Source organism: Paenirhodobacter sp. YD-8 (genome assembly GCF_056590935.1).
In genome coordinates, this window is record NZ_CM152649.1 from 3537979 (window position 1) to 3593945 (window position 55967).

The 55967-nt window shown below is 69.4% G+C and carries 49 protein-coding genes (2 of these 49 only partly in view); 26 read left to right on the forward strand and 23 right to left on the reverse strand.

Annotated features, from left to right (window positions below; all coding sequences use genetic code 11):
- From AC0QTQ_RS17180 to AC0QTQ_RS17190, 3 genes are all read left to right on the forward strand, one after another.
- Positions 1–695 carry the 3' portion of a purine-nucleoside phosphorylase gene (locus AC0QTQ_RS17180; RefSeq protein WP_480257578.1) on the forward strand. The gene continues 106 nt to the left of window position 1, outside the view, so the window shows 695 of its 801 coding nt (coding positions 107–801); its start codon lies beyond the left edge, outside the window; the stop codon is at positions 693–695.
- Between the two features lie 71 nt (positions 696–766).
- Positions 767–1690: a sulfite exporter TauE/SafE family protein gene (locus AC0QTQ_RS17185; RefSeq protein ID WP_480257579.1), complete on the forward strand. Its 924-nt coding sequence runs from the start codon at positions 767–769 to the stop codon at positions 1688–1690.
- The gene (locus tag AC0QTQ_RS17190) at positions 1687–2448 is read left to right on the forward strand and encodes a TIGR02186 family protein (RefSeq protein WP_480257580.1); all 762 of its coding nucleotides are present in this window, start codon (positions 1687–1689) and stop codon (positions 2446–2448) included. Before AC0QTQ_RS17185 ends, AC0QTQ_RS17190 begins: the two co-directional genes overlap by 4 nt.
- A 5-nt stretch (positions 2449–2453) precedes the next feature.
- On the opposite strand, the gene AC0QTQ_RS17195 is transcribed toward AC0QTQ_RS17190, so the two are convergent.
- The 3 genes from AC0QTQ_RS17195 to AC0QTQ_RS17205 all read right to left on the reverse strand — a co-directional run bounded on the left by AC0QTQ_RS17195 (position 2454) and on the right by AC0QTQ_RS17205 (position 6430).
- A complete protein-coding gene (locus tag AC0QTQ_RS17195; RefSeq protein ID WP_480257581.1) occupies positions 2454–2690 on the reverse strand; it encodes an Lrp/AsnC ligand binding domain-containing protein in 237 nt (78 codons plus the stop codon).
- 59 nt (positions 2691–2749) lie between these two features.
- A complete protein-coding gene (locus AC0QTQ_RS17200; protein ID WP_121533723.1) occupies positions 2750–4297 on the reverse strand; it encodes an ATP-dependent DNA helicase in 1548 nt (515 codons plus the stop codon).
- Between the two features lie 159 nt (positions 4298–4456).
- On the reverse strand, positions 4457–6430 hold the full coding sequence (locus AC0QTQ_RS17205) for a protein meaA (RefSeq protein WP_480257582.1): 1974 nt from the start codon (positions 6428–6430) through the stop codon (positions 4457–4459).
- Between the two features lie 329 nt (positions 6431–6759).
- Between AC0QTQ_RS17205 and ccrA the strand changes: the two genes are divergently transcribed.
- Complete coding sequence (gene ccrA, locus AC0QTQ_RS17210) at positions 6760–8052, forward strand: crotonyl-CoA carboxylase/reductase (protein WP_480257583.1); 1293 nt, start codon at positions 6760–6762, stop codon at positions 8050–8052.
- A gap of 77 nt (positions 8053–8129) precedes the next feature.
- On the opposite strand, the gene AC0QTQ_RS17215 is transcribed toward ccrA, so the two are convergent.
- The 3 genes from AC0QTQ_RS17215 to AC0QTQ_RS17225 are packed head-to-tail and all read right to left on the reverse strand — an operon-like array spanning position 8130 to position 10737.
- Positions 8130–8807 (reverse strand): glycosyltransferase family 2 protein, encoded by a 678-nt coding sequence (locus tag AC0QTQ_RS17215; protein WP_121533726.1) that lies wholly within the window; start codon positions 8805–8807, stop codon positions 8130–8132.
- A complete protein-coding gene (locus AC0QTQ_RS17220; RefSeq protein ID WP_480257584.1) occupies positions 8804–9937 on the reverse strand; it encodes a ceramide glucosyltransferase in 1134 nt (377 codons plus the stop codon). Before AC0QTQ_RS17220 ends, AC0QTQ_RS17215 begins: the two co-directional genes overlap by 4 nt.
- Entirely contained in the window at positions 9934–10737 is an 804-nt protein-coding gene (locus AC0QTQ_RS17225) for a UDP-2,3-diacylglucosamine diphosphatase (RefSeq protein WP_121533728.1), read from the reverse strand. Before AC0QTQ_RS17225 ends, AC0QTQ_RS17220 begins: the two co-directional genes overlap by 4 nt.
- A gap of 257 nt (positions 10738–10994) precedes the next feature.
- Between AC0QTQ_RS17225 and AC0QTQ_RS17230 the strand changes: the two genes are divergently transcribed.
- The 3 genes from AC0QTQ_RS17230 to AC0QTQ_RS17240 all read left to right on the forward strand — a co-directional run bounded on the left by AC0QTQ_RS17230 (position 10995) and on the right by AC0QTQ_RS17240 (position 14384).
- Complete coding sequence (locus tag AC0QTQ_RS17230; protein WP_480257585.1) at positions 10995–12020, forward strand: GSCFA domain-containing protein; 1026 nt, start codon at positions 10995–10997, stop codon at positions 12018–12020.
- Positions 12017–12796 (forward strand): hypothetical protein, encoded by a 780-nt coding sequence (locus AC0QTQ_RS17235; RefSeq protein WP_480257586.1) that lies wholly within the window; start codon positions 12017–12019, stop codon positions 12794–12796. The genes AC0QTQ_RS17230 and AC0QTQ_RS17235 overlap by 4 nt, the downstream gene beginning before the upstream one ends.
- Before the next feature lie 103 nt (positions 12797–12899).
- Positions 12900–14384 (forward strand): calcium-binding protein, encoded by a 1485-nt coding sequence (locus tag AC0QTQ_RS17240; RefSeq protein WP_480257587.1) that lies wholly within the window; start codon positions 12900–12902, stop codon positions 14382–14384.
- A 7-nt stretch (positions 14385–14391) separates the two neighbouring features.
- On the opposite strand, the gene eutC is transcribed toward AC0QTQ_RS17240, so the two are convergent.
- On the reverse strand, positions 14392–15135 hold the full coding sequence (eutC, locus tag AC0QTQ_RS17245) for an ethanolamine ammonia-lyase subunit EutC (RefSeq protein WP_480257588.1): 744 nt from the start codon (positions 15133–15135) through the stop codon (positions 14392–14394).
- Positions 15136–15146: 11 nt separating this feature from the next.
- A complete protein-coding gene (locus AC0QTQ_RS17250) occupies positions 15147–16532 on the reverse strand; it encodes an ethanolamine ammonia-lyase subunit EutB (protein WP_480259246.1) in 1386 nt (461 codons plus the stop codon).
- Between the two features lie 258 nt (positions 16533–16790).
- Here AC0QTQ_RS17250 and AC0QTQ_RS17255 point away from each other — a divergent pair, with 258 nt between their 5' ends.
- Together AC0QTQ_RS17255 and AC0QTQ_RS17260 are read left to right on the forward strand one after the other, a co-directional pair.
- Positions 16791–18005: a GTP-binding protein gene (locus tag AC0QTQ_RS17255; protein ID WP_480257589.1), complete on the forward strand. Its 1215-nt coding sequence runs from the start codon at positions 16791–16793 to the stop codon at positions 18003–18005.
- Positions 18006–18127: 122 nt separating this feature from the next.
- A complete protein-coding gene (locus AC0QTQ_RS17260; protein ID WP_480257590.1) occupies positions 18128–18514 on the forward strand; it encodes a response regulator in 387 nt (128 codons plus the stop codon).
- 2 nt (positions 18515–18516) lie between these two features.
- On the opposite strand, the gene cls is transcribed toward AC0QTQ_RS17260, so the two are convergent.
- The 5 genes from cls to AC0QTQ_RS17285 form a co-directional block, all read right to left on the reverse strand.
- On the reverse strand, positions 18517–19947 hold the full coding sequence (cls, locus tag AC0QTQ_RS17265) for a cardiolipin synthase (RefSeq protein WP_480257591.1): 1431 nt from the start codon (positions 19945–19947) through the stop codon (positions 18517–18519).
- 25 nt (positions 19948–19972) lie between these two features.
- The gene (locus tag AC0QTQ_RS17270) at positions 19973–20311 is read right to left on the reverse strand and encodes a chaperone modulator CbpM (protein ID WP_183077588.1); all 339 of its coding nucleotides are present in this window, start codon (positions 20309–20311) and stop codon (positions 19973–19975) included.
- Positions 20311–21264, reverse strand: coding sequence for a DnaJ C-terminal domain-containing protein (locus AC0QTQ_RS17275; RefSeq protein ID WP_480257592.1), 954 nt, complete (start codon positions 21262–21264; stop codon positions 20311–20313). Before AC0QTQ_RS17275 ends, AC0QTQ_RS17270 begins: the two co-directional genes overlap by 1 nt.
- Positions 21265–21423: 159 nt before the next feature.
- Entirely contained in the window at positions 21424–21984 is a 561-nt protein-coding gene (locus tag AC0QTQ_RS17280; RefSeq protein WP_480257593.1) for an NADPH-dependent FMN reductase, read from the reverse strand.
- A 32-nt stretch (positions 21985–22016) separates the two neighbouring features.
- A complete protein-coding gene (locus AC0QTQ_RS17285) occupies positions 22017–23444 on the reverse strand; it encodes an MATE family efflux transporter (protein ID WP_480257594.1) in 1428 nt (475 codons plus the stop codon).
- Positions 23445–23687: 243 nt separating this feature from the next.
- Between AC0QTQ_RS17285 and AC0QTQ_RS17290 the strand changes: the two genes are divergently transcribed.
- From AC0QTQ_RS17290 to cydX, 6 genes are all read left to right on the forward strand, one after another.
- Complete coding sequence (locus AC0QTQ_RS17290; protein WP_480257595.1) at positions 23688–24776, forward strand: HlyD family secretion protein; 1089 nt, start codon at positions 23688–23690, stop codon at positions 24774–24776.
- Positions 24773–26323, forward strand: a complete 1551-nt coding sequence (locus tag AC0QTQ_RS17295; RefSeq protein WP_480257596.1) for a DHA2 family efflux MFS transporter permease subunit — start codon at positions 24773–24775, stop codon at positions 26321–26323. Before AC0QTQ_RS17290 ends, AC0QTQ_RS17295 begins: the two co-directional genes overlap by 4 nt.
- 9 nt (positions 26324–26332) lie before the next feature.
- Positions 26333–27811 carry an efflux transporter outer membrane subunit gene (locus tag AC0QTQ_RS17300; RefSeq protein WP_480257597.1) on the forward strand — a complete coding sequence of 493 codons (1479 nt, stop codon included), beginning with the start codon at positions 26333–26335 and terminating at the stop codon, positions 27809–27811.
- A gap of 144 nt (positions 27812–27955) precedes the next feature.
- A complete protein-coding gene (locus AC0QTQ_RS17305; protein ID WP_480257598.1) occupies positions 27956–29560 on the forward strand; it encodes a cytochrome ubiquinol oxidase subunit I in 1605 nt (534 codons plus the stop codon).
- A 6-nt stretch (positions 29561–29566) separates the two neighbouring features.
- Positions 29567–30724, forward strand: coding sequence for a cytochrome d ubiquinol oxidase subunit II (cydB, locus tag AC0QTQ_RS17310; protein WP_480257599.1), 1158 nt, complete (start codon positions 29567–29569; stop codon positions 30722–30724).
- A gap of 15 nt (positions 30725–30739) precedes the next feature.
- Positions 30740–30862, forward strand: a complete 123-nt coding sequence (gene cydX / locus AC0QTQ_RS17315; RefSeq protein ID WP_113901938.1) for a cytochrome bd-I oxidase subunit CydX — start codon at positions 30740–30742, stop codon at positions 30860–30862.
- A 105-nt stretch (positions 30863–30967) separates the two neighbouring features.
- Here the strand turns inward: cydX and AC0QTQ_RS17320 are convergent, their stop codons facing one another.
- From AC0QTQ_RS17320 to AC0QTQ_RS17335, 4 genes are all read right to left on the reverse strand, one after another.
- Positions 30968–31519, reverse strand: coding sequence for a response regulator transcription factor (locus tag AC0QTQ_RS17320; protein WP_480257600.1), 552 nt, complete (start codon positions 31517–31519; stop codon positions 30968–30970).
- Positions 31516–32784, reverse strand: coding sequence for an ATP-binding protein (locus AC0QTQ_RS17325; RefSeq protein WP_480257601.1), 1269 nt, complete (start codon positions 32782–32784; stop codon positions 31516–31518). The genes AC0QTQ_RS17320 and AC0QTQ_RS17325 overlap by 4 nt, the downstream gene beginning before the upstream one ends.
- A 137-nt stretch (positions 32785–32921) precedes the next feature.
- A complete protein-coding gene (locus tag AC0QTQ_RS17330) occupies positions 32922–33950 on the reverse strand; it encodes an NAD-dependent epimerase/dehydratase family protein (protein WP_480257602.1) in 1029 nt (342 codons plus the stop codon).
- Between the two features lie 79 nt (positions 33951–34029).
- On the reverse strand, positions 34030–35247 hold the full coding sequence (locus AC0QTQ_RS17335; protein WP_480257603.1) for an aminotransferase-like domain-containing protein: 1218 nt from the start codon (positions 35245–35247) through the stop codon (positions 34030–34032).
- 346 nt (positions 35248–35593) lie between these two features.
- Between AC0QTQ_RS17335 and AC0QTQ_RS17340 the strand changes: the two genes are divergently transcribed.
- Positions 35594–36067 carry a (2Fe-2S)-binding protein gene (locus tag AC0QTQ_RS17340; protein ID WP_480257604.1) on the forward strand — a complete coding sequence of 158 codons (474 nt, stop codon included), beginning with the start codon at positions 35594–35596 and terminating at the stop codon, positions 36065–36067.
- Complete coding sequence (locus tag AC0QTQ_RS17345) at positions 36064–39528, forward strand: molybdopterin cofactor-binding domain-containing protein (RefSeq protein WP_480257605.1); 3465 nt, start codon at positions 36064–36066, stop codon at positions 39526–39528. Before AC0QTQ_RS17340 ends, AC0QTQ_RS17345 begins: the two co-directional genes overlap by 4 nt.
- A 60-nt stretch (positions 39529–39588) precedes the next feature.
- Here the strand turns inward: AC0QTQ_RS17345 and AC0QTQ_RS17350 are convergent, their stop codons facing one another.
- Positions 39589–41334: a hydantoinase B/oxoprolinase family protein gene (locus tag AC0QTQ_RS17350; RefSeq protein ID WP_480257606.1), complete on the reverse strand. Its 1746-nt coding sequence runs from the start codon at positions 41332–41334 to the stop codon at positions 39589–39591.
- The gene (locus AC0QTQ_RS17355; RefSeq protein WP_480257607.1) at positions 41331–43394 is read right to left on the reverse strand and encodes a hydantoinase/oxoprolinase family protein; all 2064 of its coding nucleotides are present in this window, start codon (positions 43392–43394) and stop codon (positions 41331–41333) included. Before AC0QTQ_RS17355 ends, AC0QTQ_RS17350 begins: the two co-directional genes overlap by 4 nt.
- Positions 43395–43944: 550 nt before the next feature.
- Between AC0QTQ_RS17355 and AC0QTQ_RS17360 the strand changes: the two genes are divergently transcribed.
- The 9 genes from AC0QTQ_RS17360 (at position 43945) to AC0QTQ_RS17400 (ending at position 52583) form a co-directional block, all read left to right on the forward strand.
- On the forward strand, positions 43945–45396 hold the full coding sequence (locus tag AC0QTQ_RS17360) for a 6-hydroxynicotinate reductase (RefSeq protein ID WP_480259247.1): 1452 nt from the start codon (positions 43945–43947) through the stop codon (positions 45394–45396).
- Positions 45393–46250: a UPF0280 family protein gene (locus AC0QTQ_RS17365; protein WP_480257608.1), complete on the forward strand. Its 858-nt coding sequence runs from the start codon at positions 45393–45395 to the stop codon at positions 46248–46250. Before AC0QTQ_RS17360 ends, AC0QTQ_RS17365 begins: the two co-directional genes overlap by 4 nt.
- Positions 46243–46827, forward strand: a complete 585-nt coding sequence (locus AC0QTQ_RS17370) for an amino acid synthesis family protein (RefSeq protein ID WP_121534816.1) — start codon at positions 46243–46245, stop codon at positions 46825–46827. The genes AC0QTQ_RS17365 and AC0QTQ_RS17370 overlap by 8 nt, the downstream gene beginning before the upstream one ends.
- A complete protein-coding gene (locus AC0QTQ_RS17375; RefSeq protein ID WP_480257609.1) occupies positions 46827–47411 on the forward strand; it encodes an amino acid synthesis family protein in 585 nt (194 codons plus the stop codon). The genes AC0QTQ_RS17370 and AC0QTQ_RS17375 overlap by 1 nt, the downstream gene beginning before the upstream one ends.
- A 105-nt stretch (positions 47412–47516) precedes the next feature.
- Complete coding sequence (locus tag AC0QTQ_RS17380) at positions 47517–48719, forward strand: ABC transporter substrate-binding protein (protein WP_480257610.1); 1203 nt, start codon at positions 47517–47519, stop codon at positions 48717–48719.
- 63 nt (positions 48720–48782) lie between these two features.
- Positions 48783–50654: an ABC transporter permease gene (locus tag AC0QTQ_RS17385; RefSeq protein WP_480257611.1), complete on the forward strand. Its 1872-nt coding sequence runs from the start codon at positions 48783–48785 to the stop codon at positions 50652–50654.
- Position 50655: 1 nt separating this feature from the next.
- A complete protein-coding gene (locus AC0QTQ_RS17390) occupies positions 50656–51426 on the forward strand; it encodes an ABC transporter ATP-binding protein (protein WP_480257612.1) in 771 nt (256 codons plus the stop codon).
- On the forward strand, positions 51419–52120 hold the full coding sequence (locus AC0QTQ_RS17395) for an ABC transporter ATP-binding protein (RefSeq protein ID WP_480257613.1): 702 nt from the start codon (positions 51419–51421) through the stop codon (positions 52118–52120). The genes AC0QTQ_RS17390 and AC0QTQ_RS17395 overlap by 8 nt, the downstream gene beginning before the upstream one ends.
- A gap of 22 nt (positions 52121–52142) precedes the next feature.
- On the forward strand, positions 52143–52583 hold the full coding sequence (locus AC0QTQ_RS17400) for a MarR family winged helix-turn-helix transcriptional regulator (RefSeq protein WP_121534810.1): 441 nt from the start codon (positions 52143–52145) through the stop codon (positions 52581–52583).
- 4 nt (positions 52584–52587) lie between these two features.
- On the opposite strand, the gene AC0QTQ_RS17405 is transcribed toward AC0QTQ_RS17400, so the two are convergent.
- The 4 genes in view from AC0QTQ_RS17405 to AC0QTQ_RS17420 are tightly spaced (at most 11 nt apart) and all read right to left on the reverse strand, a layout consistent with a single transcriptional unit that may run on beyond the window.
- Positions 52588–53571: an asparaginase gene (locus tag AC0QTQ_RS17405; RefSeq protein WP_480257614.1), complete on the reverse strand. Its 984-nt coding sequence runs from the start codon at positions 53569–53571 to the stop codon at positions 52588–52590.
- An 11-nt stretch (positions 53572–53582) separates the two neighbouring features.
- Positions 53583–54779, reverse strand: coding sequence for an ABC transporter substrate-binding protein (locus AC0QTQ_RS17410; protein WP_245965322.1), 1197 nt, complete (start codon positions 54777–54779; stop codon positions 53583–53585).
- Complete coding sequence (locus AC0QTQ_RS17415) at positions 54776–55810, reverse strand: CobW family GTP-binding protein (protein ID WP_480257615.1); 1035 nt, start codon at positions 55808–55810, stop codon at positions 54776–54778. The genes AC0QTQ_RS17410 and AC0QTQ_RS17415 overlap by 4 nt, the downstream gene beginning before the upstream one ends.
- A protein-coding gene (locus tag AC0QTQ_RS17420; RefSeq protein WP_480257616.1) for a hypothetical protein crosses the window boundary here: on the reverse strand, positions 55807–55967 show its 3' portion. It continues 169 nt past the right edge of the window; the window shows 161 of its 330 coding nt (coding positions 170–330); its start codon lies beyond the right edge, outside the window; the stop codon is at positions 55807–55809. The genes AC0QTQ_RS17415 and AC0QTQ_RS17420 overlap by 4 nt, the downstream gene beginning before the upstream one ends.

Genomic DNA, 55967 nt, shown 5'->3' on the forward strand with positions numbered 1-55967 from the left:
AGGTCGAGGGCGTCGCGATCCCCTATGCGGACCTGCCGGGCTTTCCCCATGCCGGCGTCTCGGGCCACAATCCGCAGCTGGTGATCGGCACGCTCGAGGGCGTGCGTGTCGCGGTGCTGGGCGGGCGGGCGCATTACTACGAGCACGGCAACCCCGCCGAGATGCGCCTGCCGCTCGAGGTGCTGAAGGCGCTCGGCACCGAGACGCTCTTGCTCACCAATGCCGCGGGCTCGCTGCGTGCCGACATCGGCCCGGGCGATCTGATGATGCTGAACGACCACATCGCCTTCGCCGGCACCAACCCGCTGATCGGCGAGCCCTCGGACGCGCGCTTCGTGCCGATGACCGAGGCCCATGACCCGGTGATGCGCTCGACCCTGCGCGCCGCCGCCGAGGCCGAGGGCGTGGCACTGCCGCAGGGCGTCTATTGCTGGTTCTCCGGCCCCTCCTTCGAGACCCCGGCCGAGATCCGCGCGGCAAAGATCCTCGGCGCCGATGCCGTCGGCATGTCGACCGTGCCCGAGGTGATCCTGGCCCGTTTCCTCGGGCTGCGGGTCGCCGCCGTCTCGGTGATCACCAACATGGGCGCCGGGCTGTCGGCCGAAAGCATCAGCCACGAGCACACCAAGGCGATGGCGCCGCTTGGCGCGGCAAAGTTCGAACGCGTGCTGCGACGCTACCTGCGCAGCCTCTGAGCCCCGAAAGCGTCATTTGACAGTGGCCCCCGGCGGGGCAACACTGAAGGCTCATCCCGACGGGCGGCCGAATGCAGATCTACCTTCCCATCGCCGAGGTCTCGGTCAACGCCTTTCTCCTGCTGGGCCTCGGGGGCATCGTCGGACTGCTGTCCGGGCTGTTCGGCGTCGGCGGCGGCTTTCTCATCACGCCGCTGCTGTTCTTCATCGGCATCCCGCCCTCGGTGGCGGTGGCGACCGGCGCGAACCAGGTCGTCGCCTCCTCGGTCTCGGGGGTGCTGGCGCAGTTCAAGCGCAAGGCGGTCGATGTGCCGATGGGCATCGTGCTGCAACTGGGCGGCCTTGCCGGCTCGGCGCTTGGCATCTGGGTGTTCAACCGGCTGACCAAGCTTGGCCAGATCGACCTCGTGGTGCAGCTGGCCTATGTGCTCTTCCTCGGCTCGATCGGGCTCTTGATGCTGCAGGAGGCGGTGCGGGCGATCCGCCGCGCCCGCAAACCCGGCGCCCGCCCCCATGTGAAACGGCACCAGCACCTCTGGGTGCACAAGCTGCCGCTGAAGATGAAGTTCCGCACCTCGGGGCTCTACATCTCGGTGATCCCCCCGGTCTTGGTCGGCATGGCGGTCGGCGTTCTGGCCGCGATCATGGGCGTCGGCGGCGGCTTCATCATGGTGCCGGCGATGATCTACCTGCTCGGCATGCCGACCAAGGTGGTGATCGGCACCTCGCTCTTCCAGATCCTCTTCGTCTCGGCCTTCACCACGCTGATGCACGCGATCACCAACCAGTCGGTCGACGTGATGCTGGCGCTTTTGCTGATCATCGGCGGGGTGATCGGGGCGCAGATCGGCTCGCAGCTCGGCGGCCGGCTGAAGGCCGAACAGCTGCGCATCCTGCTGGCCCTGCTGGTGATCGCGGTGGCGGCGAAACTCGGGCTCGACCTGCTGATCCGCCCGGCCGAACTCTATTCGCTTTTCGCGGGAGGTCGGGGATGATCCGCTGGTTGCTTCTGCTGCTGCTCTTCGCGCTGCCGGCCGAGGCGGGGGATGAAGAGGTCGTCGCCGGTCTCAGCCGCGACAACATCGGCATCACCGCCGCCTTCGACGGCTCCGAAGTGCTGATCTACGGCGCGGTGAAGCGCGACGCGCCCGAACCGGGCGGCGCCCCGCTCGCGGTGATCGTCACCCTCGAGGGGCCGGCGCATCCGGTCACCGTCCGCCGCAAGTCGCGCGAATTCGGGATCTGGGTGAACACCGACAAGGTCCGCGTCGCCGCTGCGCCGAGCTACTACGCCGTCGCCACCACCGGCCCGGTGGCCGAGATCTTGGCGCCCGAGACCGACGTGACGCAGCGCATCACCGTGCCGCTTGCCGTGCGCGCCTTCGCCGGCCCGATCGAGGTGGCGGATGCCCGCCCCTTCACCCAGGCCCTGATGCGCATCCGCGAGGAGGCGGGGGTCTATTCGCTGGACGAAGGGGCGGTGCGGCTGGTCGAGGACACGCTCTTCCGCGCCGATTTCCACCTGCCCGCGAACCTGACCGAGGGCGATTACAAGACCCGCATCTTCCTGCTGCGCGACGGCAAGGTCGTCGACAGCTATCAGACGGCGATCTACGTGCGCCGCGTCGGGCTCGAGCGCTGGCTCTACATCCTGTCGCGCGAACATGCGGCGATCTATGGCATGATGTCGCTGGCGCTTGCGGTCTTCGCCGGCTGGGCCGCGGCGGCGCTGTTCCGGCTGATCCGGAACTGATCCGCTCAGAAGGCGCGGAAGGTCATCGTGGTCAGGGTGCGCGCGATGCCCGGAATGTCGAACAGCTTCTCGTTCAGGAAATGGCCGACATCGGCATCGTCGGGCACATAGACCTTGGCGATCAGATCGAAATCGCCCGAGGTCGAGTAAAGCTCGCTCACCACCTCGCGTTCATAGATCGCGTCGGCGACCGCATAGGTCTTGCCGGGCTGGCAGCGGAACTGGACGAAAACGCAGCGCATGAGAGGCCTCCTTCTGTCGCCGCCACACTAGGCGCAGCGGCGGCCGAGGGGAAGCACCCTCAGCCCTCTTCCTCGCGCTCGAGCGTCAGCGTGGCGCCGCCCTTCGGCAGGTCGTCGATCGAGAGCGGCGCCGAGGGCCGGGCGAGCCGCGCCCGCACCACCCACAGCAGCCGGGTCTCGGCCCGGGTGATCGCGACATAGGCAAGCCGCTTCCACAGCGGGATCCCCGCCTCGGTGCGGCCGGCCCGATAGGCGGCATAGATGTCGGGGGCGAAGACCTGCACATCGGGCCACTGGCTGCCCTGAGCCTTGTGGATCGTCACCGCCGCGCCATGCAGGAAGGCCGCCCCCATCCGCGCCGCATAGGGGATGAAGGGCTCCTCCTCGTCGGGCAGCTCGATCTTGATGATCGAGGCCGCCGACAGCCGCGGCTCCTCCGCCCCCATTACATGCAGCCGCGAGAAGCCGGGCTTCTTGCCGGGACCGAGATAGATCACCTGCGCGCCCTTGATCAGGCCGCGCGCCTCGAGGTCGATGCGCTTCTTGCGATGCTTCAGCGGCAGCTCGATCCCGTCGCAAATGAGCGGCTCGCCCGGCAACAGCGCGTCGGCCGGCGCGCCATGGGCAGCGCGGAAGGCCTGGATCAGCCGGATCCGCGTCGCGTTGCGCCACACCAGCACCGGGCTGCGCGCCATCAGGTCGCTTTCCACCCGCTCGGCCCAGACCACCCGCGGATCGCGCGCCGCGGCCGTCTCGATCATCCGCTCGAACGCCTCGAAGGTCAGGCTGTCGTCGGCCAGCGCATGGGCGAGGTCAAGGATCGGGTTGTCATCGGCCTGCCGGTGAATGCGGTGCAGCACATGTTTCGAGGCGGCGGGCAGACGCTCGAAACACATCTCGCCGGACTGGTTGACGGGCGCGAGCTGCGCCGGATCGCCGAACAGCACCAGCGTCGGAAAGATCTCGCGCAGGTCGTCGAACTGCCGCTCGTCGAGCATCGAGGCCTCGTCGACGAAGCCGATGTCGAGCGGATCCTCGCGCCGCTTCCAGCCCTGGATGAAGTCCGAGCCGCGCAGCCCTGCCGAGGCCAGCGCCCCGGGGATCGACTTGTGCAGGTCGTAAAATGCCTTCGCCCGGTCGAGCACCTCCTCGGTCAGGCCCATGTCGCCCAGAAGATCGGGTTTCGGCCGCTCGCCCTGCCCCGCCAGCCATTCGGCGATGCGCTCGTATTCCGGGTCATAGACCGGGGTGTAGAGGATGCGGTGAATGGTGGTCGCCGGCACCCCGCGCGAGCGCAGCACCGAGGCCGCCTTGTTGGTGGGCGCCAGGATCGCGAGCGTGCGCCGCTCCTTGCGCTTGCGCCCCTCGAAATCGCCCGAGACGATCTCGATCCCGGCCTCTTCCAAGGCCTTGTAGAGATTGGCGAGCAGCAGCGTCTTGCCAGAGCCCGCCTTGCCGATCACGGAAAGAACGCTCGGCGCGCCGCCCTCGGGCATCACTGTGCCCTCGACGATGTCGACGCCCGCAGCCTCGAGCGCCTCGGCAACGGCATCCCAGGCCTCGGCCTGATCTTCGGAAAACTGGACGGTCGCTGGGGTGGTGCTCATGGGCGCGACCTTACAGGGCGCACCCGGCTTTCGGAAGGCGGGAAATCGGTCCGGACAGGCGCCTCCGGCGGAGGTATTTTCGGCAAGATGAAAGCCCCCTCCCCTTTCATCTTGCCTCAAATACCTCGGGGGTCCGGGGGCCGCGCCCCCGGCACCCTATCAGGCCGCGCGCGAGGTCGGGGTGACCAGCGCGACGATGTCCATCATGATCCGGTTCAGCTCGAAATCCTTCGGCGTATAGACCCGCGCCACGCCGAAGCCCTTCAGCTTCACCGCGTCCTCGTCGGGGATGATGCCGCCGACGACCACCGGCACATGGTCGAGCCCGGCCGCACGCATCCGCTCCATCAGCTCCTCGATCAGCGGAATGTGGCTGCCCGAGAGGATCGAAAGACCGACCACATGCGCCTCGTCCTCGACCGCCTTCGCGACGATCTGCTCGGGCGTCAGGCGGATGCCGTCATAGGTGATGTCCATGCCGCAGTCGCGGGCGCGGAAGGCGATCTGCTCGGCGCCGTTCGAATGGCCATCAAGCCCCGGCTTGCCGACCAGGAACTTCAGCCGCCGGCCGAGCTGCGAGCTGACCGCATCGACCGCGGCGCGGATCTCGTCGAGCCCCTCGGTCTTGTTCGAGGGCGCGCGCGAGACGCCGGTGGGCCCGCGATATTCGCCATGCACGGCGCGCATCACGCCCGCCCATTCGCCGGTGGTGGCGCCGGCCTTCGCCGCGGCGATCGAGGCGGGCATGATGTTGCGCCCGGCCTTGGCATCGTCCGAAAGCCGCGCCAGCGCCGCCTGCACCGCCGCCTCGTCGCGCGCCGCGCGCCAGGCGGTGAGCCGGCCGACCTGATCGGCCTCGACCGCCGGATCGACGACCATGATGCCGCCATCGCCCGCGGTGAGCGGCGAGGGCTCGCCCTGCTGCCAGCGGTTCACGCCGACGACGATGGTCTCGTTCGCCTCGATCCGGTTGATGCGGGCGGCGTTCGAGTCGACGAGCCGCGCCTTCATGTAGTCGATCGCCGCGATCGCCCCGCCCATGGCGTCGAGGGTCTCGAGCTCCTGCCGCGCGCCGGCCTTCAGCTCCTCGACCTTCGCCGTCACCGCCGGGTTGCCGTCGAAGAGATCGCCGTATTCCAGAAGGTCGGTCTCGTAGGCCATGATCTGCTGCATGCGCAGCGACCATTGCTGGTCCCAGGGCCGCGGCAGGCCGAGCGCCTCGTTCCAGGCCGGTAGCTGCACGGCACGGGCGCGGGCGTTCTTCGACAGCGTCACCGCGAGCATCTCGATCAGGATGCGGTAGACGTTGTTCTCCGGCTGCTGCTCGGTCAGGCCGAGGCTGTTCACCTGCACGCCATAGCGGAAGCGGCGGTATTTCTCGTCCTCGATGCCATAGCGCTCGAGGCAGATCTCGTCCCACAGCTCGGTGAAGGCGCGCATCTTGCACATCTCGGTGACGAAGCGGATGCCGGCGTTCACGAAGAACGAGATGCGGCCCACCATCGCCGGGAAGCCCTCGGCCGGGACCTTCTGCTTCAGATCGTCCAGAACCGCGATGCCGGTCGCCAGCGCAAAGGCCAGCTCCTGCTCAGGCGTCGCGCCGGCCTCCTGCAGGTGATAGGAACAGACGTTCATCGGGTTCCACTTCGGCAGGTGCTCGCGCGTATAGGCGGCGACGTCGGTGATCATCGCGAGCGAGGGCTTCGGCGGGCAGATATAGGTGCCGCGGCTGAGGTATTCCTTCACCAGGTCGTTCTGCACCGTGCCCTGAAGCTTCGACACATCCGCGCCCTGCTCCTCGGCGACCGCGATGTAGAGCGACAGCAGCCACGGCGCCGTCGCGTTGATCGTCATCGAGGTGTTCATCTGCTCGAGCGGGATCTGGTCGAAGAGCGCGCGCATGTCGCCCAGATGGCAGACCGGCACGCCGACCTTGCCGACCTCGCCCCGCGCGAGCACGTGGTCCGAATCATAGCCGGTCTGGGTCGGCAGGTCGAAGGCCACCGAAAGCCCGGTCTGCCCCTTCGCGAGGTTCATCCGGTAAAGCTCGTTCGACTTCGCGGCCGTGGAATGGCCCGCGTAGGTGCGGAACAGCCAGGGCTTGTCCTTGGCGGGTTTCTGGATCTCGGTCATGGCGGCCTCCGGGGCTGGGGCGATTCACGAATGGGCAAGAAAATTGCCGTTCGAGACCTGATATGCGAAAGAATGTGTCCCTGTCAATTCGCTGCGGCGCGGCGCCGCGGGTGGACATGCAGAGCGGTTGCGGCAAGCCCTGCTGGGCGCAGGGCAATCCTTTTGCTTGTGCAGCATGGACTTGCCGGTTTCTGCCCGCGGCCGAAACGGGAGGGACACAAAATTACAAAATCACAACTTCGAGCATTGCATTATTGCGCGAGCAATATTATTTCGGTCTGCAATCCCCGCCCGATTCTGCGGCGCGGCAACGACAACAGGAGATGCTCATGGCCCTCGACGTGAACACCGGGATCGCCCCTTATGATGCGCCCGAGAAGGACCTCTACGAAATCGGCGAGATGCCGCCCCTCGGCTATGTTCCGAAGAACATGTACGCTTGGGCGATCCGTCGTGAGCGTCACGGCGAGCCCGAGCAGTCGTTCCAGGTCGAGGTCGTGCCGACCTGGGAAATCGACAGCAACGAGGTGCTGGTGCTCGTGATGGCCGCCGGCGTGAACTACAACGGCGTGTGGGCCGGCCTCGGCGTGCCGATCTCGCCCTTCGACGGCCACAAGCAGCCCTATCACATCGCGGGCTCGGATGCGGCCGGCATCGTGTGGAAGGTCGGCGACAAGGTGAAGCGCTGGAAGGTGGGCGACGAGGTCGTGATCCACTGCAACCAGGACGACGGCGACGACGAGGAATGCAACGGCGGCGACCCGATGTTCTCGCCCAGCCAGCGGATCTGGGGCTACGAGACGAACGACGGCTCGTTCGCGCAGTTCACCCGCGTGCAGGCGCAGCAGCTGATGCCGCGTCCGAAGCACCTCACCTGGGAAGAATCGGCCTGCTACACGCTGACCCTCGCCACCGCCTATCGCATGCTCTTCGGCCACGAGCCGCATGACCTGAAGCCGGGCCAGAACGTGCTGGTCTGGGGCGCCTCGGGCGGCCTCGGCTCCTTCGCGATCCAGCTGGTGAACGCGGCCGGCGCCTCGGCGATCGGGGTGATCTCGGACGAGGACAAGCGCGACTTCGTGATGTCGCTCGGCGCCAAGGGCGTGATCAACCGCAAGGACTTCAAGTGCTGGGGTCAGCTGCCCAAGGTGAACTCGGAAGAGTACAACACCTGGCTGAAGGAAGCGCGCAAGTTCGGCAAGGCGATCTGGGACATCACCGGCAAGGGCGTGAGCGTCGACATGGTCTTCGAACACCCCGGCGAGGCGACCTTCCCGGTCTCGACGCTGGTGTGCAAGAAGGGCGGCATGGTGGTGATCTGCGCCGGTACCTCGGGCTTCAACTGCACCTTCGACGTGCGCTACATGTGGATGCACCAGAAGCGCCTGCAGGGCAGCCACTTCGCGCACCTCAAGCAGGCCTCGGCGGCGAACAAGCTGATGATCGAGCGCCGCATCGACCCGTGCATGTCCGAGGTCTTCCCCTGGGACGAGATCCCGAAGGCCCACACCAAGATGCTGCGCAACCAGCACAAGCCCGGCAACATGGCGGTGCTGGTGCAGGCGCCGCGCACCGGGCTGCGCACCTTCGAGGACGCGCTCGAGGCCGGCAAGCAGGGCTGAGCCCCTCGCACGAGAAAGAAAAGACCCCGCGTCCGGAAGGGCGCGGGGTTTTCGTTTGGCCGGCCGGTCTGGAGAGGTCAGGCGCGCAGGCGGCGCATGGCGAGGATCTGCGCCGCGGCCGCGTGCAGCGGCACGGTGCGGAACATGTCGGCCAGCATCCGCACATCGGCCTTCACGCCCTCCCAGCGGCCGCGTTTCGCCCCCTTCCAAGGGCTCGCGACCTCGGGCCAGCGCACCACGGCGATGCGCTGCCGGCTGCCGATCCAGCGCCGGTTCAGATAGACCTCGAGCCCGAAGCGCGGCAGCGTGCGCAGCGCGCCGGTCTCGCCGATCAGCGCCTTGGGCATCACCCGCTCGCCCGAGATGTAATCAAGCCCGATCGCCCGCCAGGGCCAGGGGGAATTGCCGCGCAGGCTGATCGAGACATCGGCCCGCCCCTCGCGCACCGGCGCGATCAGCGCCTCGAGCGCGGTCGGGCCAAGGCCGATCAGGTCGCTGTCGATCAGCATGACCAGCTCGTGCGTCGCCGCCTCGATGCCGACCGAGACCGCCCAGCTCTTGCCGCGGTTCTCGGGCAGGCGGATGAGGCGCGCGCCCTCGACCGCCGCGGCAGCGTCCGCAGTGCCGTCGGATGAGCCGTCGTCGACCACGATCACCTCGTCGATCGCCGGGTGGCCCAGCACCTCGCGCAGCACGGTGGCGATGCGCGGCGCCTCGTTGAAGGCGGGGATCACGCAGCTCAGCCGTCGGCTCATGCCTCGGCGCCCCCGGCCCGCGCCGCCTCGAGCCCGCCCATCGCGGTGCCGCGCCACTCGAAGCCGCGGCGCATCCAGGTGGTCACCCAGAGCGGCGCCAGCAGCAGGTCGCGCAGCCCCATCGCGGCGATGTCGCGCGGCCCGCAGGGCCAGCCGGCGATGCGGCACAGCGCGATCTCGGCCCCATACCAGAGCGCGAGGAAGGGCAGCGCCCAGCCCAGACCGGCCAGACCGCCCAGCGCGATCAGCGCGGCGACGGGCGGCCAGGGGCCGAGCAGGATCTCGGCCACGAACAGGCCCGGAAAGCCGTCGCGCCGCACCCGCGCCCAGCGCAGCTGCCGGTCCCAGACCGCGCGCAGGCTGCGCGGCCCGATCGGCTGCGCGAAGGGCTCGCGCGCCAGACGCACCACCAGCCCCTGCCCGCGCACCGCCTTGGTCGAGGCGACGTCCTCGGCCAGATCGCGGCCAAGCGCGACGAGGCCGCCGGCATGTTCCAGGACGTCACGGCGCCAGAACAGCGTCTTGCCCTGCGCAAAGCCGACGCCAAGGCTGTCGGCCGCCAGCTGCCAGCGCGCCTGGAAGCTGTTCAGGAAGGCGCATTCGAGCGCGCCGCCCATCCCCTCGCCGCGGATGCCGACCGGCGGGCAGGACACCAGCCCCGTGCCCGGCTGCCAGACCGACAGCAGCCGCTCGATGTAATCGACGGGCAGCAGCAGGTTGGAATCGGTCATCGCGACGAAGGCGCCGCGACTGACGCGCCAGCCCTTCTCGAGGTTGTTGAGCTTCGGATTGCCGCTCAGCCCGCTTTCGCCGATCAGCAGCTGTGCGTTCACCTGCGGGTTCTCGGCGATCAGCCGGCGCACCAGCGCCACCGCCGGATCGCTTTCATGCGCGGCGCAGAAGATCACCTCGAGGTCGCGCCAGCTCAGCCGGAAGGAGGAGCCGAGCGTCTCCTCGTCATGCAGGTCGAGGCCGCAGACCGGGCGGATCAGGCTGACCATCGGCCGGCCGGGGATCGGGCGCACGGGGGTGAGGTGCAGATAGCGTCGCGCGGTCAGCACGGCCGAGGCGAGGTGCAGCGCCAGCGTCACCGCCACAAAGACCGACAGCAGGATGACAAGGGCGGTCATGCGCGGCGGCTCCGCTCGGCGGCGGGGGTCCAGAGCTCGGCGCTCTGCGTCTCGCCCGACCATTCCAGCATCTTCAGCGAGCCATCGGCGGTTTCGACAAGGGCGGTCTGGTTGTCGACCCAATCGCCGCAATTCGCGTAGACGAGCCCGTCGCGGTGATGCAGCGCCGCCTTGTGGTAGTGGCCGCAGATCACGCCGTCGTGGCCGCGCTCGCGCGCAAGCGCGGAAAGCCGTTCCTCGAACTTGTTGCCCACCAGCATCAGCGCGTTCACCCCCATGATCGCAAGCTCGAACAGCCCGCGCTCCGAGGTGCGATGCAGGTGCAGCTTCAGCCACTGATCGGCGGCGCGCAGCGTGGCATCGGCGCGGCTGCCGATCCGGGTCATCACATGCCAGCGGAAGATCCGCGCGTCGCATTGGTCGCCGTGCAGGATCAGATAGCGCATGCCGTCCGCCGCCCGGTGCACGTCGGTCTCGCGCAGCTCGAAGGCACCGAACATCGGCCCCTCGTGCAGGCGCAGCGCCGCATCGTGGTTGCCCGGCAGATAGACCACCCGCACGCCCGCCCGCGCCCGCGCACTCAGCTCTTCGATGATCGCGTCATGCACCTCGCCCCAGTGCACGCGGCCCGGGTGCCAGATGTCGAGGATGTCGCCCACCAGATAGATCGTCTCGGCCTCGGTGCGGTTCAGGAAGTCAAGGAAACGCGCCGCCCGGCTGCCTCTGGATCCGAGATGCAGATCGGACACGAAGAGGGTGCGATAGCTCTTGCGGATCGTCTGGGGCGCGGTTTCGGGCATGACGGTTTCCTTCTGCTTCCTGACCCCCAATGCGCCGCAAGCGATACGGTTTCATGTCAGTTCCGCAAAACTATGTGACAGTTTCTGCGACGCAGCAATGGCTTTCCGGCGTCACACGCAAGCGTGACACGAATGGACCGCATGTCAATCGCCTCGCAGCAGAGTCACCGCCCCGCCGCCAGAGCCTTGAAACGGCCCGATTTCCGTGGCCTTCTTCGGCAAATCCTTTGTGCCGCGAATTCGGGAATGTCCCGCCGATGTCGATCTATTCAGACCTGCCCGACCGTTGCTTCTGGCGTCGCTGCCTGCGCAGCCCGCGTTTCGATTTTGCCGAGATCTACCAGCCCACGGTGACGATCGAGGCGGGCGAGCCGATCGCCACCGCGGGCAGCTGTTTCGCGCAGAAGATCGGGCGCGAGCTGAAGCGCTCGGACGCGCGCTTCCTCGACCTCGAGCCCGCGCCCCCGGGGATGAGCGAGACGACGGGGACCGGCTTCGGCTATGGGCTCTATTCGGCGCGCTACGGCAATATCTACACCACCGCGCAGCTGCTGCAGCTGGCCGAGGACGCCTTTTCGGATCATGTCCGCGAAGACACGCTGTGGACGAAGGACGGCGCCTGGTTCGACGGGCTGCGGCCGCGGATCGAACCGGGCGGCTTTGCGCGCCGTGCCGATGTGGTGACGGCGCGGCGCTCGCACCTGCGCCAGGTGCGGCGGCTGTTCACCGAGGCCTCGGTCTTCGTCTTCACCCTCGGGCTGACGGAACGCTGGGAACATGCCGAGACCGGCACCGTCTATCAGCTCTGTCCGGCGACGGTCGATCCGGCCTTCGGCGCGCCCGAGCACCGCTTCCACAACACCGGGGTGAGCGAGGTGGTGTCGGAACTGACGCGCTTCATCGCGCTGGTGCGCGCCTACACGCCCGACCTGCGCTTCCTCTTCACCGTCTCGCCGGTGCCGCTTGCCGCGACCGCGACCGGCGGCCATGTGCTGCCGGCCACCATCCGCTCGAAATCGGTGCTGCGCGCGGCGGTCGACGAGGTCGTCACCGCCCTGCCCGGCTGCGACTATTTCCCCTCCTACGAGATCGCCACCGCCAACCCGCTGTTGCGCGACGCCTTCGACGCCGGCCAGCGCGAGGTGAAGGACGAGGTGGTGGCCGAGATCATGACGACCTTCTTCGCCGCCCAACCGGGGCTGAGCCGCACGCTGCCCGACACGGCCGCCGAGGAGCCCGACACGGTGTGTGACGAAATCCTGCTGGACGCATCACGGACATGAAGATCTTCGTCACCGGCAATTCGCATTCCGCCTGCCTGATCGAGGCCTGGAAACAGGTGCAGGACAGCTCTCCGCACCAGATCGACTTCTTCGTGCGCGGCGGCAGCGGGGTGAAGGACTACCGCATCGACGGCACCCGGATCGAGGCCGGCAATGACGATTTCCGCGGCTATCTCGCCCGGCTCGGGCTGAGGGACAGCTTCGATCTGGCCGAGTATGACGCCCGCGTGGTGATCGGCGCCGAGGTCAGCCCGTTCCTGATGATCGCGATCCTGAACAAGTGCCACGTGCTCGGCTGGCCCGACCCGAACCGCCGCGGCGCGCAGGAGATCACCGAGCGCTGCCTGCAGGCGGCGCTGGCCGACGGGTTGCGGGGCGCGAACGGCGGGCAGATGGTGGCGGCGCTGCAGGCCATGCCGGGGCTCGGCGCGCGGCCGATGCTGGTCGTGCCGCAGCCTTTCCCGTCAGAGCGACTCAGGACCATGGGGACGGCCGGGGCGGGCTTCCTGCGCGCGATCCGGGGGCACATGGCCCCCCTTGCCGCGGCGGGGTTCGCCGATGTCGCGTCGCGCACCTTCGCCGATCTCGGCGCGCGCTTCCTGCCTCAGCCCGAGGACACGACGGTCGATTTCATCCTCACACCCGAGGCCTTCACCAGCCGGGCCAAGCGGCTGATCGACCTCGACAAAGTGCAGCCGAAGGGGGATTTCCTCCACGCCAATGCGGCCTTCGGCGCACGCATCCTGGACCAGATCCTCGGCGCCCTCGACGCCTGAAGTCGATTAAAAAGCGCGATAAATCCCGAGCAAAATTGGCGGAACAAATAGGAAACCCTTAACCGCCCGAGGCGCAGTCTCCCTCCGAAGCAGGAGACACGCCATGTCCGGAATTTACATCATCGCGGGGCAGAGCAACGCCAACAACATCGCCGACGAGATGACGGCGGAATTGCAGGCGCGCGACCCGGGCTGCACCGTGCTCACCATCGCGGATGCCGGGGCGCCGCTGACCTGGGGGCGGGGGGGGGACACCGACTGGTATCAGGGCAACGACCTGCCGAGGGCGCTGCTCGATGCGCTGGACGCGGCGCTGCGCCGCGACGGCAGCGCCCATCTCGAGGGGATCATCTGGGTGCAGGGCGAGGCCGACACGCTCGCCTGCGCCCGCAGCAGCCTTTATGCGGAGAAGGCAGAGGCGCTTTTCGATCGGATCGAGGCGCATCTGCACGACGGCTTTGCCGGCCGGGGGGCGGAGTTCTACGATTTCGACGTGGCGACACTGCAGCTCTCCAGCTATGCGCCCGCATCGACCCGTGCGGCCTGGTCGACGATCGTCGGCGAGCAGCAGGCGCTGGCCGCCACGGATGACCGGGTGCAGCTGGTGAATGTCGATCTCGTCGCGGCGCAGGCAGGCATCCACCCCGGCGCGATGTTCGTCGACGCGCTGCATTACAGCCAGACGCTGGTGAACGCGCTGGTCACGGCCACCGCCGACAGCCTGCTTTCGGGCACCAGCGCCGCGGCCGCGCGGGTGACCATGGGCACCGACGGGGACGACGTGTTCGCCGCCGTGCAGATCCCCGCCGCGGCCGGCGGCGACCCGAAGATCCCGCCCCTCGCCTTTGCCGGTTTCGGCGGGGACGACACCTATACCGTGCTGTCGCCCCAGACGATGGTGATCGAGGCGACGGGGGGCGGCACCGACCTGATCCGGGCGCAAAGCAGTTACGACATGTCGATCTGGGCGCCGCAGGTCGAGGCGCTGACGGTGATCGGCACCATGGGGCGACGCATCGTCGGCAACGCCCTCGGCAACAGCCTTCAGGGCAACGCCGGGCACGACTGGATCGCCGGCGGCGGCGGCAATGACATGATTTTCGGCGCCGGCGGCAACGACACGTTGCGGGGCGGCTTCGGCGCCGACCGGCTGGCCGGCGGCATCGGCAACGACCGGCTCTGGGGGGATGCCGGCAATGACACGCTGCAGGGCGGGGCGGGCAACGACACGCTTGTCGGCGGCAATGGCACCGACTTCCTCAACGGCGGCGACGGCAACGATCTGCTGCGCGGCGGCTGGGGCGCGGACCGCTTCTATCACGACGGCACCGCGGCCGCGGGCTGCGACCGCATCGGCGACTACAGCAGTGCCGACGGCGACGTGCTGATCTTCCGCGACAGCACCGCCTCGGTCGATGATTTCGAGCTGCGCCTGGCGACGGTGCCGGGGGCGGGCGATGCGCAGATCCGCGAGGTTCTGGTGATCCACGAACCGACCGGGGCGCAGGTCTGGACGCTGGTCGACGGCGCGGCGCAGGATCACATCTGGCTGCAGATCGGGGGGCACAGCTATGACCTGCTCGCCTGACCCGGCCTCAGTCCGCCTGCAGGGCCGCTGCGCTGCCGCTTTCGTCCTTCAGCGCAACGCCGGTCGCGCCGAGCTGACGCGCGGCACCGACAAGCCAGGCAAGGCGATCGGCCGCGGCCTCCGGGCCAAGGCCGCCATGGCCATGGATGTTCGACACGCAATTGCGCGCGCTGTCGCGCAGCCCCGCCCGCGGCGCCAACGTCAGATAGGCGCCCAGGCTGTCCGCCACCGTCAGCCCCGGCCGCTCGCCGATCAGCATCAGCACCATCCCGGCGCCGGTCGCCGCTCCGATCGCGTCGCCAAGCGCCACCCGTGCCCCCTCGGCCAGGATCACCGGCACCTCGGCCAGCTCGGGCAGCCGCGCAACCAGCGCCGCGACCAGCGCCGCCGCATTCGCCTCGACCCCGCGCGCCGACAGCCCGTCGCCGATCACGATCAGCAGCGGGCAGTCGAGCCGCGGCAGATCCGTCCCCGCGGCCAGCTGCCGGCCAAGATCCGGGCGGCGCAGATAGACCGCCCGCTCGGTCGCCGCACTCGCCACCCGCAGCGTGGCCAGCGGCGCCAGCGCCCGCGCCAGCGCATCCCAACCGACACGGCCGTGGATCGCGTCGCGCGCCGCGGCATGATCTTCCTGAAAGGCCATCAGATCGGCCAGCGGCACCGGCCGCGCCGACGCATCCAGCCGCACCCGCGCCGGCGTCAGCCGCGCCAGCGCCTCGAAAACCGCAACCTTCCCGCGCGCCTTGTCCATCGCATCCCCCGTCATGCCGTCAGCCCCAGACGCCGCGCCATTCCCGCCGGATCGGGCAGCGCCCGCGTCGTGCCCCCCTCGCGCGCCAGCCCGAACCGATCGAGCCAGGCCTCGAACTCGGGCGCCGCCTTGCGCCCGCTCAGCTCGCGCAGATAGGCAATGTCGTCGAAGGCAAGGCTCTGGTAGCCAAGCATCACGTCATCCGCCCCCGGCACGGTGATCAGGAAGTTCACCCCCGCGTCGACCAGCAGCGTGGCGAGCGTGTCCATGTCGTCCTGATCGGCCTCGACATGGTTCGTGTAGCACACGTCCACCCCCATCGGCAGGCCGAGCAGCTTGCCGCAGAAATGATCCTCGAGCCCGGCACGGATGATCTGCTTGCCGTCATAGAGGTATTCGGGCCCGATGAAGCCCACCACGGTGTTGACCAGAAGCGGCGGGAAGGCCCGCGCCACGGCATAGGCCCGCGCCTCGAGCGTCTGCTGATCGACGCCGTGATGGGCCCCCGCCGACAGCGCCGCGCCCTGCCCGGTCTCGAAATACATCACGTTCTGCCCGATCGTGCCGCGCCCGGCGGCAAGCCCCGCCTCCTGCGCCTCGCGCAGGATCGACAGGTTGACGCCAAAGCCGTCGTTCGCCGCCTCGGTGCCCGCGACCGACTGGAAGATCAGATCGACCGGCGCCCCGGCCTCAAGGAGCTGCACCGAATTCGTGACATGGGTCAGCACGCAATTCTGGGTGGGGATGTCGAAGCTCTGCCGCAGCTCGTCGAGCGCCACCAGCAGGTCGTGGCAATTGCCGAGGTTGTCGGAGGCCGGGTTGATGCCGATCACCGCATCGCCCGCGCCATGCAGCAGCCCGTCGAGGATCGACACCGCGATCCCCTTCGGGTCGTCGGCCGGATGGTTCGGCTGCAACCGGGTCGAAAGCGTGCCGCGCGCGCCCAGCGTGTTGCGAAACGCCGTCACCACCTCGCATTTGCGCGCGACGCGGATCAGGTCCTGGTTGCGCATCAGCTTCGAGACCGCCGCGACCATCTCCGGGGTGAAGCCGGGCGCGGCGGCGCGCAGGGTCTCGGCCGTCGCCGCGGGCGAAAGCAGCCAGTCGCGCAGCTCGCCCACCGTCATCGAGCGGAACGGCGCGAAGGCGGCCGCGTCATGCGTGTCGAGGATCAGCCGCGTGACCTCGTCGACCTCATAGGGCACCAGCGCCTCGGTCAGGAAGGTCGCAAGCGGCAGATCCATCAGCACCCGCCGCGCCGCGACCCGCTCGAGCGCGCTTGTCGCCGCGATCCCCGCCAGCGCATCGCCCGACCGCTCCGGCGTTGCCGCCGCCATCACCGCGGCCAGCGTGCCGAAACGGAACCGCTCTCCCCGTGCCGTCGCCTGATATCCCATCACCGCCTCGTGCCGTTCGGGGACGCGCCGCGGCACGTCCGTTTCCGTCTTCTCTCTAGGGGCCGCGCCCGCGGATGGCGAGGGCCGGGCGGGCAAGCGCACCCCATGCTCCCCAAGAATGCCGCGAGTTTCATCACCTTGCAAAGGGGCGCGCAGCGGTTGCGCGCCGCGGGAATGCGCCCCGGCCCACAAGGGCAGGATTGCGTCTTCGGCCGGCGCGATGTAATTACGTTATATCATAACATTCATGAGGCCCCCATGACCCGCCCCAGCGACCCCCGCCTTCCCGTCACCGTGCTTTCGGGCTTCCTCGGCGCCGGCAAGACTACGCTTCTGAACCACGTGCTGAACAACCGCGAGGGCCGGCGCGTGGCGGTCATCGTCAACGACATGTCCGAGGTGAACATCGACGCCGATCTGGTGCGCGACGGCACCACGCTCGACCGCGCCGAGGAGAAGCTGGTCGAGATGACGAACGGCTGCATCTGCTGCACCCTGCGCGACGACCTGTTGCAGGGCGTGCGCAAGCTGGCCGAAGAGGGCCGCTTCGATTACCTGCTGATCGAGGGCACCGGCATCGCCGAGCCGCTGCCCGTCGCCGCGACCTTCGACTTCCGCGACGAAGCGGGCGAGAGCCTGTCGGATGTCGCGCGGCTCGACACGATGGTGACGGTGGTCGATGCGATCAACCTGACGCGCGACTTTTCCAGCGCCGATTTCCTCTCCGACCGCGGCGAAAGCCTGGGCGAGGGCGACACGCGCACGCTGGTCGACCTGCTGACCGAGCAGATCGAGTTTGCCGATGTCGTGGTGCTGAACAAGGTCAGCGACGCCGGCCCCGCGCGGCGCCAAGCGGCGCGCAAGATCGTCAAGGCGCTGAACCCCGATGCGAAGCTGATCGAGACGGATTTCAGCGCCGTCGCGCCCGACGAGATCCTGAACACCGGGCGCTTCGATTTCGACACCGCCTCCGAGCATCCGCTCTGGGCGAAGGAGCTGTATGGCTTTGCCGAACACGTGCCCGAGACCGAGGAATACGGCATTTCCTCTTTCGTCTACCGCGCCCGCCTGCCCTTCGACCCGGGCCGCATCCACGCGGTGCTGACCGGCGATCTGCCCGGCGTCATCCGCGCGAAGGGACATTTCTGGGTGGCGACGCGGCCGGACTGGGCGGCGGAGTTCTCGCTCGCCGGGGCCGCGGCGACCGTGCGCCCGCTTGGCCAGTGGTGGGCCGCCGTCCCGCGTGACCGCCGCCCCGCCCATCCCGAAGCCCGTGCCGAGATTGCCCGGAACTGGGTCGAGCCCTGGGGCGACCGGCGTCAGGAACTGGTGTTCATCGGCGCCGGGCTCGACCGGGCGGCGATCACCGCGGCACTGGATGCGGCGCTGCTGCCGACCGAGTTCTTCCTGCCCGAGGCCTGGGTCGATCTGGCCGACCCCTTCCCCGCCTGGGACCATCGCCGCGCCGGCTGAGCTGCGCCGGTTCCGCGGCGGCGGCGATTGCCTTCCGCGGCGGAACCGGCTTAACATGGTTATTGGTTTTCAGACGCGCGCCGCACGGCGTGTGATCGAATGGAATGGGGAGACGCTGGGGCATGGCAGATCTGCGCGAGATCATGCATATCGAGGACGACGCCGATATCCGGCAGATTGCGCGGATGTCGCTCGAACTCGTCGGCGGCTTCTCGGTGAACCAGTTCGAGGGCGGCCAGCCCGCACTTGACGCGGCCCCCACGCTCAAGCCCGATCTGATCCTTCTCGACGTGATGATGCCCGACATGGATGGCGAGGAAACCTTCCACCGCCTGCGCGAAATCCCGGGCTACGAGGCGGTGCCGATCATCTTCGTCACCGCCAAGGCCTCGCGTGCCGATTTCGACCGGCTGCGCGAGATCGGCGCGGCCGAGGTGATCCTGAAGCCCTTCGACCCGATGTCGCTGCCCGACCAGATCCGCGAGATCTGGGCCCGCGTCACCGCCTGAGATCACAGGATCGGCGCGAAAAGCCGGGCGACCGGGGCGGCCAGCCGCACGAAGAGCGGCGCGCCGGCGAGCGGCCCCTGCCACAGCGGCGCCGCCTCAAAGTCGCGCTCCAGCATCCGCGCCACCTGCCCGGCCGTGGCCGGATCGAAGACCACGGCGCTCGCCTCGAAGTTCAGCCGGCAGGACCGGCTGTCGAGGTTGTGGCTGCCGATCGCGGCAATCTCGTCATCGATCAGCACCACCTTCTGGTGCATGAAGCCCGCGTCATAGCGGTGCACCCGCACGCCCGAGCCGCGCATCTCCTCGAGAAAGGCGAAGCCCGCCAGCCAGACCAGCCAATGGTCCCGCCGCCCCGCCATCAGCACCCTCACGTCGACACCGCGCAGCGCGGCCAGCCGCAGCGCCTGGCGCAGCCCTGTATCCGGAGTGAAATAGGGCGAGGCGATCCACAACCTCTTGCGGGCCGCGGTGATCGCCTGCGCGAAATAGAGCGTGCCGGTCTCCTGCGCATCCGAGGGGCCCGAGGCGAGCACAAGCGCCTGAACGCCCTCGGGCACATCGCGCGGGGTCCAGTCGAGCGCCGGCAGCTCGCCGGTCGCCCAGTGCCAGTCCTCGGCGAAGTGGAGCTGCAGCTGCGCCACCGCGCCGCCCTCGATCCGCACCATCGTGTCGCGCCAGGGGCCAAGCCGCGGGTTGCGACCGACATATTCGTCGCCGATGTTGTAGCCGCCGGTGAAGGCCACCTCGCCGTCGATCACCGCGATCTTGCGGTGATTGCGGAAGTTCACCCGCAGCGGCGCAAGGGCGCGCGGCGGGTGGCGGGCGTGGAAGTTGGTGATCTCGACCCCGGCCTCGCGCATCCGCGCGACATAGCTGCGGTGCAGCCCATAGCTGCCGAAGGGATCGTAAAGCACGCAGACCCGCACCCCCTCGCGCGCCTTGGCGATCAGCGCCTCCTGCAGCGCCCGGCCAAGGCCGTCGTCGCGCAGGATGTAGGTCTCGATCAGCACATAGCGGCGCGCGGCGCGAATCGCGGCAAAGAGGGTCTCGAACACCTCGGCGCCATCGGTCAGCAGCGCGACACGGTTGCCCGAGGCGGCGGCGCGCCCGGCGATCGCCTCGAAACCGGCGCGGATGCCCTGCGTCTCGGGGGCAAGCACGGGCGGCGGCGGCGCGGCCTGCGGCGCCTCGGCCACGCGGGCGGCCAGTTCCGACAGCTGGCGGGCGCGGATCATCGCCGGATAGCGGAAATCGCCGAAGATCAGATAGGCCGGCACGCCGACATAGGGCAGCGCCAGCAGGAACACCGTCCAGCCCACCGCGCCCTGCGGCGTGCGGGCAAAGCGCATTGCCCGGAAAGCGAGCAGGAAAGCCGAGCCGTGCAGGGCCAGCAGCCCCGCCGTGACCAGAAAGGCGAGGGCCTCGCCGTTCATCCGCCCGCCCTGCCCGGGCCGCGGCTCATGCCACCCCGTCGCCGTGCAGCGCGCGCAGCCGCGCAATCACCGCGTCGCAGACCGCAGGCCCCTCGGCGCCCAGCGCGGCATCGAGGGCACGGATGCGCCGGCGCAGCGCGCTGACCTCGTCGATCAGGCCGAGGATCAGCGGCACCGCCTCGTCGTTGACCTCCATGTCCTCGGTCAGCTCGACGATCAGGCGCAGCCGCGCAAGGTCGGTCTCGTCATAGGCGGGGCCGGCCTCGGACAGGCGCGGCCGCACCCAGGACCGGGTGACGCACAGGGTGAGGCGTTCGGCGCTGAGCCGCCCGATCCGGTCGAGGAGTTCGGCTTCGGTCATCATCAGCGCTCTCCCTTCCATCCGGCGCGGGGATCATAGTGATGCTTCGCCCGCCAGGCCTTGACCGCCTCGGCGAGCGCCGCGTCCTCGTCCTCGGGCAGCACGATCTTCAGCGTGATGCGCAGATCGCCCGGCGTGCCATGGGCGCGCTGCACGCCCTTGCCGCGCAGCCGCATCACCCGGCCCGAGCTTGAATGCGCCGGCACCTTCAGCTTGACGCGCCCGCCCGGCACCGGCACCTCGACCGGCCCGCCCAGCACCGCCTCGTCGATCGAGATCGGCAGCTCCATCACCACGTCGTCGCCGTCACGGCTGAAGACCGGATCGGGCGCGACCGAGATCCGCACCAGCGCATCGCCCGCCGGCCCGCCGTTCGCGCCGGGCCCGCCGCGGCCGGCAAGACGCAGGCTCTGGCCGTCCTCGATCCCCGCCGGGATCGTCAGCTCGACGCGGCCGACCTCGGGCAGGGTCACCGTCTTCTTCGCGCCGGTGACCGTGTCGAGGAAGCCGACCTCGAGGTGGAAATGCAGGTCCTGACCGCGCATCTTCATCTGCTCGAACCCTCCGCCGGCACCGCCGAAGCCCCGCCCCGCGCCACCCTGCGCACGGAAGGCGCGCGAGAAGATGTCGCCGAGGTCGTCGAAGCCGCCCTCGAATTCATAGCGCTGCGACGGATCATGTTCCGCATAGGAGCGGTAATATTGCCGCTGCGGCTTTTCCTGCCCGCTCGCGTCGATCTCGCCCGCGTCATAGCGGCGCTTCTTCTCGGCATCGCGCAGCAGGTCGTAGGCCGCCGACACCTCCTTGAAGCGGTCGGCCTTCTTCGGGTCGCCGCCGGTCAGGTCGGGGTGCAGCTCCTTCGCGAGCTTGCGATAGGCTTTCTTGATCTCGGCTTCCGTGGCCATCTTCGCCACGCCGAGCACTTCATAGGGGTCTCTGACGCTTGTCTCTGCCATGGGGGTTCGTCCAATTCTGTCGCCTCAACAGGCGGTTGGGGCCAATATAGGCATCGCCCCCCCGGCCCTGCAACGTGCACGCGAAAATCGGGGCCGGAATTCCCGCCCGCGGCAGTCACCGGGAAGGCGGCAGGGAATGTCCCCTGCCGCCCGTGGCGCTCAGCGCAGCGGCTTCAGCGCGGCGGCCCATTTCGCCAGCTCGGCCACCATCGCATCGGCGCTGTCGAGATGCGGCTTCTCGGCCTCGAACACCCCGTCCTTGAGATGGCCGAAGACCATCGGGATCACCACCTGCTCGGGCACCGGCATCACCTTCAGCGTGGTCAGCATCGTCTTCGCCGTCTGCACCGAGCGCAGCCCGCCCGAGATCCCGCCATAGCTGACGAAACCCGCGGGTTTGTAGCCCCATTCGGAATAGAGGTAATCGACCGCATTCACGAAGGCCGGCGGCGCGGTGAAATTGTATTCCGGGATCACGAAGACGAAGGCGTCCGAGCCCTCGACGATCGCGCTCCAGCGCTTCGTGTGCTCCTGGGTGTATTTCTTCATCCGCGGATGGTTCGGCTCGTCGAGCAGCGGCAGGTTGACCTCGGCGAGGTCGGTCAGCACCACCTCGTCGAAGCCGCCCTTGTTCGCCACCGCATGGGCGAAGAACCAGTCCGCCACCGGCTTGCCGTTGCGGCCCGGGCGGGTCGAGCAGATCACCACGTTCAGTTTCATCGACATCTCCTGACAGTTGGGGAGGGAAAGGGTCAGTCGCGAGGGGGAGGTGCCCCCTCGCCCGTGCTTGCGGCCAGCGCCTCGGCGGTGCCGTCGAAGGCCATCACCGGCGCCTTGCGCCAGCCACCGTGCAGGTAAAGCAGGCTTGCCATCAGCAGCGTCGACAGCATCGAGGCCGGAAAGGACAGCCACAGCGCATCGGCGCCAAGCCAGCGCGACAGGCCGAAGGCAAAGCCGAGCCGCACCGGGTACATCGAGATGAACAGGATGATCAGCGGCCAGACCACCTGCCCGTTCGCCCGCACCGTGCCGAACAGCACCATGGTGAAGCCGAAGGCGACGAAGCCCCAGGTGGCGATGCGGCCGATGTGCTGGCCGATCGGGATGGCCGGGCTGCCGGTGCCGAGGAAGATCTCCATCGCCTGCCGGTCGGCCGCCATCAGCACCGCAACCAGCGTGCCGGTCAGCAGGAAGTTGAACAGCAGACCCGCGCGGGTGATCCGGCTGACCCGGTCCCAGCGGCCCGCGCCGATGTTCTGCGCCGCCATCGCGCTCACCGCCGCGCCAAGCGCCATCGCCGGCATCTGCACATAGGTCCACAGCTGCTGCGTCGCGCCGAAAGCCGCGGTGGTGTCGACGCCATGCGCGTTCACCAGGCTCAGCATCGTCAGCATCGAGGAGGAGACAACGATCATCTGCACGCCGATCGGCAGGCCCTTTTCGAGCAGCAGCTTCAGCACCGCGAGATCCGGACGCAACAGCCGCAGCTCGGCGCCGCGCAACCGCAACGGCAGGTCGCGCGCGTAGATGTAGGTCAGCATCCCGGCTAGGCTGATGACATTCGCCACCGCCGTCGCCAGGGCCGAACCGCCGATCCCCATCGCCGGGATGGGACCAAGGCCCAGGATGAAGACCGGGTTCAGCCCGATGTCGAGCACCACGGCGAGCGCCATGAAGATCAGCGGCGTCAGCGAGTCGCCCGAACCGCGCAGCGCCATCATCAGCATCGTCTGCATCAGGATCGCCGGCATCGCGACGAAGATCACCCGCAGGAAATCGAGCGCGAGCGGCGCGGTCTCGGCCGGAGTGCCCAGAAGCGCCAGCAGCTCGGGCGCGAAGATCCAGCCCAGCACCGCCACCGCGATCGCCACCGGCACGAAGGTGCCAAGCGCCGTGCCCACCACCTCGCGCGCGGCCTCGATGTCGCCGCGCCCGATCGACTGGCCGATCAGGATCGTCGCCGCCATGCCGAAGCCGAAGACGAAGGAGGTGAGCAGGAACATCACCAGATTGCCGTTCGTCGTGGCGGCAAGTGCATTCTCGCCCAGCAGCCGGCCGATCCAGACCGCGTCGATCGAGCCGTTCGCGGATTGCAGCACCGAGGAGCCGAGGGTGGGCAGGGCGAAGAGCAGAAGCGCGGCGTTGATCGGGCCGGTCGTCAGGGAATTGCGGGGGGGCATCCGGCACCTTTCACGAGAACAGACCCCGCAAGTGTAGGGCTTTCGTCCCTGTTGTCACCCATGTGGCCCGCGCCGTCCAGCGCACCGCGTGTCGCGCCGGGAACGCCGGGACACGCGACCCTACGTCACCGCCCGCACTGCGGCACTGCGGCGATCAAACCGTGGCGAGCCATCGGCCTGCGTGCTACGCAAGGGTGTATTCCCGGCCCCGCGCCGGGAGCGAAGGGATGGATTGACCCGGGGATGACCTTGCAAGACAGCACCGACAGCGGCACCGCCCCCGCCACCGAAGACTGGCGCAAGTATCGCGGCAAGCTGACGTTTCTGGCCCTTGCCGCGCTCGCCGCCACGCTCTGGTGGGGATACGGCTACTGGACCGAGGGCCGTTTCATCGAAGAGACGAACGACGCCTATCTGCAGGCCGACAAGGTGGCGATCGCGCCGAAACTTGGCGGCTATGTGGCCGAGGTGCTGGTCGCCCACAATGCCCGGGTCGCGAAGGACGCGGCCCTCGTGCGCATCGACGACGCCGATTACCGGGTCCAGCTTGCCCAAGCCGAGGCGCTGGTCGCGGCGGCCGGGGCCGATCTGAACCGCGCCGAGGCCGAGGCGACCCGCGCCGCCGCCGCCATCGCCCAGGCGAAGGCCGGCCGCGCCGCGGCCGAGGTCGATGCGGGCTTTGCCGAAAGCCAGATCGCCCGTTACACCCCGCTTGCGGCGACCGGCGCCGCCACCGCCGAACAGATGTCGCAACTGGCAAATGCGCGCGCCAAGGCCGCGGCGCAATTGCAGGTGGCGGACGCGCAGATCACCTCGGCCGAGGCCGCCGCCCGCACCGCCGCCGCCGCCATCGGCCAGGCAAAGGCCGCCATCGCCCAGGCCGAGGCCGCACGCGAGAAGGCCCGGCTCGATCTGAAGAACACCGTCGTGCGCGCGCCCTTCGCCGGCATCGTCGGCGACCGCACGGTGACGCCCGGCGCGCTTGTGGGCGCCGGCACGCAGCTGATGACGCTGATCCCCGAAGACCTCTACCTCGTCGCCAATTTCAAGGAGACGCAGGTCGGTGCGATGCGCCCGGGCCAGAGCGTCGAGATCGACGTCGACGCGCTGCCGGGCCATCCGCTCGCGGGCAAGATCGAAAGCCTCTCGCCCGGCACCGGCGCGCAATTCGCGCTGCTGCCGGCGCAGAACGCCACCGGCAACTTCACCAAGATCGTGCAGCGCGTGCCGGTGCGGATCGCGATCACCCCCGATCCGGCGGTGCAGGACCGGCTGCTGGCCGGCCTGTCGGTGACGGCGAAGGTCGACACTCGCAGCGGGGCCGCCGAATGAGCCTGACCGCGGGTCAGGCCGCCGCCCCGGCCCGGGCCGATGCGCAGGCCTGGCTGTCGGTCGCGGCGGGCACCATCGGCGCGCTGATGGCGACGCTCGACATCTCGATCACCAATGCCGCGCTGCCGGTGATCCAGGGCGAGATCGGCGCCAGCCCGACCGAGGCGACCTGGGTCTCCACCGCCTATCTGGTGGCCGAGATCGTGATGATCCCGCTCACCGGCTGGTTCAGCCGGATCTTCGGCATCCGCGATTTCCTGCTGCTCTCGACCGTGCTCTTCACCGCCTTCTCGGTGATGTGCGGGATGTCGTCGTCGCTGACGATGATGATCGTCGGGCGCATCGGGCAGGGCTTCTTCGGCGGCGCGATGATCCCGACCGCGCTCACCATCGTCTCGACCCGGCTGCCACCCGCGCAACAGCCGATCGGCATCGCGCTCTTCGGCATGACGGCGGTTCTGGGCCCGGTCGTCGGGCCGCTGCTCGGCGGCTGGCTGACTGAGCATGTGAGCTGGCATTACGCCTTCTTCCTGAACATCCCGGTCGGCGTCGGCCTTGTCGGGCTGCTGTTCTTCGGCCTGCACAAGGAACGGCTCAATCCCGCCGCCTTCTGGCGCGCCGACTGGCTGGGCATCTTCGGCCTGTCGCTGGCGCTTGGCGCGCTGACCGTGGTGCTTGAGGAAGGGCAGCGCGACATGTGGTTCGACTCGCCCCTGATCCGCGGGCTGAGCGCGGCGACGGTGCTCGGCCTGATTGCCCTCTTGATCGGGCAGAAACGCGCGGCCGAGCCGGTGATCGATCTCAGCATCCTGAAGGGGCGCGCCTTCTTCGGCGTCTTCGTGCTCAGCCTCAGCCTTGGCGCGGGGCTCTATGGCGTGCTCTACCTGATCCCGCAGTTCCTGGCCGCGGTGCCCGGCTACAACGCCCAGCAATCGGGGGTGATCGTGCTGATCTCGGGCGTGCCGACGATGATGATCATGCCGTTCTTCCCCTGGCTCGTGCGCCATCTCGACCTGCGCCTTGCCGTCGCCGGGGGGATGGCGCTCTTCGCCTGGGGCTGCTGGGTCGACATCACGCTGACCGCGCAATCCTCGGGCGATGACTTCACCCTGTCGCAGGTGCTGCGCGGCTTCGGTCAGGGCTTCGCGCTTTTGTTCCTCAATCAGGCCGCGGCCAGTTCCGTGCCGCCCGAGAAGGCCGAGGATGCCTCGGGCCTGTTCAACGCGGCGCGCAACCTCGGCGGTTCGGTCGGGCTGTCGATGATCGCCACCTTGCAGGACCGCCGCGGCTCGTTCCATGCCGAGCGTCTGGCCGAGGCGCTCCCCGCCGGCTCGCCGCAATTGCAGGGGCTGCTGCACGGCGATGGCGGCACGCCGCAGGCGCTCGCACTGAAGCTTCAGTTGGCCGCCCGCGTCATCACCGAACAGGCGCTGGTGATGACCTTCAACGACCTCTTCTACGTCTTCGCCCTGCTGCTTTTCGTCTGCATTCCGCTTGCCGTGCTGCTGCGGCCGTTGCCGAAGGGCGCCGGCCTCGCGATCCATTAGGTGCCCCCGATGCGTTCCCTGCCGCTTCTCCTCTGCCTTGCCGCCTGCGCCCCCCTCGGCCCCGACTATCAGGGCCCGCCGGTCGTGGCGAACCTCGCCGCGCGGTTCCAGCACGGGCAGCCGGCGACGGTGGCGGCCAATCCGCCGGCCGAGTGGTGGACGGGGTTCAACGATGCCGAACTGACCCGGCTGATCGCCCGCGCCCGCGCCGACAGCCCGGCGCTCGCGGTCGCCCGCGCCCGGCTCGCGCAGTCGCGCGCCGCCTATGCCGGGGCGGTCGCGAACCTGAACCCGGCGGGCGCGGTGCTGGGCGGGGCGCTCGACACCCGGATCGGCACCGGCGAGGCCGGGGGCAGCGTGCTGGTTCCCGGGCTGCCGCTGACCCTGCCCTCGGACGTCCAGAACGACATCTATTTCACCGGCTTCGATGCGAGTTGGGAGGCCGACCTTCTGGGCGGCAAGCGCCGCGCGGCCGAACGCGGCCGGGCCCAGGCCGAGGCCGCCGAAGCGGCCTTCGCCGATGCGCAGGTGCAGCTCGCCGCCGAGGTCGGGCGCGCCTATGTCGCGCTGCGCGGCGCGCAGGACGCGCTCGCCATCACCCGCCGCTCGGTCGCGCTGAAACAGCGCGGGCTGACGCTGAGCGAGGGCGCCGCGACGCAGGGCGTGACGAATGCGCTCGATATCGCCCGGCTGCGCGCCGATGCCGCCGCGACCGAGGCGCAGATCCCGCTGATCGAGGCGCAGGTCGACGCGCTGACGGCGCAGCTGGCGGTGCTGACCGGCACCACGCCCGCCGCGCTCGCCCCCGAGCTCGCCCGCCCCCGCGCCGTGCCGCGCCCGCCGCGCAAGGTGGCGATCGGCAACCCCGCCGACATGCTGCGCCGCCGCCCCGACATCCGCGAGGCCGAACGCAGGCTCGCCGCCTCGAGCGCCGCGATCGGCGAGACCGCCGCCAGCTTCTTTCCGAAGATCACCTTCATGGGCCTCGTCTCGACCGCCGGCGGCACGCCCGGCGCGGTGCTGCGCTCGGACGGGCTCGGCCTGGCCGTCGGCCCGGTGCTGCAATGGAACGCGCTCGATTTCGGCCGCAAGGATGCGGCGCTCGCGCAGGCGGCAGGCGTCCGTGACGAGGCGCTCGCGGGCTATCGCCAGACGGTGCTCGCCGCGCTTGCCGATGCCGAGGGATCGCTCTCGGCCTTCGAGAAGCGCCGCGCCTCGGTCGCGCGGCTGGCCACCGCCAGCGCCGAGGCCGCGAAGGCCACCGAACTTGCCGCGCAGATGACCGGCGCCGGCACGCTCTCGGTGATCGACCAGCTCGACATCCAGCGCGCCCAGCTGCAGATCGACCTGGCCCTCAGCCAGGGCCGGACGGAACTCGCCACCGCCTATATCGGCCTGAACAAGAGCCTCGGCCTCGGCTGGTCCCCCGCCCCGCCGCCGTTGCCCATGGCCGAGGTGGCGCAGGCGGCGATGGCAAAGGCCCCCTGAGCGCCCCGCCCCCTTTCCCCGCCCCTTGGACAATTTGCCCACCTGCGGCAAGGCGCAGGGGCGCAAGTCGCGCCGTTTTGACCATGATGCCCGCAGCTGCCGCCTCCCCCCGGGAGGGCGGCGCATCAGGTTGGAGAAAGACGGATGGACCTTGATATTGTGGAGCTGTCGCGACTTCAGTTTGCGATGACGGCTCTGTATCACTTCCTCTTCGTGCCGCTGACGCTGGGATTGTCGATCCTGGTTGCGATCATGGAGACGGTCTATGTGATGACCGGGCGGCCGATCTGGCGGCAGATGACGAAGTTCTGGGCGACGCTGTTCGGCATCAACTTCGTGCTCGGCGTGGCGACGGGCATCACCATGGAATTCCAGTTCGGCATGAACTGGAGCTATTACAGCCATTATGTCGGCGACATCTTCGGCGCGCCGCTCGCCATCGAGGGGCTGATGGCCTTCTTCATGGAGGCGACCTTCGTCGGGCTGATGTTCTTCGGCTGGGACAAGCTTTCCCGCGTCGGCCATCTCACCGTCACCTGGCTCGTCGCGATCGGCTCGAACTTCTCGGCGCTGTGGATCCTGATCGCCAATGGCTGGATGCAGAACCCGGTGGGCGCCGAGTTCAACCCGATGACCATGCGCATGGAGATGACCTCCTTCTTCGAGGTGCTGTTCAACGAGGTCGCGCAGGCGAAATTCGTCCATACCGTCTCGGCGGGCTATGTCACCGCCTCGATCTTCGTGCTTGGCGTCTCGGCCTGGTACATGCTGAAGGGGCGCCATCTGGAGCTTGCCCGCCGCTCGATCGCGGTGGCGGCGGCCTTCGGTCTCGCCTCGTCCTTCTCGGTGGTCATCCTCGGTGACGAGTCGGGTTACAACGCCTCGCTGAACCAGAAGATGAAGCTCGCCGCGATCGAGGCGATGTGGGAAACCGAACCCGCCCCCGCCTCCTTCACCCTCTTCGGCATCCCCGACCAGGCGGCGCGCGAGACCCATTACGCGGTCAAGATCCCCTTCGCGATGGGGCTTCTCGGCACCCGCTCGCTGACCGAGGAAATCCCCGGCATCGACCAGCTGGTGAGCCAGGCCGAGACCCGCGTGCGCTCGGGCATCCTCGCCTATGACGCGCTGATGCAGATCCGCGCGGCGAAGGGCAATGTCACGCCCGAGGAGACCGCCGCCTTCGAGGAACACTCGAAGGATCTGGGCTTTGCGTTCCTGCTCAAGCGCTATGTCGACGACCCGCGTCAGGCGACCGAGGCGCAGATCGTGCAGGCCGCGAATGACACCGTGCCCACGGTCTGGCCGATCTTCTGGTCGTTCCGGATCATGGTGGCGCTCGGCTTCTCCTTCATCGCGGTTCTGGGCTATTTCTTCGTGGTCTCGAACTTCAAGGGGATGCGCTATCCCCGCTGGGCGCTGCGGCTGGCCGTCATCGTCATCCCCGCGCCCTGGATCGCCGCCGAGCTCGGCTGGTTCACCGCCGAATTCGGCCGCCAGCCCTGGACGGTCGACGGCGTGCTGCCGACCGCGCTCTCGGTCAGCCATCTCTCGGTCGCTGATCTCGCGATCACCCTTGCGGGCTTCGTGCTCTTCTACACCGTGCTCTTCATCATCGAGATGGGGCTGATGGTGAAATACATCCGCAAGGGCCCCTATCAGGACGTCGCCGAGACCGAGGACTGGATGCGCCGCCACGAAGCGCGGCTGAAGACCTCGGACGATGCCGTCACCATGCCTGCGGAGTAAGACACCATGATTTTGCATGATCTGATCAGTCTCGATGTGCTGCGGGTGATCTGGTGGGGGCTCCTCGGCGTGCTGCTCATCGGCTTTGCCGCCACCGACGGCTTCGACATGGGCGTGGGGGCGCTGCTGCCCTTCGTCGCCAAGACCGATGACGAGCGCCGCGTCGTCATCAACACCGTCGGCCCGGTCTGGGAAGGCAACCAGGTGTGGTTCATCCTCGGCGGCGGCGCGATCTTCGCCGCCTGGCCGCCGCTTTACGCGGTCAGCTTCTCGGGCTTTTACCTGGCGATGTTCGCGGTGCTCGCGGCGCTGATCCTGCGCCCGGTGGGCTTCAAGTACCGCTCGAAGCGCGAGGGCCATGCCTGGCGCAACGGCTGGGACTGGGCGCTCTTCGTCGGCGGCGCGGTGCCGGCGCTGATCTTCGGCGTCGCCGTCGGCAATGTGCTGCAGGGCGTGCCGTTCCAGATCACCGAGGATCTGATGCCGCTCTACCCCGGCGCCTTCTATGCGAAGTTCCTCGGGTTGCTGAACCCCTTCGCGCTGCTCGCGGGCGTCGTCTCGCTGACCATGCTGCTGCTGCATGGCGCGGGCTGGCTGACGCTGAAGACCGAGGGCCCGGTGCAGCGCCGCGCGATCGCGATCGGTTCGGTCGCGGGCATCGTGGCGATCCTCGCCTATGCGCTCGCGGGCGTCTGGCTGGCTTACGGCATCCCGGGCTATGCGCTCACCTCCGAGGTCGCGGCGAACGGGCCCTCGAACCCGCTGCTGAGCACCGTTGCGCATCAGGGCTCCTGGCTTGCGGCCTATGCGCTGCGGCCCTGGATCGCGATCGCCCCGGGTCTGGGCATCGCCGGTATGGCGTTGGCGATCGTGGCGATGCGCAAGGCGAGCGGCGCGGCGCTGATCTTCTCGGGCCTCGCGATCCTTGGCGTGATCGCCTCGGTCGGGCTGACGATGTTCCCCTTCATCCTGCCCTCCTCGATCCAGCCCGACGCCTCGCTCACCGTCTGGGACGCCTCCTCCTCGCATCAGACGCTGTTCGTGATGCTGGTCGTCTCGGTGATCTTCGTGCCGATCATCCTTGCCTACACCGCCTGGGTCTACAAGGTCCTCTGGGGCAAGGTCACCGTCGCCGAAGTCACCGAAAACAAGAACGCCTACTGAGAAAGGACGCATCCCATGTGGTACTTCGCCTGGATCCTCGGCCTCCCCCTCGCTGCCCTCATCGCCGTCGCTAACGCAATGTGGCTCGAAATGCTCAACGATCGGAAGATGATCGGCGGTCACGACCCGAAGCCGTGACCCCACCCCCTTCGCGGCGGGGTCCAGCCGCCGCAAAGCCCTGACCGCGTCCCTTTGGTCTTGGGTTCACTCGCCGCCCGGGTCTCCTTACCCCGGGCGGCCTTTTCATTCCGCCTCGCCGCCCTCGCGCCGCGCCGCCAGCTTGCGCGCCAGCGTGCGCCGGTGCAGGCCGAGCCGCCGCGCCGCCTCGGAGATGTTGAAGTCGGCCTCGGCGAGGGTGCGCTGGATAAGCTCCCATTCCTGTTCGCGCAGCCCGGTCTGCGGCGCCTCGATCTCGGGCAGGGCCTCGCCCGCGCGATGGCCGAAGGCGGCCTCGATCTCGCGCGCGGTCGCGGGTTTCGCAAGGTATTGCGTGGCGCCGAGCTTGATCGCCTCGACCGCGGTCGAGATCGCGGCAAAGCCGGTCAGCACGACGATCCGGGTCTCCGGGTCGCGCGCGGCCAGCCCCTGCACGACACCAAGCCCCGAGCCCTCGGCGAGCTTCAGATCGACGATCGCATGGGTCGGCGGGTGGCGCCGCGCGGTCTCGAGCGCGCCCGCCTCGCGCGCGGCGACCTGCACCTGATAGCCGCGGCGCAGGAAGGATTCGGCAAGCGTCGCGGCAAGACGGGCGTCATCCTCGACGATCAGCAGGCGGCGGGGGGCGTCATCGGTCATGCAAGGTCTCCGTCGCGGTCGAGGCGCGGCAGGGTGATGCGGATCACCGCGCCCCTGTCGCTGTTGGCAAGCTCCATCCGCCCGCCGAGACGGGCAAGCGCATTGCGGGTGAGGAAGAGGCCAAGGCCGCGGCCGGCCTCGGGGCTGCCCGAGACGAAGGGCGCGCCGGGATGGTCGAGCACCGCGGCCGGAAAGCCCGGACCGCGGTCGGTCAGGGTGAAGACGACCTCCCCGGCGGTGACCGTCAGCGTGGCCGACAGCGTGCCCGGCGCCGCCGCCTCGGCATTGTCGAGCAGGTTGAGCGCCGCCGCCTCGAACATCGGTTCGGTCAGGAAGCGCGCCCGCGTGCCCGGAGCGATGGTGAGCGGCACCGGGGCGCGGTCGCGCGTTGTGCTCCACAGCGCGAGCAGGCGGCGGAATTCGGTCTCGGCGCAGGCCTCGGCGGCGGCCTCGAAACGCTCGCGGCCGGCGGCGCGCAGGGTACGGCTGACGATCTCGCGGCAGCGCTTCACCTCGGCGATCATCGCGCTCAGCGCCGCGCCGCGGTCGGGTTCGTCGGGCAGGCCGAGATCGGCCCAGTCGTCGAGGGTGACGGCAAGCGTGGTCAGCGGCGTGCCGAGCTCGTGCGCCATGCCCGAGGCCAGAAGGCCAAGCCCCACCAGCTGATCGGCCTCGGCGCGTTCGCGGCGCAACGCCTCGATCGCGGCGGCGCGGGCGGCGAGATTCGCGCGCAGGCGCAGGGTGAACCAGCTGAGGATGGTCGAGGCGAGGATGAAGGCGAGGAAGATCGCCCCGCCACCGCGCCCGGACGATGCGGGCAGCAACGTCAGCCCCCAGACGCAGGCATTGGCGAGCAGGTAGATCGGCAAGGCCCGCGACGGGGCACAGAGCGACACCGCCAGCATCACCGGCACCAGCAGCAGCAGCGTGAAGGGGTTCTGCGCACCGCCGGACAGCGCCAGCAGCACCGTGCCGGCGAGCGTGTCGAAGCCGAGCTGCGCGGCAATCACCCAGTCGGGCACCGGCGGCCCCTTCGGCCGCAGCGACAGCGCGGTGAGCAGGTTGAAGGCGACAAGCAGCGCCGAGACCGTGGCCATCTCGCCGCGCGGCAGGTCGATGCCCAGCACCTGCGCAGCATAGACGGTGGCGGCGAACTGGCTGGCGATCGCCACCCAGCGGATCTGCACCAGCAGCCAGGCAGTGTCATGCGCGGCAACGTGATCTGGATCGGGCCGCTGCGGAGCGGCGGGCGGAACCGGCGTCATCGCCTCTCCCTCGGGATGGCCCCCGCAGCCGGAGGCGGACAGCGGCGCGGCAGCCCTGCCCCCGCACCAGCCCGAGACTTGACCGATATGTCCGGCCGGCGCAACCGCCCGCAATGCCGCAGCGGCGCGGGCCGAGCTCAGACCTGATAATAGTCGCGATACCAGTCGACGAAGGCCTTCACCCCCTCGGGCACCCGGGTCCTGGGATGATAGCCGGTCAGCGACTGCAGCAGCGTGGTATCGGCCCAGGTCGCGGGCACGTCCCCCGCCTGCATCGGCATCAGGTTGCGCTCGGCCACGCGGCCCGTCGCCGTCTCGATCGCGGCGATGTAATCGGTCAGCTGCACCGGCTCGGAATTGCCGATATTGACGACGCGCCAGGGCGCCACCGGCGACAGGCTGTCGCCCTCGGCCACGACGCCGTCCTCGGGCCGCACCGGCACCGCGTCGATCAGCAGGCGGATCGCCTCGACCAGATCGGTGACATAGGTGAAGTCGCGCTTCATGTCGCCGTAATTGTAGACGTCGATCGGGCGGCCCTCGAGGATCGCCTTGGTGAACTTGAACAGCGCCATGTCCGGCCGGCCCCAGGGGCCATAGACGGTGAAGAAGCGGAACATGGTGACCGGCAGGCCGAAGAGATGGGCATAGGAATGCGCCATCGCCTCGGTCGCCTTCTTCGTCGCGGCATAGAAGGACATCTGGTGATCGGCCTTCATCACCTCGCGATAGGGCATCTCGGTGTTCGCGCCATAGGCCGAGGAGGTGGAAGCAAGCAGCATATGCGCCGGCGGGAAGGCGCGCGCGGCCTCGAGGATCTCGAAGGTGCCGACGATGTTGCTTTCGAGATAGGAGCGCGGGTTCTCGATCGAGTAGCGCACACCCGCCTGCGCGGCGAGATGCACCACCACATCGGGGCGGTGTTCCCCGAACAGGCGCATCATCAGGCCGGGGGTCTCGACGCTGTCATTGACCACCGAGAAGCCCGCATTCTGCGCCAGCATCGCCTGCCGGCGTTCCTTCAGCGAGACGTCGTAGTAATCCGACAGGTTGTCGAGGCCGACCACCCGCCAGCCCTCGTCGAGCAGCCGCCGGCACAGGTGGAAACCGATGAAGCCGGACGAGCCGGTGACGAGCGCGGTGCGGGGAGAAAGGGCAGCGGACATGAAACCTCCGGACAGAATACGCCCTTCAGTAACGCCTGCGCGCGGCTCAGGCCAGCCTTTGCCGCACGCAAGGGGCCGTTCAGCGGATGCCGGCGGCGTCCATCACCCGCGCAAGGCGCTGGATGCCCGCGTCGATCGCCGCCTCGTCCGACATCGAGAAATTCAGCCGCAGCGTGTTGCGGTTCGAGCCGTCGGCGAAGAAGGCGTTGCCGGGCACGAAGGCGACCTTCTCGGTGGCCAGCGCGCGTTCCAGCAGCTTGGCGCCGTCCTCGCCCTCGGGCAGGTGCATCCAGACGAACATGCCGCCCTCGGGCCGGGTCCAGCTCACGCCTTTCGGCATGTGCCGCTCGAGCGAGGCGAGCATCGCCTGCAGCCGCGCGCCATAGACCTTGCGCAGCATCGCCACGTGCTCGTCGAAGAGCTCCTCGGCGACCTCGGCGGTGACCACCTGGTTCAGCGTCGCGGTCTGCAGGTCGGCCGCCTGCTTCATCAGCACCATCTGGCCGATGACCGGCTTTGCCGCCACCACCCAGCCCACGCGCAGACCGGGCGCCAGCGTCTTCGAGAACGAGCCGCAATAGATCGTCCGGCAGGCCTCGAGATCGCCCTTGCGCGCGATCTCGATCGCCAGCAGCGGCGGATAGGCGGTGCCCGAATAGCGCAGCGCCTGATAGGCCGCGTCCTCAATCACCGCGATGTCGAGCGTTTCCGCCATGTCGAGCACCGCCTCGCGCTCGGCCAGATCCAGCGTGACGCCGGTCGGGTTGGCGAAATCGGCCGAGAGATAGGCGAATTTCACCCGCCCGCCCGCGGCTTCGGCATCGGCCGCGATCTCGGCCGGGCCGCGGTTCGCCGCCGGGTCGAGACGGTCATAGCGCGGCTGATAGGCGTTGAAGGCGCCAAGCGCGCCCAGATAGGTCGGCCAGCCGACAAGCGCGGTGTCGTTCGGGTCGACGAACAGCTTGCCGAGGTAATCAAGCGCCTGCTGCGAACCCGCGGTGATCAGCACGTTCTCGGGCGTGCAGGCGATGCCCAGCGTCGCCATGTAGCCGACGATCCAGCGGCGCAGCGGCAGATAGCCCTCGGAGGGCGCATATTGCAGCGTGGTGCCCGCCGCCTCGGCCGAGACGGCACGGGCCATGGCGCGCTCGAACGCCTCGCGCGGGAACAGCGCCGGGTCGGGGATGCCGCCGGCGAAGGAAATGATCTCGGGCTGGTCCAGAAGCTTGAGCAGCTCGCGGATCTCCGAAGCCTTCATTCCTTCGGTCCGCGTGGCAAAAAGATTCGTCAAGGACATGCTTTCCCCCAGATCATCAAGTGGGCTCTCGTCCACCCGGCCGCGGAACAAGTCAATATGGCTGACATGAAATGTGATCAATCCCGCCATGCACGGAGCGCGGATTTTCCACCCCGCCGGCGCAAGGGCCTGCCTCGCCCCTCCCCCTTTCGCGACTGCCCGCATTTTCCGCACGATTGCCCGCGGCATCGGCCGCGCGCCCGCCGCGGCCTCCCCCGCGCACGGCTTTTCTTGACGGCCGGGGGGCTGGCCCGGTTTATTTGTATGCAAACGGTTTCGAGACACGGAACCCGCCGTCGCACGGGCCCCGGACCCGGCCACGGCGCGCACAACAGGGAGCCCGGGAATGACCATCCGCCTTGCCGTCAACGGGCAGGACCATGCCTTCGATCTGCCGCCGCAGACCTCGCTGCTCGAGGTGCTGCGCAATGACCTCGGCCTGAACGGGCCGAAATACGGCTGCGGCTATGGCGAATGCGGCGCCTGCTCCGTTCTGGTGGACGGGCAGGCGGCGCGGGCCTGCGTGATGACGCTGGGCGCGGTGGCGGGGCAGCAGGTGACGACGCTCGAAGGCCTTGGCACGCCCGAGGCGCCGCATCCGGTGCAGCGCGCCTTCATCGAGGAAGAGGGCGCGCAATGCGGCTATTGCCTGAACGGCATGATCGTGACGGTGACGGCGCTGCTGCGCGACACGCCCGCGCCTGACCGCGCCACCCTCGCCCGCGCGCTGCGCCACAACCTGTGCCGCTGCGGCACGCATCTCGAGATCCTGCGCGCTGCCGAACGGGCGGTCACGCTGATGGCCGAGGCGCGGAAATGACCGCGCTGACAATCTGGCGCACGGGCAAGGCCGGGCCCGAGACCCTGCTGGAAATCGATACCGCGGGCACCGTCACCGGCTTCAACGGCCATGTCGATCTTGGCACCGGCATCCGCACCGCGCTTGGCCAGATCGTCGCCGAAGAGCTCGACCTGCCGCCCGCACGCGTGCGCATGGTGCTGGGCGACACCGCGCGCACCCCCGATCAGGGGCCGACCATCGCCTCGGAGACGATCCAGTTCGCCGCGGTGCCGCTGCGCGCGGCGGCGGCCCAGGCCCGCGCGATCCTGCTGGGCCTTGCCGCCACCCGCTTCGGCTGCCCACCCGAGGCGCTGACGCTCCGCGAGGGCGTGGTCACCGGCGGGGCCGGCACCGCCGATTTCGCCGCGGTGCTGGCGAACCAGTCGATCCGCGCCGAGCTTGACCCCGCCGCCCGGGTCAAGACGCCGGCCGAATATCGCACCGTCGGCCGGTCGAGCCCGCGCGTCGACCTGCCCGGCAAGGCCACCGGCACCTGGACCTATGTCCATGACGTGCGCCTGCCCGGGATGCTGCATGGCCATGTGCTTCGCCCGCCCTATGCCGGGCGCGACAGCGGCCCCTTCATCGGCCACAGCCTGCTTGCGGTCGACGAGACCTCGGTCGCGCATCTGCCGGGCCTTGTCGCCATCGTCCGGATCCGCGACTTCCTCGCCGTGGTGGCCGAGCGCGAGGGCCAGGCCCGCACCATCGCCGAGGCGCTGAAGGTCCGCTGGGCGCTGCCGCCCGAGCTGCCGGACCTGAGCGACATCGCCGGCACCCTGCGCGACCTGCCGGCGACGAAGCGGATGCTGACCGATAGCGGCGATGTCGAGGCGGCACTTTCCCGCGCCAAGGTGCAGCTTGCCCGCAGCTACAGCTGGCCCTGGCAGATGCACGGCTCGATCGGTCCCTCCTGCGCGGTGGCGCGGTTCGAGGGCGGGCGGCTCGAGATCTGGTCGGGCACGCAGAACCCGCACATGCTGCGCGGCGACATCGCCCGGCTGATGGAAATGCCCGAAGAGGCGATCGACATCCACCGCCACGAGGCCGCGGGCTGCTATGGCCGCAACTGCGCCGACGACGTCTGCGGCGATGCGGCGCTTCTGGCCCGTGCCGTCGGGCGGCCGGTGCGGGTGCAGCTGACGCGCGAACAGGAACATCTGTGGGAGCCGAAGGGCGCGGCGCAGCTGATGGATGTGCGCGGCGGGCTCGGCGAAGACGGCCGCTTCGATGCCTATGATTTCGAGACCCGCTATCCCTCGAACCGCGGGCCGAACCTGGCGCTCTTGCTGACCGGGGCGATCGACCCTTCGCCGCAGCCCTCGGACATGGGCGACCGCACCGCAATCCCGCCCTACCGCATCGAGAACCTGCGCGTCGCGGTGCATGACATGGCGCCGATCGTGCGCGCCTCGTGGTTTCGCGGCGTCTCGGCCCTGCCCAACACCTTCGCGCATGAAAGCTTCATCGACGAGCTGGCGGCCGAGGCGGGCGAGGACCCGGTCGCCTTCCGGCTGCGCCATATCGACGATGCCCGCACCGCCGAGCTGATCCGCCGCACCGCCGAGGAAGGCGGCTGGCAGCCCCGCTCCGGCCCCCGGCGGCATGGCGAGGGCGAGTTCGCCTTCGGTCAGGGCTTTGCCTACGCGACCTATGTGCACGGCACCTTCCCGGGCGTCGCCGCAGCGCAGGCCGCCTGGATGGCCGAGGTGGCGGTGAACCGGCGCACCGGCGAGGTCAGCCTGACGAAGGTGCTGGTCGGGCAGGATTCGGGGCTGATGATCAACCCCGACGGCGTGCGCCACCAGCTGCACGGCAATGTCGTGCAATCGCTCAGCCGCACCCTGACCGAGGCCGTCACCTTCGACGCGATCTCGGTCGCCGACAAGGACTGGGGCGCCTATCCGCTCGCCCGCTTCGAGGATCTGCCCGAGGTCCGTTCGGTGCTGATCGAGCGCCCCGAGGCGCCGCCCTTGGGTGTCGGCGAAAGCGCCTCGGTGCCCTCGGCCGCGGCGATCGCCAACGCGATCTTCGACGCGACCGGGGTGCGGATGCGCGAGTTGCCCTTCACCCCCGAGCGGGTGCGCGCAGCCCTTGCCGGCGCACCGATGCCGCGCGCACTCGCCGCCCCGCCGCCACGGCGGCGCCGCTTTGCGCGGATGGCGGCGACGCTTGCGGCGGGGATTGCCGGCGGGCTGATGGCCGGCGCCGTCGCCTTCCCCGCCTTCCGCGCCGAGATCCCGCGCAGCGCGCCCCCCGCCGCCGGGCTGTGGTCGGCCGAGACCCTCGCGCGTGGCCGGCAGGTCTTCGCCGCGGGCGATTGCGCCGCCTGCCACAGTGCCGAGGGCGGCGTGCCGCTGACCGGCGGCCGCGCGATCGAGACACCCTTCGGCACCGTGCATTCGACCAACCTGACCCCCGACCCGGAGACGGGGCTCGGCGCCTGGTCCTACCCCGCCTTCGCGCGGGCGATGCGCGAGGGGATCTCGCGCGATGGCCATCACCTCTATCCGGCTTTCCCCTACACCGCCTTCGCCCGGATCACCGAGGACGACATGCAGGCGCTTTACGCCTATATCCAGTCGCTGCCGCCGGTGCGCGCCGAGGTGCCGCCAAGCCGGATGATCGCGCCGGTGAACCTGCGCGGCACGATGGCGGCGTGGAACGCGCTGTTCCACAGCGCCACGCCCTTCGCCCCCGACCCGGCGCAAGGCGCGGCCTGGAACCGCGGCGCCTACCTGGTCGAGGGGGCGGGGCATTGCGCCTCGTGCCACAGCCCGCGCAACGCGCTTGGGGCCGAGCGGACGGGGGCCGCGCATCTGGCGGGCGGCACGGTGGGCGGCTGGACGGCGCCGGCGCTGAACGGCACCGGGCCGGGCCCCCTCGCCTGGACCGAGGCGGATCTTTACGATTACCTGCGCGATGGCCGCTCGGCGCGTCATGGCGCGGCGGCGGGGCCAATGGCGCCGGTGATCGCGGCGCTCGCCGAACTCCCCGACAGCGACATCCGCGCGATGGCGACCTATCTCGCGAGTCTCGCCCCCGCCCCCGCGACACCAGACCCCGCGGCCGAGACGCTGGCGGCCACGGCGCAACAGGCGCTTGAAACCTCTGCGGATCCGGCCGCGCGGCTGTTCACCGCCGCCTGCGGCTCGTGCCACATGCCCGGGCCGCTGCGCCTCGCCTCGGCCGCCACGGTGCCGCTTGCCTTTTCAAGCACGGTCCATGCCGAGCGCCCCGACGGGCTCATTCACGCGATCCTCGAGGGCGTGCCCGCCACACCGGGCGGCGGTGCGTCGATGCCGGGCTTTGCCCCGGCGCTGAGCGATGCCCGCATCGCCGAGATTGCGGGCTTCCTGCGCCGCACCCTCGCGCCCGGGAAAGCGGAGTGGACCGGGCTGACCGAGACCGTCGCGCGCGCCCGCGCCACCCGGCACTGACGCGAAAGGGGGCCCGCGACGGCCCCCTTCCCTGTCGTGAGTGGTCTTCTTCGGAACCCGTCAGAACCGGCGCGCGGCCCGCAGGGCCTCGGTCGCCACGATATCGGGCACGCAGCCCACACCGAGCGCCACGCCGAACAGCGCCCGCGCCTCCTCGGCCGAATAGCGGCCAAGGCGCACATCCTCGGCCACCAGCTCGGGCGGGCGGGTGAACGGGTCGCCATAGCCGCCGCCGCCGGGCGTGCCGACCCGCACCCGGTCGCCCGCGCTCAGCGGGATGTCCTGCGCCTTCGACAGATGCTCGGGGGTGAAGCTTTCGCCGCCGCGGGTGACGGTGACGTGGTTCACCATGCCGTCGCGCCCGCCAAGCGCGCCCTGTGGCCCGAAGCGGCCGTGGTCCATCACGAAGCTCGCCCGTGCCGTGCCCTTGCGCAGCTCGACCTCGTAATCGAGGCCGAAGCCGCCGCGGTGCCGCCCCGCGCCGCCCGAGCCCTCGCGCAGGGCATAGCGGTGATAAAGCACCGGATAGGCCTGTTCCATGATCTCGACCGGCGGCGCCTTCGAGATGCCGATGGTCGAGCAGCCGTTCGAGATGCCGTCGCCCCCCGACCAGCCGCCATAGCCGCCGCCCGAGATCTGATACATGACGAAGTTGCGCCCCTCTTCCGGCACCGAGCCGCCAAGGGCGAAGTTGCCCGAGGAGCCCGCGGGCGAGGCAGTGACCCGCTCGGGCAGCGCCTCGACGAGGGCGGCGAAGACCGCCTCGGCGATGCGCTGGCTGACCTCGGCCGCGCAGCCCGAGACCGGGCGGGGGTATTGCGCGTCAAGGAAGGTGCCGGTGGGGCGGATGATCTCGAGCGGCTCGAAGGCACCGGCGGAAATCGGCACGTCAGGGAAGATGTGCCGCATCGCGAGATAGACCGAGGAGAGAGTCGTCGCCAGAACCGAGTTCATCGGCCCCGCGCAGGGCGCCGAGGAGCCGGCGAAGTCGAAGATCAGCTTCTCGCCCGTCGCGGTGATCGTCAGGCGGATCTCGAGCGGCTCGTTCACCACGCCGTCGCTGTCGACATAGGCGGTCGCGGCATAGGTGCCGGGCGCGATCTCGCGGATGCCGGCGCGCATCTGCTCGGCCGCGCGCACCCGCAGCTCGGCGATGGCGGCGCGCACGGTGTCGTCGCCATAGCGGTCAAGGAGCCGCGTGAGCCGGCTCTCGCCCACATAAAGCGCCGCGGCCTGCGCCTTGACGTCGCCGATGCGCTGATCGGCCACCCGGATGTTCGAGCAGATGATGCCGTAGATCTCGGGATCGAGCTTGCCTTCCTTGAACAGCCGAACGGGAGGCAACCGCAGCCCCTCCTGCTCGACCGCGGTGGCCGAGGCCGAGAACCCGCCCGGCACCGCACCGCCGGTATCGGGCCAGTGCCCGGTGTTGCTGAGCCAGCAGAAGATCTTGCCATCGCGCCACACCGGCATGGCAAAGCGCACATCCATCAGGTGGGTGCCGCCCAGATAGGGATCGTTGACGATATAGATGTCACCGGGTTTCGGCGCGATGGCGCGACCGTCGGCGATCCATTCGATCAGCGTCCGGGTCGAGTATTGCATCGTGCCGACGAAGACCGGCAGCCCCTGCGAGCCCTGCGCGATCAGGCTGCCGTCCTCGGCCGAATAGATGCCGTCGGAGCGGTCGTTCGCCTCGGCGATCACCGGCGAGAAGGCCGCGCGCGAAAAGCTCAGATCCATTTCGTCGCAGACCTGCTGCAGACCGGACTGGATGACCGACAGGGTGATCGGATCGAGGGTCATGCCGCACCTTTCAGGGTGATGAGGATGTTGCCGTCATGGTCCTGCGCAGCGCTGTCGCCGGGTTCGAGGACGATGGTCGTGTCCATCTGCTCGATGATCGCGGGGCCGGCGACCACCGCCGTCGCCGGCAGGTGGTCGCGCCAGTAGACCGGGGTCTCGACCCAGCCGTCGAACCACACCGGGCGGCTGCCGGTCTGCGCCTCGGCCAGCGTCGCGCGGCGCCCGGCGGCATCGATCAGCAAGCCGAGGTCGATCTCGGAGCGGCGCCCGATGACCGAGGTGTTGACGTTGACGAGCGCCGGCCGGATCTCGGGCAGCTCGACCTGGAAGCGGCGGAAATAGGCCGCCTCGAAGAGCGCGCGCAGCTCCTCGCGCGTGGGCGTCGGGCCCGGCAGCGGCACCCGCAGCAGGTGGGTCTGGCCGATGAACTGCATGTCGACCGAGGGGATCACCCGGATCTCCTCGACCTCGACCGCCTCGGCCGCGATCGCCGCGGTGCCGGTCTCGATCTGCCGGGCAAAGACCGCGTGCAGCGCCTCGATGTCGACCAGATCAAGCGGCTTGTTCACCGTGTTCACGAAGTCATGGCGCAGGTCGGCCACGACGCAGCCGAGCGCATTGGTGATGCCCGGCCGCGCCGGCACCAGCACCCGCGGCACGCCGAGTTCGCGCGCGATGGCGCTGGCATGCAGCGGCCCGGCACCGCCGAAGGCGAAGAGCGCGAAATCGCGCGGGTCTTCGCCGAGGCTGATCGAGACCATGCGCACCGCATCGGCCATCTTCGCCGTGGCGATCCGCAGCACCGCCGCCGCCGCATCCTCGGCGCTGACACCCAGCGGAACCCCCAGATCGGCGGCAAAGATCGTGCGGATCGTGTCGAGCGAGACCTGCGAGGAGGCCGCGTTCAGCTTTTCGGGGTTCATCCGGCCCAGCAGCAGGTTCGCGTCCGAGATCGTCGGCCGCGTGCCGCCGCGGCCATAGCAGATCGGCCCGGGGGTCGAGCCAGCCGACTCGGGCCCCACCTGCAACAGCCCCGCCGCGTTCACCCGCGCGATCGAGCCGCCGCCGGCGCCGACCGTGCGCACGTCGACCATCGGCACATGGATCGGCATCGCATATTCGATCTCGATCTCGTGGCTCACCGCGGGTTCGGCGCCGCGGATCAGCGCGACATCGGTCGAGGTGCCGCCCATGTCATAGGTCAGCAGGTCGGGGATGCCGGCACGCCGCCCGGTATAGGCCGCCGCCATCACCCCCGAGGCCGGCCCCGACATCACCGTCTTCGCCGCCTCCTTCGCCACGATCCGCGCCGAGACCATGCCGCCGTTGCCGTTCATCACCAGGAGCTCGTGCCGATAGCCGCGCGCCACCAGCCTGTCGGCCAGCCGCTCGACATAGCGGCGCAGCAGCGGCTGCACCGAGGCATTGACCGCCGCGGTCACGCCGCGCTCGAACTCGCGGCTTTCCGACAGCAGCGCATGGCCGAGCGTGATGTTCTCGTTCGGCCAGAGCTCGGCCGCGATCTCGCCTGCCCGCAGCTCGTGCGCGGGGTTCGCGTAGGCATGGAGGAAATGGATCACCAGCGCCTCGCAGCCCTCGGCCTTCAGCCGCGCGATCGCGTCGCGCAGCGCCGGCTCGTCGAGCGCCACCAGCTCGGCGCCCGAGGCATCCATCCGCTCGGGGATCTCGAGCCGCAGGTCGCGCGGGATCAGCGGCCGGAAGCTGCCCTTCAGCCCATAGGCCTGCGGCCGGGTGCGGCGGCCAAGCTCCAGCACGTCGCGAAAGCCCATCGTGGTGATCAGCCCGGTCTTGCACAGGGCGCGCTCCAGCACCGCGTTGGTGGTGGTGGTGGTGCCATGCACGATCAGGTCGAGCGCCGCGATCTCGGCCCCCGCGGCATCGAGCGCACCGACGACGCCGGTCGACTGGTTGTCGAGCGTGGTCGGCACCTTGGCAAGCCGCACCGCCCCCGCCCGGCTGTCATAGAGCACGAGATCGGTGAAGGTGCCGCCGACGTCGATGCCGGCGACGATGCCGGAACTGGCTGCAGTCTCTGTCATGGGTCTTCGTCCTGAACCGCTGTCGGAGGGCCCGGCGCAGGGCCGGCCCGATCAGGCTAGGAACCGCGCCGGCCGGCTGTCAATCGCGTGACGGGGTCGGCGGAACGGAAAGTCCTGCGTGAAAGATTTCATTCGTATGCGAACGATAATTTGCATGCAAATTCGGCATCTGGCGCCACAAAATCAGGCAGTGCACGGAACAGGTCCGGGCCCGCCCCCGGCTTGCGAACCGCCTCCGCTGCCGCTTCGCCGCCCCTTTCCGTTGGGGTATTCCTTCCAGATTTCATTGAAACTTGCAGGAAAAGCAGCAGGCGCCGGCGAAACTGCCGGGTTTCCGGGCAAATGCCCCATTTACCCCCATCGGGTGCCCGGAGCGCCGACCAGAAGGACAGAAACTGTTGACGCAGAGCGCGACTCGTGTCCGCTTGTATGCAAACGATTTGTGCATCCGCTTGCCCGGATGCCCGAGAGGTGTCCCGTGACCCAGACCGAGAGCGCCGAAACGCCCCGCGATGCCGCCGCGAAGATCCGCTGCGATGCCTGCCCGGTGATGTGCTACATCGCCGAGGGCCGCGCCGGCGCCTGTGACCGCTATGCCAACGAGAGCGGGCAGCTGGTCCGCCTCGACCCGCTCACCATTCTCGAGAACCGCGCCCGCGCCGGCAGCGAAGAGCGCCTCGTGCCCTTCCTCGAGCGCGACTGGGACGGCGACGTGATCGGCGGCGGCCAGCAATTCGTCACCGCGATCGGCGCCGGCACCACCTATCCCGACTACAAGCCCGCGCCCTTCATCGTCGCCTCGGAGTATGAGGGGGCGGACATGGTGACGGTGGTGACCGAGGGGATCTTTTCCTATTGCGGCGCCAAGGTGAAGATCGACACCGACCGGCATCTGGGCAGCGAATGCGCCGCGGTGCGTGCCGAGGGCGAGGTGATCGGCCATGTCACCACCTCGGAATACGGCAGCCAGATGCTCAGCCTCGGCGGGGTGAACCACCTCACCGGCGGCTCGAAGAAGGAGGGCCGGGTCACCTGCGCGACGCTGCTGGCGCTGTGCAACGGCGAGGCGGTCGATCTGACGATCGACAATGGCGCCGAGCTGACGGTGCAGGCGGGCCACGCGCCGGTGGTGAACGGGCAGACCGAGGAGCGGATGCGCGTCGGCTGCGGCTCGGCCACGGTCGGCATGTTCGCGGCACAGTGGCAGGGGCTGGTCGACGAGGTGGTGGTGGTCGATGACCACATCACCGGGGTGATGAGCGAGCATCAGGCCGGCAAGGTGATCGGCTGGGAGCCCACCGGGATCAAGCTGCTCGGCCGCCGCTCGACGCCCGGGCGCTATTTCCAGGTGGCCGAGCCCGGCACCGGCTGGGGCGGCACCGACCTGACCGACCCGCTTGCCATCCTCGGGCCGTGGAACCCGAAGGTGGCGCGGCCGGGGCTGTCGCTGCTGATGGTCTCGACCACCGGCGAGCATGCCGCCTATTACGAACTCGACGAAGACCTGCGCCCGGTCGAGACGGAGATCCCCGCGCGGCTTCTGCCCTCGACCCGCCGCATCGCCGAGAATTGCGAACCCGCCCGCGCCTCGGTGCTGTTCATGGCCGGCGCCGGCGGCAGCCTGCGCGCCGGGGTCACGCAAAACCCGGTCGGGCTCACCCGCTCGGTGCAGGCGGCGCTGACCCGGGTGACGGTGGGCGGCGCGCCCGCCTATATCTGGCCGGGCGGCGGCATCACCTTCATGGCCGACGTGACGCAGATGCCGAAGAACGCCTTCGGCTATGTGCCGACCCCCGCCCTTGTCGCGCCGATCGAATTCACCCTGCGCCGCGACGATTACGCCGCGCTTGGCGGGCACATGGATCATGTCGTGCCGCTGAGCGAGGCGCTGAAGGGCGTGCCGGGGCGGCAAAGCGACCATATCCTCTCGGGCCGCCGCGTGGCGGGAACGGCCGCGGGCGCGCCCTGGCCGGTCACGCCGCTCGGCAAGGACGCACGATGAGGGATCTCGCCGACAGCCTCGACGTCATGGTCTCGGCCGACGGGCGCCGGCTGCGACTGGTGCATGGCCCCTCGGACGTAATCGTCACCGCCGAGGGTGAAGCACCGGCGCGGATGGCGGCCTTCGCGCGGATCCGTGCCACCTTTGCACCGCTGCTGGCCGAGCTTGCCGCCGAGCTGCCGCGGCTGCGCGCGCCCGAAGGGGCGATGCCCGCGGGCGCCGCGGCGCGGCGAATGGTGGCGGCCATTGCCCCCTTCGCGGGCGTCTTCGTCACCCCGATGGCGGCCGTCGCCGGCGCGACCGCCGACCACCTGCTGGCGGCGGCCCTGCAGCCCGGCCACGGCCTCACCCGGCTCTCGGTCAACAACGGCGGCGATATCGCGCTGTGGCAGGGCGCGGGCGCCGTGCGCATCGCGATCTGCGACGACCCGCAGACCGGGCGCGCCGGCGGCCGGATCGAGCTGCCGGCCGAGGCCGGCATCGGCGGCATCGCCACCTCGGGCTGGCGCGGACGCTCCTTCTCGCGCGGCATCGCCGATGCGGTGACCGTGCTGGCCGCCGACGCCGCCAGTGCCGATGTCGCGGCGACGCTGATCGCCAATGCCGTCGACCTGCCCGGCCATGGCGCCATCACCCGCGCCCCGGCCCGCACGCTGTTTCCCGACAGCGACCTTGGCGCGATCCCGGTCACCACCGATGTCGGCGCGCTGAGTGCGGCCGAGTGCGAGATGGCCCTCGACAGCGGCTGCGCCTGCGCCGAAACCTTTCGCGCGCGCGGTCTGATCCGCGCCGCCTATCTCTCGCTCGGCGAGCATCGCCGCACCCTTGCCGGAAAGGAGCTTTCCCGTGCCTGAACCCGAGATCCGCAAAACCGCGCTCCAGATCGAGACGATCTGGCACGAGGGCGGCCCGGCGGCCGAGGTGCCGCTGAAGAAGGGCGCCGCGCTCGTCGTCATCAAGAACCCCTTCGCCGGCGCCTATCACGCCGAGATCGCGGGCTTCATGGACGATCTGAAGCCACTTGGCCTGCGCATGGCGCGCGAGCTGATCGACGCGCTCGGTGGCGATCCGGCGGCGATCGAGGGCTATGGCAAGGGCGCCATCGTCGGTGCCGCGGGCGAGATCGAGCATGGCGCGCTGTGGCATGTGCCGGGCGGCTATGCGATGCGCGAGCTGCTGCCGGCCTCGGCTGCGATCGTGCCCTCGACGAAGAAGCTCGGCGGGCCGGGCACGCGGCTTGACGTGCCGATCACCCATTCGAACGCCTCCTATGTGCGCAGCCATTTCGACGCGATGGAGGTGGGGCTGGCCGATGCGCCGAAGGCCGACGAGCTGCTTCTGGTGCTGGTGATGACCACCGGCCCGCGCATCCACGCCCGCGTCGGCGGCCTGAAGGCCGAGGACGTGATCGGCGAAGACGGGCTGCGCTGATGCGGGCCGCGATCCGCAAGCTCGTGACCCTGACCGAGACGGTCGAGCGCGAGATGGGCCGCCCCGTCGCCCCGCCCGCGCGCCGCGCGGCGGCGGCTGCGGTGATCGCGAACCCCTTCGCCGGCCGCTATGCCGAGGACCTCACCGAGCTGATCGAGATCGGCGCCGAGCTGGGCGGGCTGCTCGCCGCCGAGGCCATCGCCGCGCTCGGGGGGGATGCGGCGGCGGTGCAAAGCTATGGCAAGGCGGCGCTGGTCGGCGAGGCGGGCGAGCTCGAACATGCCGCGGCGCTTTTGCACCCGAAGATGGGGGCACCGCTGCGCGCGGCGCTTGGCGGCGGCGCGGCGCTGGTGCCGTCCTCGAAGAAGATGGGCGGCATCGGGCAGGTCCTGGACATCCCGCTTGGCCACAAGGACGCGGCCTATGTCCGCAGCCATTTCGACGGCATGGAGATCCGCATCGCCGACGCGCCCCTCCCGGGCGAGATCGTCGTCGCCATCGCGCTTGCCACCGGCGGGCGGCCGCTCGCCCGCGTCGGCGGGCTGAGCCATGCCGAGGCCGAGGGGAAGGACGGCCTGCGCTGAGAGCTTTGCCGGGGACATCCCCGGCCGAGGAATGCTAACGATGACCGGGGCAAACCCGGCACATGGCAACCGGGGCCCCGCCCCGCCAACAGGAGAGACGACCACATGAACATCCTACGCAGCCTGCTCGCCGCTGCCACGGCGGTCACCGTGCTCTCGGCCCCGGCCTTCGCCGAGGACCCGATCAAGATCGGTGACATCAACCATTACAAGCGCATGGCCGCCTTCGCCGAACCCTATCGCAAGGGCATCGAGCTGGCGGTCTCCGAGGTCAACGCCGGGGGCGGCGTGCTTGGCCGGCCGCTCGAATTCGTCTTCCGCGACGATCAGGGCGACCCCGGCGAGGCGGTGAAGATCGCCGAGGATCTGATGACCCGCGAGGGCACGGTGATGTTCACCGGCGCGATCCTGTCGAACGTCGGCATCGCGCTGTCGTCCTTCGCCAAGGAGAAGAACTATCTCTATCTCGCCGGCGAGCCGCTCGCCGATACGCTGGTGTGGAAGTCGGGCAACCCGAACACCTTCCGGCTGCGGGTCTCGACCTGGGTGCAGGCGGCGATGCTGGCCGAACAGGCGGCGAAGACCGACGCCAAGACCTATGCCACGATCGCACCGAACTATTCTTATGGCACCGAGGCGGTCGACGCGTTCAAGGCGAACCTCAAGCGGCTGAAGCCCGACGTCGAATTCGTCGACGAGCAATGGCCGGCGCTGTTCAAGATCGACGCCGCGGCCGAGGTGCAGGCGATCGAGAAGGCCAAGCCCGACGCGATCTTCAACGTCACCTTCGGCGCCGACCTCGCGAAATTCGTGCGCGAGGGCAGCGACCGCGGCCTGTTCGACGGGCGCGGCGTCTATTCGATGCTGACCGGCGAGCCGGAATATCTCGAACCGCTCGGCGAGGAGGCGCCCGAGGGCTGGTACGTGACCGGCTACCCCTGGTACGACCTGCCCGACGGCCCCGGCAAGGACTTCGTCGCGGCCTATGAGAAGGCCACCGGCGAGACGCCGAAGATGGGCAGCCTTGTCGGCTACACGATGGCGAAATCCGTGGCCGCGGCGATCCAGAAGGCCGGCGCCACCGACACCGCCTCGCTGATCAAGGCCTTCGAGGGGCTCGAGGTGCCGTCGACCCCGGTCGGGCCGCTCGAATACCGCGCGATCGACCATCAGTCGACGCTCGGCGCCTATGTCGGCACGCTCGCCGTCAAGGACGGCAAGGGCGTGATGGTCGACTGGGAATACAAGAACCCCGTGCCCTACATGCCCTCGGATGACGAGATTCGGGCGATGCGCCCGGCGAACTGAGCCGGCCCCCTGCCCGGCCCCTCTTCCCGGGGCCGGGTCCTCCTTCCGACAGAGGATGTCCCGATGGGATTCTTCATCGCGCAGCTCCTGACCGGGCTCGCCAATGCCGCGGCGCTGTTTCTTGTCGCCTCGGGGCTGTCGCTGATCTTCGGCGTGACCCGGATCGTCAACTTCGCCCATGGCTCGTTCTACATGCTCGGCGCCTATGTCGGGATCACGCTGATGGGCGTGCTGCCCGGGGTTCTGGGCCCGCATTTCGGCTTCTGGGGCGCGATCGTGCTCACCGGGCTGATCGTCGGCCTTGCCGGTGCGCTGGTCGAGATCGTCGTGCTGCGGCCGATCTATCGCGCGCCCGAGCTGTTCCAGCTGGTCGCCACCTTCGGCGTGATCCTGGTCATCCAGGACCTCGCGCTGATGGTCTGGGGGGCGGAGGACCAGATGGGCCCGCGCGCGCCCGGCCTGCGCGGCGTGTTCCGCATCCTGGGCGAGCCGATCCCGAAATACGACATCGTGCTGATCTGCATCACCCCGTTCATCCTGCTGGCCCTCTGGGCGCTGATCGCGAAGACGCGGCTTGGCGTGCTGGTCCGCGCCGCGACCCAGGACCGCGAGATGGTGGCAGCGCTTGGCGTCAATCAGCGCTGGCTCTTCACCGGGGTCTTCGCGCTTGGCTCGGCGCTTGCCGGCTGGGGCGGCGCGCTGCAGCTGCCGAAGGGCGGTGCCGACCTCCTGATGGATTTCAACATCATCGGCCCGCTCTTCGTCGTCACCGTGATCGGCGGCATGGGCAGCCTGCCCGGCGCCTTCATCGCTGCGGTGCTGATCTCGGTGCTGAACGTCTTCGGCGTCGCCTACATGCCGCAATCGACGCTGGTGCTGATGTTCGTGGTGATGGCGATCGTGCTGATCGTGCGGCCCTACGGGCTTCTGGGCAAGGAGGAGGTCGCGGGCGAGCATGGCCAGTCCGGCGCCCCCGAGACCCCGATCCGCCCCTTCGGCCGGCGCGGCAAGATCGCCGTGGCGGGGCTCTTGCTGGTGATGGCGCTGCTGCCGCTGGTCACCCAGCCCTTCGCGCTGGTGCTGCTGACCGACATCGTGATCTTCGCGCTCTTCGCCGCCTCGCTGCAGTTCATCCTCGGCACCGGCGGGCTCGTCAGCTTCGGCCACGCGGCCTTCTATGGCGGCGGCGCCTATGCCGCGGCGCTGATGGTGACCTATGCGAAGACCCCGATGGAGATCGCCTTCCTCTTCGCCCCGCTCGGCGCGGGGATGCTGGCGCTTGTCATCGGCTGGTTCTGCATCCGGCTCTCGGGCGTCTATTTCGCCATGCTCACCCTCGCCTTCAGCCAGCTGGTCTGGTCGCTGGTGTTCCAGTGGCGCGCCGTCACCCGTGGCGATGACGGGCTGATCGACATCTGGCCCTCGGCGTGGCTGTCGGGAACCGTGCCCTATTACTACTTCACCCTTGTCGTCGGCGTGCTCGGCATCCTGTTCCTGCGCACGGTGATCCATGCCCCCTTCGGCTATGCGCTGCGCGCCGGCCGTGACAGCGCGCGGCAGGCCGAGGCGATGGGGATCGACGTCAAGCGCGTGCAATACGTGGCCTTCGCGCTTGCCGGTGCGCTGGCGGGGCTCGCAGGCGGGCTTTTCGTCTTCGCCAAGGGCTCGGTCTTCCCGACCGAGCTCGAGATCGGCAAGAGCTTCGACGCGCTCATCGTCGTCTTCCTCGGCGGGGTGAAGACGCTCTCGGGCGGCATCGTCGGCGCCACCTTCATGGCGGCGGTCGAGGACTGGCTGACGCGGCTCCACTACTGGCGGCTGCTGCTCGGCCTGCTCATCATCGCGGTGGTGATCCTCGCCCCCGAGGGCATCGTCGGCTCGGCACGCCGGCTGGGGCTGCGCCTTGGTCTGGTGAAGCACACGGAGGCGGATTGAGATGACCGAGATCCTGAGGGTCGAGAACCTCGCCAAGTCCTATGGCACCTTCGAGGCGGTGAAGGGCATCAGCTTCACCGTCCGCGAGGGCGAGATGAAGGCGCTGATCGGGCCGAATGGCGCGGGCAAGTCGACCTGCTTCAACATGCTGACCGGGCAGATCCGGCCGACGCGCGGCGAGGTCTTCCTGGACGGCGCGCGCATCACCGGCCTGCCACCGCGGGTGATCTGGCGCCGCGGCGTCGGGCGCACCTTCCAGATCACCGGCACCTATCAGTCGATGACGGTGATCGAGAACGTGCAGATGGCGCTGATCAGCCACAACCGGCGGGTGTTCTCGCTCTTCGGCCGGGCCCGCGCACTTTACCGGACCGAGGCGCTGGCGCTGCTCGACCGGGTCGGGATGGCCGATCAGGCCGAGCGGCCCTGCTCGGTGCTGGCCTATGGCGACCTGAAGAAGCTGGAGCTGGCCATTGCCCTTGCGCACCGGCCGCGGCTGCTGCTGATGGACGAACCGACCGCCGGCATGGCGCCCTCGGCCCGCATCGCGCTGATGGCTCTCACCGCCGAGATCGTCGCCGCCGAGGGGTTGAGCGTGCTCTTCACCGAGCATGACATGGACGTGGTCTTTGCCCATGCCCATCACATCATGGTGTTGAACCGCGGCGAGCTGATCGCCGACGGCAATGCCGCCGAGGTGCGCGCCAACCCGCAGGTGCAGGACGTCTATCTGGGCGGCGGGATGCTCTTCAAGGAGATCGACCATGCTTGAGCTGCGCGACGTCAACAGCTTCTACGGCAAGGCGCATATCCTGCAGGACCTGTCCTTCTCGGTCGGCCGCGGCGAGGTGGTGGCGCTTCTGGGCCGCAACGGCGCGGGCAAGAGCACGACGATGAAGTCGATCATCCAGATCGTGCGGCCGCGCTCGGGCAGCGTGACCCTTGCCGGGCGCGAGCTCGTGGGCCAGCCCTCCTACCGGGTGGCGCGGTCGGGCATCGGCTATGTCCCCGAGGACCGGCGCATCTTCACCGCCCTCACCGTGCTCGAGAACCTCGAGGTCGGGCGCCAGCCGCGCCGCGACGGGGCGCCGGTCTGGACGGTGGACGCGCTCTTCGAGCTGTTCCCGAACCTCTACGAGCGCCGCAACCGGCTCGGCAAGGCGATGTCGGGCGGCGAGCAGCAGATGCTGACCATCGCCCGGACGCTGATGGGCAACCCCTCGCTCCTGCTGCTTGACGAGCCCTCCGAAGGCATCGCCCCGGTGATCGTCGAGCAGATGGCCCATGCCATCCTGCGGCTGAAGGCGCAGGGGCTGACGGTGATGATCTCCGAGCAGAACCTGCATTTCGCCCGCGTCGTCGCCGATCGGGCGATCATCATCGAAAGCGGGGCGAAAAAGTTCGACGGCAGCTTCGAGGAGCTTGCAGCCAAGCCCGAGATCCGCGACGCGTATCTGGCGGTGTGAGACCGCCCGAGGAGGAGGACAGATGGAGGACGAGGAGGCCCCCGACGCAGGGCACGGCTATGTGCTCGACGAGCAGGTCGGCTACATGTTGCGCCGCGCCTATCAGCGCAACTCGCTGATCTTTTCCGAACTGGTGCCGGGCGGGCTGACGACGACGCAGTTTTCCGTGCTCTACCGGCTCGGCACGCAGGGGGCGATGTCACAGAACATGCTCGGCCGCTCGGTCGAGATGGACGGGGCGACGACGAAGGGGGTGGTCGACCGGCTGGCGCAGCGCGGGCTGCTGGCGACCGCGCCCGACCCCGCCGACCGGCGCCGGCGCACGGTGTCGCTGACGCCCGAGGGGGCGGCGGTGCTGGCCGGGGCGATCGCCGCGGCGAAGGAGGTGACGCGCACCACCCTTGCGCCGCTGCGTCCGGCCGAGCGCAAGACCTTCCTGCGGCTTCTGGCCCGGCTGATGTGAGGGCTCAGACGACGGCCGCGAAAGCCTCGGCCAGCGCCGCGCCCTGCAGCCCCTGCCCGAGCAGCGCGCTCAGCACCAGCCGCGCCTTGATCGCCGACAGATCGCCCGCCAGCAACGCGCCGCTTTCGACCAGCGTCACCCCGCCGCTGTCCTTGCCATAGATCGCGCGGGTCCGCCCCTCGTGGCAGCGCGAGGCGACGACGACCGGGCAGCCCGCGGCGACCAGCTCGGCGGTGGCCGCGCCGAACCCTTTCGGCGCATTGCCGCGGCCAAAGGCCGACAGCACGATCCCCCGCGCCCCGGCCCCCGCCGCAAGCCGCATCAGCCGCGGCGTGCTGCCAAGGCCAAGCGCGATCAGCTCGACCTCGGGATCGAGGGCCGGCGTGTCGAGCCCCGGGCGCGGATGCGCCGGGCGGGCGTAAAGGTGCACCTCGCCATGGTCGACCTCGCCGAGCTTGCCCTGCCCGACCGAGCGGAAGGTGTCGACGCGCGAGGTATGCGCCTTCGTCACATAGCGCGCGCCATGCAGGTCGCCCTCGAACAGGATCACCGCGCCGATCCCGCGCAGCTGCGCGCAGGCGGCGGCACAGAGCGCGTCATGGATGTTGCGCGGCCCGTCGGTGTCGGGCTGGCCGGCGTGGCGCTGCGCCCCGGTGAAGACCACGGGCTTGTCCGAGCGCACCAGCAGCCAGGCGAGGAAGGCGCTTTCCTCCATCGTGTCGGTGCCATGGGTGACGACGACGCCATCGACATCGTCGCGCGCCAGAACCGCGTCGATGTGCCGGCACAGCCGGTGGAGCGTGGCGAGATCGAGCGCATAGCTGCCCGCCGCCTCGAAATTCTCGACGCTGACGGTGATGCCCGCGAGCGGCTCGTGCAGGCTGGCCAGCAGGGTCTCGCCGCTCAGTCCGGCATTGACCGCGCCGGCGGCGGTGTCGGCGGACGAGGCGATGGTGCCGCCGGTGGCGATCAGGGTGACGTGTTTCATCGGGATGTCCTTCAGCTTGCGCGACGCTGCGCCCGGCCCTTCGGCGCGGCCAGCGCGACCAGTTCGTTCCAGCGGCGCACCAGATAATTGTGCTCGTCCATGGTGGTGTTCCAGATCGCGACATGGCGCGCGCGCGCGCGCCGCGCCCCGCCCGAGCGCACCTCGCCCGCCCGCACCGCGGGCCGGCCCGAGGCGTCGCACAGATCGGTGGCGGCGGGCAGCCCCTCGTACCAGTAATCCCAGTCCGCCTGCGGCAGGCAGGCCTTCACCCGCTCGGGCACCGACATGTAATAGCCCTGCCGCGCGACGACGGCACCGGCAAAGCCGTCGAGATACCAGTTCAGCCAGGCATAGGCGCGGTCGAGCCGCTCGCCCGTCAGATGGCGCGACAGGCACATGCCGCCGTGCCAGCCGCGATAGCCCTCGACCGGCCGGGCCTGACGCACCCTGATGCCGGCGCGCTTCATCTGCACGATCGTCGGCGACCAGATCGAGGCAAGCTTCAGCTCGCCGTCAAGGAAGCGCTCGACCGGTTCGTTCGCGCGCAGCCAGAACGGCCGGAGATGACCCGACTGCACCAGCGCGCGGCCGTGCTCGATCAGCAGGTCGATCTCGGCGACCGACATGTTGCCCATGTCGCGAAAGCTCATCCGCCCCGCCGCCTGCAGCGCCATCGCCAGATCGAAGGCACCGATCGCCGGCTCGTCGACCAGTGCCACCCGCCCCGCCCAGCGGGGATTGACGAGTTCGGCCCAGCTCGTCACCTCGCGGTCGACGTCGATGCCGGTCGTCTCGACCGCGAAACTGTCGAAGTTGTAGAAGGTCGGCAACATCGAGATCCGCCCGGTGGGGCTGTCCGAGAGCGTCGCGTCATGCTGCACGAAGAGCCGCGAGGATGGCACGTCGCCGCGCCCGTTCTGCCCCGGTGTGCCCGGCATCCGGCTGATGTCGTCGATCTCGTCCCAGCGGTCGATCCGGCGGGTGTCGATCGCCTGGATCGCGCGCCAGTACCAGACGATGTCGAGGTTGTGGAAACACTGGTCGTAGATGTCATAGCCCGCCGGATCGACCGCGGCCGTCCGCTGCGCGCTGATGAAATCCATCTCGATGAATTCGAGCGGAAAACCCAGATCGGCCTCGGCCCGCGCCTGCAGGAAGCGCCAGGGCTGGATCTCGGTCGTGAGGATGCGCAGGGGGGCGCTCATCATGCCGCCGTTCTGACTGCGGCAAGCCCGGTGAAGGCCGCAAACGAGCGCCGGATCAGGTCGGGCGAGAGATCCTCGAGGATGAAGACGATGCGCGAGTGCCGCGGCCCCTCGGGCCAATGCGCCATGTGGGTCGGGGCATGCACCAGATGCTGGACACCGTGAATCGCCACCGGCCGATCCTCGCCTTCGAGCGCCAAAATGCCTTTCACCCGGAAAATCCTGTCACCATGCCTGTGAAGCAGCAATGTAAGCCAGGTTCCGAACATAGTCCAATCGATCGCGCCCTCGATCACCAGCGAGAAGCTGGTCACGCCGAGCGTGCCGTCGGCATCGGCGTGATGGGCGTGAGCATGCGAATGATCGTGGTCATGGTGGTGATGCGTCGGGTCGGAACAGCCCGCCCCACAGGCCGCAAGCGGCGCGAACTCGGCCACGCCGGGACCGAAGCCGGTGAGGATGTCGGCGACGCTGTCCTCGGAGGTCAGCACCCGCGCCACCGGGTTCAGCCGGGCCAGCCGCGTGCGCAGCGCCGCCACCGTCTCGGGCTCGGCCAGATCGGTCTTGGTCAGCACGATGCGGTCGGCCGCGGCGATCTGGCGCACCGCCTCGGCGCGATGCGCGACCTGCAGCGCGGCGTTCACCGCATCGACGGTGATCAGCACGCCGCCATTGCTGAAATGCGAGCGCAGCACCGGGTGCGCGGTCAGCGTCTGCAGCACCGGATAGGGATCGGCGAGCCCCGTGGTCTCGATCACCACGCGGTCGAAGGCGATCTCGCCACGGGCGCGCAGGCTGTGGAGATTGCCGAGTGCCTCGGCCACCTCGCCGCGCACGGTGCAGCAGATGCAGCCCGACTTCAGCAGCACCACGGTGTCGTCGATGCGGTCGAGCAGATGGTGGTCAAGGCCGACCTCGCCGAATTCGTTGATCAGCACCGCCGCCCCCTGCATCGCCGGATCGGCCAGCAGGCGCTGCAGCAAGGTGGTCTTGCCCGAACCGAGAAAACCGCTGAGCAGGATCACGGGGGTCATGCGCGCCCCCGTTCCATCCAGGCGATCAGCGCCTCGTCAAGCGGATCGAAGGCGCGCCCGGCAAGGGTCTCGGCCTCGGACCACAGATGCGCGAGCGCCTCGAACACGCTGCTCGCGCCGGTGGGCGAGGAGACAACATAGGAGCGCCCCTGCCAGA

Excerpts from the sequence above, each read along its gene's own strand:
- AC0QTQ_RS17355 (WP_480257607.1), bottom strand. The coding sequence starts at position 43,394 with ATGACAGAGACTGCAGCCAGTTCCGGCATCGTCGCCGGCATCGACGTC.
- AC0QTQ_RS17270 (WP_183077588.1), bottom strand. The coding sequence starts at position 20,311 with ATGATGACCGAAGCCGAACTCCTCGACCGGATCGGGCGGCTCAGCGCC.
- AC0QTQ_RS17390 (WP_480257612.1), top strand. The coding sequence starts at position 50,656 with ATGACCGAGATCCTGAGGGTCGAGAACCTCGCCAAGTCCTATGGCACC.
- AC0QTQ_RS17235 (WP_480257586.1), top strand. The coding sequence starts at position 12,017 with ATGAAGATCTTCGTCACCGGCAATTCGCATTCCGCCTGCCTGATCGAG.
- AC0QTQ_RS17400 (WP_121534810.1), top strand. The coding sequence starts at position 52,143 with ATGGAGGACGAGGAGGCCCCCGACGCAGGGCACGGCTATGTGCTCGAC.
- AC0QTQ_RS17320 (WP_480257600.1), bottom strand. The coding sequence starts at position 31,519 with ATGACCGATGACGCCCCCCGCCGCCTGCTGATCGTCGAGGATGACGCC.
- AC0QTQ_RS17230 (WP_480257585.1), top strand. The coding sequence starts at position 10,995 with ATGTCGATCTATTCAGACCTGCCCGACCGTTGCTTCTGGCGTCGCTGC.
- AC0QTQ_RS17380 (WP_480257610.1), top strand. The coding sequence starts at position 47,517 with ATGAACATCCTACGCAGCCTGCTCGCCGCTGCCACGGCGGTCACCGTG.
- AC0QTQ_RS17295 (WP_480257596.1), top strand. The coding sequence starts at position 24,773 with ATGAGCCTGACCGCGGGTCAGGCCGCCGCCCCGGCCCGGGCCGATGCG.
- AC0QTQ_RS17330 (WP_480257602.1), bottom strand. The coding sequence starts at position 33,950 with ATGTCCGCTGCCCTTTCTCCCCGCACCGCGCTCGTCACCGGCTCGTCC.
- AC0QTQ_RS17415 (WP_480257615.1), bottom strand. The coding sequence starts at position 55,810 with ATGACCCCCGTGATCCTGCTCAGCGGTTTTCTCGGTTCGGGCAAGACC.
- cydX (WP_113901938.1), top strand. The coding sequence starts at position 30,740 with ATGTGGTACTTCGCCTGGATCCTCGGCCTCCCCCTCGCTGCCCTCATC.
- AC0QTQ_RS17220 (WP_480257584.1), bottom strand. The coding sequence starts at position 9,937 with ATGACCGCCCTTGTCATCCTGCTGTCGGTCTTTGTGGCGGTGACGCTG.
- AC0QTQ_RS17190 (WP_480257580.1), top strand. The coding sequence starts at position 1,687 with ATGATCCGCTGGTTGCTTCTGCTGCTGCTCTTCGCGCTGCCGGCCGAG.
- AC0QTQ_RS17410 (WP_245965322.1), bottom strand. The coding sequence starts at position 54,779 with ATGATGAGCGCCCCCCTGCGCATCCTCACGACCGAGATCCAGCCCTGG.
- AC0QTQ_RS17385 (WP_480257611.1), top strand. The coding sequence starts at position 48,783 with ATGGGATTCTTCATCGCGCAGCTCCTGACCGGGCTCGCCAATGCCGCG.
- AC0QTQ_RS17360 (WP_480259247.1), top strand. The coding sequence starts at position 43,945 with ATGTGCTACATCGCCGAGGGCCGCGCCGGCGCCTGTGACCGCTATGCC.
- AC0QTQ_RS17240 (WP_480257587.1), top strand. The coding sequence starts at position 12,900 with ATGTCCGGAATTTACATCATCGCGGGGCAGAGCAACGCCAACAACATC.
- AC0QTQ_RS17280 (WP_480257593.1), bottom strand. The coding sequence starts at position 21,984 with ATGAAACTGAACGTGGTGATCTGCTCGACCCGCCCGGGCCGCAACGGC.
- AC0QTQ_RS17275 (WP_480257592.1), bottom strand. The coding sequence starts at position 21,264 with ATGGCAGAGACAAGCGTCAGAGACCCCTATGAAGTGCTCGGCGTGGCG.
- AC0QTQ_RS17225 (WP_121533728.1), bottom strand. The coding sequence starts at position 10,737 with ATGCCCGAAACCGCGCCCCAGACGATCCGCAAGAGCTATCGCACCCTC.
- AC0QTQ_RS17350 (WP_480257606.1), bottom strand. The coding sequence starts at position 41,334 with ATGACCCTCGATCCGATCACCCTGTCGGTCATCCAGTCCGGTCTGCAG.
- AC0QTQ_RS17260 (WP_480257590.1), top strand. The coding sequence starts at position 18,128 with ATGGCAGATCTGCGCGAGATCATGCATATCGAGGACGACGCCGATATC.
- ccrA (WP_480257583.1), top strand. The coding sequence starts at position 6,760 with ATGGCCCTCGACGTGAACACCGGGATCGCCCCTTATGATGCGCCCGAG.
- AC0QTQ_RS17325 (WP_480257601.1), bottom strand. The coding sequence starts at position 32,784 with ATGACGCCGGTTCCGCCCGCCGCTCCGCAGCGGCCCGATCCAGATCAC.
- AC0QTQ_RS17200 (WP_121533723.1), bottom strand. The coding sequence starts at position 4,297 with ATGAGCACCACCCCAGCGACCGTCCAGTTTTCCGAAGATCAGGCCGAG.
- AC0QTQ_RS17395 (WP_480257613.1), top strand. The coding sequence starts at position 51,419 with ATGCTTGAGCTGCGCGACGTCAACAGCTTCTACGGCAAGGCGCATATC.
- AC0QTQ_RS17290 (WP_480257595.1), top strand. The coding sequence starts at position 23,688 with ATGACCTTGCAAGACAGCACCGACAGCGGCACCGCCCCCGCCACCGAA.
- AC0QTQ_RS17375 (WP_480257609.1), top strand. The coding sequence starts at position 46,827 with ATGCGGGCCGCGATCCGCAAGCTCGTGACCCTGACCGAGACGGTCGAG.
- AC0QTQ_RS17335 (WP_480257603.1), bottom strand. The coding sequence starts at position 35,247 with ATGTCCTTGACGAATCTTTTTGCCACGCGGACCGAAGGAATGAAGGCT.
- AC0QTQ_RS17185 (WP_480257579.1), top strand. The coding sequence starts at position 767 with ATGCAGATCTACCTTCCCATCGCCGAGGTCTCGGTCAACGCCTTTCTC.
- AC0QTQ_RS17345 (WP_480257605.1), top strand. The coding sequence starts at position 36,064 with ATGACCGCGCTGACAATCTGGCGCACGGGCAAGGCCGGGCCCGAGACC.
- AC0QTQ_RS17250 (WP_480259246.1), bottom strand. The coding sequence starts at position 16,532 with ATGGGATATCAGGCGACGGCACGGGGAGAGCGGTTCCGTTTCGGCACG.
- AC0QTQ_RS17365 (WP_480257608.1), top strand. The coding sequence starts at position 45,393 with ATGAGGGATCTCGCCGACAGCCTCGACGTCATGGTCTCGGCCGACGGG.
- AC0QTQ_RS17340 (WP_480257604.1), top strand. The coding sequence starts at position 35,594 with ATGACCATCCGCCTTGCCGTCAACGGGCAGGACCATGCCTTCGATCTG.
- AC0QTQ_RS17205 (WP_480257582.1), bottom strand. The coding sequence starts at position 6,430 with ATGACCGAGATCCAGAAACCCGCCAAGGACAAGCCCTGGCTGTTCCGC.
- AC0QTQ_RS17285 (WP_480257594.1), bottom strand. The coding sequence starts at position 23,444 with ATGCCCCCCCGCAATTCCCTGACGACCGGCCCGATCAACGCCGCGCTT.
- AC0QTQ_RS17255 (WP_480257589.1), top strand. The coding sequence starts at position 16,791 with ATGACCCGCCCCAGCGACCCCCGCCTTCCCGTCACCGTGCTTTCGGGC.
- cydB (WP_480257599.1), top strand. The coding sequence starts at position 29,567 with ATGATTTTGCATGATCTGATCAGTCTCGATGTGCTGCGGGTGATCTGG.
- AC0QTQ_RS17405 (WP_480257614.1), bottom strand. The coding sequence starts at position 53,571 with ATGAAACACGTCACCCTGATCGCCACCGGCGGCACCATCGCCTCGTCC.
- AC0QTQ_RS17215 (WP_121533726.1), bottom strand. The coding sequence starts at position 8,807 with ATGAGCCGACGGCTGAGCTGCGTGATCCCCGCCTTCAACGAGGCGCCG.
- eutC (WP_480257588.1), bottom strand. The coding sequence starts at position 15,135 with ATGGACAAGGCGCGCGGGAAGGTTGCGGTTTTCGAGGCGCTGGCGCGG.
- AC0QTQ_RS17305 (WP_480257598.1), top strand. The coding sequence starts at position 27,956 with ATGGACCTTGATATTGTGGAGCTGTCGCGACTTCAGTTTGCGATGACG.
- AC0QTQ_RS17300 (WP_480257597.1), top strand. The coding sequence starts at position 26,333 with ATGCGTTCCCTGCCGCTTCTCCTCTGCCTTGCCGCCTGCGCCCCCCTC.
- AC0QTQ_RS17195 (WP_480257581.1), bottom strand. The coding sequence starts at position 2,690 with ATGCGCTGCGTTTTCGTCCAGTTCCGCTGCCAGCCCGGCAAGACCTAT.
- cls (WP_480257591.1), bottom strand. The coding sequence starts at position 19,947 with ATGAACGGCGAGGCCCTCGCCTTTCTGGTCACGGCGGGGCTGCTGGCC.